At 66.6% G+C, this 53,982-nt stretch carries 59 protein-coding genes and 1 pseudogene (1 of these 60 only partly in view); 30 read left to right on the top strand and 30 right to left on the bottom strand.

Translation table 11 applies throughout. From position 1 onward, the window contains the following. Positions 1–96 precede the first annotated feature (96 nt). Positions 97–3,585, bottom strand: a complete 3,489-nt coding sequence (locus tag AC1RNP_RS12470) for a hybrid sensor histidine kinase/response regulator (protein ID WP_493051588.1) — start codon at positions 3,583–3,585, stop codon at positions 97–99. A 140-nt stretch (positions 3,586–3,725) separates the two neighbouring features. On the opposite strand from AC1RNP_RS12470, the gene AC1RNP_RS12475 reads away from it, so the two are divergent. After that, entirely contained in the window at positions 3,726–4,937 is a 1,212-nt protein-coding gene (locus tag AC1RNP_RS12475; protein ID WP_493051589.1) for a hypothetical protein, read from the top strand. A gap of 114 nt (positions 4,938–5,051) precedes the next feature. Further along, positions 5,052–5,669, top strand: coding sequence for a methyltransferase domain-containing protein (locus AC1RNP_RS12480; protein WP_493051590.1), 618 nt, complete (start codon positions 5,052–5,054; stop codon positions 5,667–5,669). Positions 5,670–5,798: 129 nt separating this feature from the next. Here AC1RNP_RS12480 and cls read toward each other — a convergent pair whose 3' ends face one another. The 10 genes from cls to AC1RNP_RS12530 all read right to left on the bottom strand — a co-directional run bounded on the left by cls (position 5,799) and on the right by AC1RNP_RS12530 (position 12,894). After that, positions 5,799–7,235: a cardiolipin synthase gene (cls, locus tag AC1RNP_RS12485; protein WP_493051591.1), complete on the bottom strand. Its 1,437-nt coding sequence runs from the start codon at positions 7,233–7,235 to the stop codon at positions 5,799–5,801. Positions 7,236–7,378: 143 nt separating this feature from the next. Continuing rightward, positions 7,379–7,546, bottom strand: coding sequence for a 50S ribosomal protein L33 (gene rpmG, locus AC1RNP_RS12490; RefSeq protein WP_425490963.1), 168 nt, complete (start codon positions 7,544–7,546; stop codon positions 7,379–7,381). A gap of 60 nt (positions 7,547–7,606) precedes the next feature. Next, complete coding sequence (gene rpmB, locus AC1RNP_RS12495; protein WP_226469644.1) at positions 7,607–7,843, bottom strand: 50S ribosomal protein L28; 237 nt, start codon at positions 7,841–7,843, stop codon at positions 7,607–7,609. 240 nt (positions 7,844–8,083) lie between these two features. Further along, on the bottom strand, positions 8,084–8,410 hold the full coding sequence (locus AC1RNP_RS12500) for a lipid-A-disaccharide synthase N-terminal domain-containing protein (protein WP_493051828.1): 327 nt from the start codon (positions 8,408–8,410) through the stop codon (positions 8,084–8,086). Between the two features lie 11 nt (positions 8,411–8,421). Next, positions 8,422–9,150 (bottom strand): glycosyltransferase family 2 protein, encoded by a 729-nt coding sequence (locus AC1RNP_RS12505; RefSeq protein ID WP_493051592.1) that lies wholly within the window; start codon positions 9,148–9,150, stop codon positions 8,422–8,424. Positions 9,151–9,240: 90 nt separating this feature from the next. Continuing rightward, on the bottom strand, positions 9,241–9,474 hold the full coding sequence (locus AC1RNP_RS12510) for a hypothetical protein (RefSeq protein WP_493051593.1): 234 nt from the start codon (positions 9,472–9,474) through the stop codon (positions 9,241–9,243). A 32-nt stretch (positions 9,475–9,506) separates the two neighbouring features. Continuing rightward, positions 9,507–10,421 (bottom strand): ParB/RepB/Spo0J family partition protein, encoded by a 915-nt coding sequence (locus tag AC1RNP_RS12515; protein ID WP_493051594.1) that lies wholly within the window; start codon positions 10,419–10,421, stop codon positions 9,507–9,509. Continuing rightward, positions 10,418–11,239 (bottom strand): ParA family protein, encoded by an 822-nt coding sequence (locus AC1RNP_RS12520; protein ID WP_493051595.1) that lies wholly within the window; start codon positions 11,237–11,239, stop codon positions 10,418–10,420. The genes AC1RNP_RS12515 and AC1RNP_RS12520 overlap by 4 nt, the downstream gene beginning before the upstream one ends. Positions 11,240–11,382: 143 nt before the next feature. Further along, positions 11,383–12,021 (bottom strand): 16S rRNA (guanine(527)-N(7))-methyltransferase RsmG, encoded by a 639-nt coding sequence (gene rsmG / locus AC1RNP_RS12525; RefSeq protein ID WP_493051596.1) that lies wholly within the window; start codon positions 12,019–12,021, stop codon positions 11,383–11,385. A gap of 264 nt (positions 12,022–12,285) precedes the next feature. After that, positions 12,286–12,894, bottom strand: a complete 609-nt coding sequence (locus AC1RNP_RS12530) for a 4'-phosphopantetheinyl transferase family protein (RefSeq protein WP_493051597.1) — start codon at positions 12,892–12,894, stop codon at positions 12,286–12,288. Positions 12,895–13,024: 130 nt separating this feature from the next. Between AC1RNP_RS12530 and AC1RNP_RS12535 the strand changes: the two genes are divergently transcribed. The 3 genes and pseudogenes from AC1RNP_RS12535 (at position 13,025) to AC1RNP_RS12545 (ending at position 14,819) form a co-directional block, all read left to right on the top strand. Beyond that, a complete protein-coding gene (locus AC1RNP_RS12535; RefSeq protein ID WP_493051598.1) occupies positions 13,025–14,419 on the top strand; it encodes an AMP-binding protein in 1,395 nt (464 codons plus the stop codon). A gap of 130 nt (positions 14,420–14,549) precedes the next feature. After that, positions 14,550–14,673 (top strand): annotated as a pseudogene (locus tag AC1RNP_RS12540) (GlsB/YeaQ/YmgE family stress response membrane protein); the annotation flags it as partial. A 23-nt stretch (positions 14,674–14,696) separates the two neighbouring features. Beyond that, on the top strand, positions 14,697–14,819 hold the full coding sequence (locus AC1RNP_RS12545; RefSeq protein ID WP_493051829.1) for a GlsB/YeaQ/YmgE family stress response membrane protein: 123 nt from the start codon (positions 14,697–14,699) through the stop codon (positions 14,817–14,819). 170 nt (positions 14,820–14,989) lie between these two features. On the opposite strand, the gene xth is transcribed toward AC1RNP_RS12545, so the two are convergent. The 3 genes from xth to AC1RNP_RS12560 are packed head-to-tail and all read right to left on the bottom strand — an operon-like array spanning position 14,990 to position 17,571. Continuing rightward, entirely contained in the window at positions 14,990–15,763 is a 774-nt protein-coding gene (xth, locus tag AC1RNP_RS12550) for an exodeoxyribonuclease III (protein WP_493051599.1), read from the bottom strand. A gap of 57 nt (positions 15,764–15,820) precedes the next feature. Then, positions 15,821–16,102, bottom strand: a complete 282-nt coding sequence (locus AC1RNP_RS12555; protein WP_493051600.1) for a hypothetical protein — start codon at positions 16,100–16,102, stop codon at positions 15,821–15,823. Between the two features lie 44 nt (positions 16,103–16,146). After that, positions 16,147–17,571, bottom strand: a complete 1,425-nt coding sequence (locus AC1RNP_RS12560; protein ID WP_493051601.1) for a coniferyl aldehyde dehydrogenase — start codon at positions 17,569–17,571, stop codon at positions 16,147–16,149. 111 nt (positions 17,572–17,682) lie between these two features. On the opposite strand from AC1RNP_RS12560, the gene AC1RNP_RS12565 reads away from it, so the two are divergent. Further along, entirely contained in the window at positions 17,683–18,231 is a 549-nt protein-coding gene (locus AC1RNP_RS12565; RefSeq protein ID WP_493051602.1) for a gamma carbonic anhydrase family protein, read from the top strand. Here AC1RNP_RS12565 and AC1RNP_RS12570 read toward each other — a convergent pair. Next, positions 18,228–18,485, bottom strand: a complete 258-nt coding sequence (locus AC1RNP_RS12570; RefSeq protein ID WP_493051603.1) for a YkgJ family cysteine cluster protein — start codon at positions 18,483–18,485, stop codon at positions 18,228–18,230. The two genes, AC1RNP_RS12565 and AC1RNP_RS12570, sit on opposite strands and share 4 nt — an antisense overlap. 193 nt (positions 18,486–18,678) lie before the next feature. On the opposite strand from AC1RNP_RS12570, the gene AC1RNP_RS12575 reads away from it, so the two are divergent. From AC1RNP_RS12575 to AC1RNP_RS12585, 3 genes are read left to right on the top strand one after another with little or no spacing between them, the layout of a single operon-like run. Then, the gene (locus AC1RNP_RS12575) at positions 18,679–19,176 is read left to right on the top strand and encodes an RDD family protein (protein WP_493051604.1); all 498 of its coding nucleotides are present in this window, start codon (positions 18,679–18,681) and stop codon (positions 19,174–19,176) included. Further along, positions 19,176–19,856 carry an RDD family protein gene (locus AC1RNP_RS12580; protein WP_493051605.1) on the top strand — a complete coding sequence of 227 codons (681 nt, stop codon included), beginning with the start codon at positions 19,176–19,178 and terminating at the stop codon, positions 19,854–19,856. Before AC1RNP_RS12575 ends, AC1RNP_RS12580 begins: the two co-directional genes overlap by 1 nt. A 1-nt stretch (position 19,857) precedes the next feature. After that, the gene (locus AC1RNP_RS12585; protein WP_493051606.1) at positions 19,858–20,850 is read left to right on the top strand and encodes a stage II sporulation protein M; all 993 of its coding nucleotides are present in this window, start codon (positions 19,858–19,860) and stop codon (positions 20,848–20,850) included. 62 nt (positions 20,851–20,912) lie between these two features. Here AC1RNP_RS12585 and AC1RNP_RS12590 read toward each other — a convergent pair whose 3' ends face one another. Then, positions 20,913–21,125: a hypothetical protein gene (locus tag AC1RNP_RS12590; RefSeq protein ID WP_493051607.1), complete on the bottom strand. Its 213-nt coding sequence runs from the start codon at positions 21,123–21,125 to the stop codon at positions 20,913–20,915. 45 nt (positions 21,126–21,170) lie between these two features. Between AC1RNP_RS12590 and AC1RNP_RS12595 the strand changes: the two genes are divergently transcribed. From AC1RNP_RS12595 to AC1RNP_RS12605, 3 genes are read left to right on the top strand one after another with little or no spacing between them, the layout of a single operon-like run. Further along, positions 21,171–22,703: a DUF4129 domain-containing protein gene (locus AC1RNP_RS12595; protein WP_493051608.1), complete on the top strand. Its 1,533-nt coding sequence runs from the start codon at positions 21,171–21,173 to the stop codon at positions 22,701–22,703. Further along, a complete protein-coding gene (locus tag AC1RNP_RS12600) occupies positions 22,700–23,980 on the top strand; it encodes a DUF4350 domain-containing protein (RefSeq protein ID WP_493051609.1) in 1,281 nt (426 codons plus the stop codon). The genes AC1RNP_RS12595 and AC1RNP_RS12600 overlap by 4 nt, the downstream gene beginning before the upstream one ends. Then, the gene (locus tag AC1RNP_RS12605) at positions 23,977–24,966 is read left to right on the top strand and encodes an AAA family ATPase (RefSeq protein WP_493051610.1); all 990 of its coding nucleotides are present in this window, start codon (positions 23,977–23,979) and stop codon (positions 24,964–24,966) included. The genes AC1RNP_RS12600 and AC1RNP_RS12605 overlap by 4 nt, the downstream gene beginning before the upstream one ends. A gap of 190 nt (positions 24,967–25,156) precedes the next feature. Here the strand turns inward: AC1RNP_RS12605 and AC1RNP_RS12610 are convergent, their stop codons facing one another. After that, on the bottom strand, positions 25,157–25,426 hold the full coding sequence (locus AC1RNP_RS12610) for a hypothetical protein (protein WP_493051611.1): 270 nt from the start codon (positions 25,424–25,426) through the stop codon (positions 25,157–25,159). Here AC1RNP_RS12610 and AC1RNP_RS12615 point away from each other — a divergent pair. Continuing rightward, the gene (locus tag AC1RNP_RS12615) at positions 25,425–26,753 is read left to right on the top strand and encodes a DUF58 domain-containing protein (protein WP_493051612.1); all 1,329 of its coding nucleotides are present in this window, start codon (positions 25,425–25,427) and stop codon (positions 26,751–26,753) included. The genes AC1RNP_RS12610 and AC1RNP_RS12615 overlap by 2 nt on opposite strands. Before the next feature lie 57 nt (positions 26,754–26,810). After that, positions 26,811–27,548 (top strand): hypothetical protein, encoded by a 738-nt coding sequence (locus tag AC1RNP_RS12620; RefSeq protein WP_493051613.1) that lies wholly within the window; start codon positions 26,811–26,813, stop codon positions 27,546–27,548. 104 nt (positions 27,549–27,652) lie between these two features. Here the strand turns inward: AC1RNP_RS12620 and aroE are convergent, their stop codons facing one another. Continuing rightward, positions 27,653–28,504: a shikimate dehydrogenase gene (aroE, locus tag AC1RNP_RS12625; RefSeq protein ID WP_493051614.1), complete on the bottom strand. Its 852-nt coding sequence runs from the start codon at positions 28,502–28,504 to the stop codon at positions 27,653–27,655. A 139-nt stretch (positions 28,505–28,643) separates the two neighbouring features. Further along, positions 28,644–29,537, bottom strand: coding sequence for a LysR substrate-binding domain-containing protein (locus AC1RNP_RS12630; RefSeq protein WP_493051615.1), 894 nt, complete (start codon positions 29,535–29,537; stop codon positions 28,644–28,646). A gap of 110 nt (positions 29,538–29,647) precedes the next feature. Between AC1RNP_RS12630 and AC1RNP_RS12635 the strand changes: the two genes are divergently transcribed. The 4 genes from AC1RNP_RS12635 (at position 29,648) to AC1RNP_RS12650 (ending at position 31,943) form a co-directional block, all read left to right on the top strand. Continuing rightward, positions 29,648–29,971, top strand: coding sequence for a carboxymuconolactone decarboxylase family protein (locus AC1RNP_RS12635; protein WP_493051616.1), 324 nt, complete (start codon positions 29,648–29,650; stop codon positions 29,969–29,971). A gap of 3 nt (positions 29,972–29,974) precedes the next feature. Further along, positions 29,975–30,391 carry a tautomerase family protein gene (locus tag AC1RNP_RS12640; protein ID WP_493051617.1) on the top strand — a complete coding sequence of 139 codons (417 nt, stop codon included), beginning with the start codon at positions 29,975–29,977 and terminating at the stop codon, positions 30,389–30,391. Positions 30,392–30,396: 5 nt separating this feature from the next. Then, positions 30,397–30,972: a DUF4865 family protein gene (locus tag AC1RNP_RS12645; RefSeq protein WP_493051830.1), complete on the top strand. Its 576-nt coding sequence runs from the start codon at positions 30,397–30,399 to the stop codon at positions 30,970–30,972. A gap of 89 nt (positions 30,973–31,061) precedes the next feature. Beyond that, entirely contained in the window at positions 31,062–31,943 is an 882-nt protein-coding gene (locus tag AC1RNP_RS12650; RefSeq protein ID WP_493051831.1) for a TolB family protein, read from the top strand. Positions 31,944–31,974: 31 nt separating this feature from the next. Here the strand turns inward: AC1RNP_RS12650 and AC1RNP_RS12655 are convergent, their stop codons facing one another. The 8 genes from AC1RNP_RS12655 to AC1RNP_RS12690 form a co-directional block, all read right to left on the bottom strand. Further along, complete coding sequence (locus AC1RNP_RS12655; RefSeq protein WP_493051618.1) at positions 31,975–32,415, bottom strand: GNAT family N-acetyltransferase; 441 nt, start codon at positions 32,413–32,415, stop codon at positions 31,975–31,977. Between the two features lie 16 nt (positions 32,416–32,431). Beyond that, complete coding sequence (locus AC1RNP_RS12660) at positions 32,432–33,265, bottom strand: hypothetical protein (RefSeq protein ID WP_493051619.1); 834 nt, start codon at positions 33,263–33,265, stop codon at positions 32,432–32,434. A gap of 4 nt (positions 33,266–33,269) precedes the next feature. After that, a complete protein-coding gene (gene hemB / locus AC1RNP_RS12665; protein WP_493051620.1) occupies positions 33,270–34,262 on the bottom strand; it encodes a porphobilinogen synthase in 993 nt (330 codons plus the stop codon). A gap of 141 nt (positions 34,263–34,403) precedes the next feature. Then, complete coding sequence (locus AC1RNP_RS12670) at positions 34,404–36,071, bottom strand: PA domain-containing protein (protein ID WP_493051622.1); 1,668 nt, start codon at positions 36,069–36,071, stop codon at positions 34,404–34,406. Further along, the gene (locus AC1RNP_RS12675) at positions 36,068–36,517 is read right to left on the bottom strand and encodes a post-PEP-CTERM-1 domain-containing protein (RefSeq protein ID WP_493051623.1); all 450 of its coding nucleotides are present in this window, start codon (positions 36,515–36,517) and stop codon (positions 36,068–36,070) included. The genes AC1RNP_RS12670 and AC1RNP_RS12675 overlap by 4 nt, the downstream gene beginning before the upstream one ends. A 357-nt stretch (positions 36,518–36,874) precedes the next feature. Continuing rightward, positions 36,875–37,123, bottom strand: a complete 249-nt coding sequence (locus AC1RNP_RS12680; RefSeq protein WP_493051624.1) for a hypothetical protein — start codon at positions 37,121–37,123, stop codon at positions 36,875–36,877. Between the two features lie 163 nt (positions 37,124–37,286). Further along, positions 37,287–38,315: a chorismate transformation FkbO/Hyg5 family protein gene (locus tag AC1RNP_RS12685; RefSeq protein WP_493051625.1), complete on the bottom strand. Its 1,029-nt coding sequence runs from the start codon at positions 38,313–38,315 to the stop codon at positions 37,287–37,289. Continuing rightward, the gene (locus AC1RNP_RS12690; protein ID WP_493051626.1) at positions 38,315–39,694 is read right to left on the bottom strand and encodes an NAD(P)/FAD-dependent oxidoreductase; all 1,380 of its coding nucleotides are present in this window, start codon (positions 39,692–39,694) and stop codon (positions 38,315–38,317) included. Before AC1RNP_RS12690 ends, AC1RNP_RS12685 begins: the two co-directional genes overlap by 1 nt. Before the next feature lie 127 nt (positions 39,695–39,821). Here AC1RNP_RS12690 and AC1RNP_RS12695 point away from each other — a divergent pair, with 127 nt between their 5' ends. The 12 genes from AC1RNP_RS12695 (at position 39,822) to AC1RNP_RS12750 (ending at position 51,336) form a co-directional block, all read left to right on the top strand. After that, complete coding sequence (locus AC1RNP_RS12695) at positions 39,822–40,094, top strand: phosphopantetheine-binding protein (RefSeq protein ID WP_493051627.1); 273 nt, start codon at positions 39,822–39,824, stop codon at positions 40,092–40,094. A gap of 2 nt (positions 40,095–40,096) precedes the next feature. Next, positions 40,097–40,807, top strand: coding sequence for a ketosynthase (locus AC1RNP_RS12700; protein ID WP_493051628.1), 711 nt, complete (start codon positions 40,097–40,099; stop codon positions 40,805–40,807). Between the two features lie 258 nt (positions 40,808–41,065). Next, positions 41,066–43,360: a S8 family serine peptidase gene (locus AC1RNP_RS12705; protein WP_493051629.1), complete on the top strand. Its 2,295-nt coding sequence runs from the start codon at positions 41,066–41,068 to the stop codon at positions 43,358–43,360. A 317-nt stretch (positions 43,361–43,677) separates the two neighbouring features. Further along, positions 43,678–43,971, top strand: a complete 294-nt coding sequence (locus tag AC1RNP_RS12710) for an ApeI family dehydratase (RefSeq protein ID WP_493051630.1) — start codon at positions 43,678–43,680, stop codon at positions 43,969–43,971. Next, the gene (locus tag AC1RNP_RS12715) at positions 43,968–44,960 is read left to right on the top strand and encodes a lysophospholipid acyltransferase family protein (protein WP_493051631.1); all 993 of its coding nucleotides are present in this window, start codon (positions 43,968–43,970) and stop codon (positions 44,958–44,960) included. The genes AC1RNP_RS12710 and AC1RNP_RS12715 overlap by 4 nt, the downstream gene beginning before the upstream one ends. Then, positions 44,866–45,666: a LolA-related protein gene (locus tag AC1RNP_RS12720; protein ID WP_493051632.1), complete on the top strand. Its 801-nt coding sequence runs from the start codon at positions 44,866–44,868 to the stop codon at positions 45,664–45,666. The genes AC1RNP_RS12715 and AC1RNP_RS12720 overlap by 95 nt, the downstream gene beginning before the upstream one ends. A gap of 64 nt (positions 45,667–45,730) precedes the next feature. Next, positions 45,731–48,055, top strand: coding sequence for an MMPL family transporter (locus tag AC1RNP_RS12725; RefSeq protein WP_493051633.1), 2,325 nt, complete (start codon positions 45,731–45,733; stop codon positions 48,053–48,055). Between the two features lie 11 nt (positions 48,056–48,066). Then, on the top strand, positions 48,067–48,522 hold the full coding sequence (locus AC1RNP_RS12730; protein ID WP_493051634.1) for a hotdog family protein: 456 nt from the start codon (positions 48,067–48,069) through the stop codon (positions 48,520–48,522). A gap of 7 nt (positions 48,523–48,529) precedes the next feature. Beyond that, positions 48,530–49,297, top strand: coding sequence for a 3-oxoacyl-ACP reductase FabG (gene fabG / locus AC1RNP_RS12735; RefSeq protein ID WP_493051635.1), 768 nt, complete (start codon positions 48,530–48,532; stop codon positions 49,295–49,297). Positions 49,298–49,404: 107 nt separating this feature from the next. Continuing rightward, entirely contained in the window at positions 49,405–49,896 is a 492-nt protein-coding gene (locus AC1RNP_RS12740; RefSeq protein WP_493051636.1) for a hypothetical protein, read from the top strand. Positions 49,897–49,916: 20 nt separating this feature from the next. Beyond that, on the top strand, positions 49,917–50,339 hold the full coding sequence (locus tag AC1RNP_RS12745; protein WP_493051637.1) for a DUF1801 domain-containing protein: 423 nt from the start codon (positions 49,917–49,919) through the stop codon (positions 50,337–50,339). A gap of 58 nt (positions 50,340–50,397) precedes the next feature. Continuing rightward, complete coding sequence (locus AC1RNP_RS12750) at positions 50,398–51,336, top strand: DUF1570 domain-containing protein (RefSeq protein ID WP_493051638.1); 939 nt, start codon at positions 50,398–50,400, stop codon at positions 51,334–51,336. A 40-nt stretch (positions 51,337–51,376) separates the two neighbouring features. Here the strand turns inward: AC1RNP_RS12750 and AC1RNP_RS12755 are convergent, their stop codons facing one another. The 3 genes in view from AC1RNP_RS12755 to AC1RNP_RS12765 are tightly spaced (at most 38 nt apart) and all read right to left on the bottom strand, a layout consistent with a single transcriptional unit that may run on beyond the window. Continuing rightward, positions 51,377–52,234, bottom strand: coding sequence for a glycosyltransferase family 2 protein (locus tag AC1RNP_RS12755; protein WP_493051639.1), 858 nt, complete (start codon positions 52,232–52,234; stop codon positions 51,377–51,379). Continuing rightward, positions 52,227–52,994, bottom strand: coding sequence for a beta-ketoacyl synthase chain length factor (locus AC1RNP_RS12760; RefSeq protein ID WP_493051832.1), 768 nt, complete (start codon positions 52,992–52,994; stop codon positions 52,227–52,229). The genes AC1RNP_RS12755 and AC1RNP_RS12760 overlap by 8 nt, the downstream gene beginning before the upstream one ends. Positions 52,995–53,032: 38 nt before the next feature. Continuing rightward, on the bottom strand, positions 53,033–53,982 hold the 3' portion of the coding sequence (locus tag AC1RNP_RS12765) for a beta-ketoacyl-[acyl-carrier-protein] synthase family protein (RefSeq protein WP_493051833.1). The gene runs 271 nt beyond the window's last position; only the last 950 of its 1,221 coding nucleotides appear in the window; its start codon lies beyond the right edge, outside the window; the stop codon is at positions 53,033–53,035.

Here is a 53,982-nt window from a genome sequence, read left to right on the forward strand (position 1 = left end):
CGTTTTTCTTTGGTTCGTTTCTTTTGACGCTTATCAAAAGAAATGAACTCGGCCGCGCAGCGGACGAAACGCTTTTGTTCTTGCAACAAAAAAGAACTAAGAAGCAATCCCTTGCCTCTGCGCCGCCAAAAACGCCCGCAACGACGCCGGCTTGATCGGCTTGGTCAACACCCGATACCCCCGCACCCGCGCCGCCTGCTTCAAGGCATCACTCCCATCAGCGGTCAACAACGCACCAGGAATCGCATTCCCGGCCGACTCGCGCAGAAGATCCAGCGCATCGAGCCCATGCAGACGATCATGCAAGTGGTAATCCACCAGCAACACATCAGGCACCGGATCGAGCGAGGCCAATGCCTCGTCGACGGTGGTGGCGCCGATCGCCTGCACCTGCCAGCGTCCCAGCAAGGCGCGCATGCCATCCAATATTTCCGGATCGTTGTCCAGGCACAGCACGCGCATTCCCGCCAACGTATCCGGCAACGCCGATCCTTGGCCTGAGCCGGAAGCATCGCGCCGCCCCGCGGACAGATCGTCGCGCGAGGCGATGCTGATCGCGTGCAGCACGCGCGGCACGCGAATCGAGAACATGCTGCCGCGCCCCAGCTGCGAGTGGACATCGAGGCGATGGTCGAGCATGTGCGAGATGCGCTGGCAGATCGACAATCCCAGCCCCAGTCCCTGCTCGCCCCAGTCGGTGGGCTGCTCGAAGCGGCGGAATTCCTCGAAGATCTGCCGAAGATGATGTTCGGGAATGCCCGGCCCCGTGTCCCACACCTGCAGTTCGATGTGGTCGCCGCGCACGCGCGCGGCGAGGATGATGCGGCCGGCGCGGGTGTAGCGCAGTGCATTCGCGATGAAGTTCTGCAGGACGCGGCGCAGCAGGCGGCGGTCGCTGCGCACCGGTCGCGGATGTCCCGAAGCGGGATGCAGGCGCAGGTCGATGCCGCGGCTGGCGGCGATCGGGGCGTATTGTTCGAGCAGTTGCCGCAGCAGGTCGCCGGCGTCGAAGTCCGAGAGCACCGGTTGCAGGGCGCCGGCGTCCAGGCGCGAGATGTCGAGCAGGCCGTCGAGCAATTCCTCGGCGGCGCGTAGCGAGGTGTCGACGCGTTCGGCGAAATGCTGCTGTTCGCCGGCATCGGAACTCTCGCGTAATGCCGAGGTGAACAGTCGCGCGGCGTTGAGCGGTTGCAGCACGTCGTGGCTGAGCGCGGCGAAGAAGCGGGTGCGCGATTGTTGCGCGGCGTCGGCTTCGCGGGTGCGTTCGGCGACGCGCTGTTCCAATGTTTCGTTGGCTTCGCGCAGGGCGCGTTCGGCGCGCTTGTGATCGCTGATGTCGTTGAAGGTCATCACGTAGCCGCCTTCGGGCAGTGGTTCGCCGCGGCTTTCGATCACGCGGCCGTCGCCGCGCTCGCGCACGTACAGGTGCGGGCTGCCGCGGCGCAAATAGTCGAGGCGTTTGCGCACTTCGGCCTCGACCGGCGCGTCGGTGCCGAGCAGGCCGCGCTCGACGTTGTAGCGGATCAGATCGGCGATCGGGCGTCCGATGTAGAGCATGCTCTCGGGATAGTCGAACATCTCCTGATAGTGGCGGTTCCACGCCACCAGGCGCAGGTCGCGGTCGACCACGCTGATGCCCTGCGCCATGTTCTCGAACGTGGCGGCGAGCAGTTGGCGGTTGAAGCGCAGTTCCTGCCCGGTTTCGTCCAGCAGCGCCATCATCGCCGCCATGTCCATGCCCGAGCCTTTCAGCAGGCTGGTCAGCACCAGGCGCGCGCTGGAGGCGCCAAGCGCGGCGGCGAGGAGGCGTTCGGTGAACTGCACCCAGGTGCGGGTGGCGGCGGTATGCGGCTGCAGTTCGCCGCCATGCGATTTTGCGTGCTCGGCGAATGCGCGCTGCGCGGTGCGCTCGCCGACGATGCGTCCGGCCAGCGTGAGCAGGTCGCCGACCTGCACGCCGCTGTGCGAGACGCCGGAGACCAGCGTCTGCCGCGCGGCGTAAGGATCGAGGAAGGGCGCGCTGCGCAAACGCTCCTCGAAACTCGGCCGCCAGCGCGCGGACACCAGCAGCAGGGCGCCGACATTCCCCAGCAGCGACCAGAACGTGCCGTGCGTCAACGCATCCCAGCCGACCAATCCGAACAGCTGATGCGGCCGCAGCCAGCTGATGCCGAACGGTCCGTGATCGAGCCAGCCGCGATCGAACCAGCCGGCTTCGGTGAGCGCCGGCAGCAGCAAGGTGTAGATCCACATCAGGAAGCCGAGCAGCAGCCCGGCTTCCACGCCCTGACGGCTGGCGCCGCGCCAGTACAGGCCGCCGATCAGCGCGGGCGCGAACTGCGCCACCGCTGCGAACGCCATCAGGCCGTAAGCCGCCAGCGTGGTATCGCTGCCGCTGCTGCGGTAGTAGCCGTAGGCGAGCGCGGCGAACAGGACGATCGCCGCGCGCCGCACCCACAGCACGATGGCCACTACGTCGCCGCCGCGGCGTTGCGCCCAGCCGCGGCGCAGCAGTGGCGGCATCACCAGGTCGTTGCTGACCATGGTCGCCAGCGCCACGCTCGCCACGATCACCATGCCGGTGGCGGCGGAGAAGCCGCCGACGTAGGCCGCCAGGGCCAGCCACAACCGATGTTCGGACAGCGGCAGCGCCAGCACGATGCTGTCGGCGTCGACATGCGCGCCGTCTTTCATCAGCAGCATGCCGGCGCTGGCGATCGGCAGCACCATCAGCGAGATCAGGACGAGATAGGTGCCGAACAGCCAGCGCGCGCGGCGGATGTCGGCCACGTTCACGCATTCCACCACGGCGACGTGGAATTGCCGCGGCAGGCAGATGATCGCGGCGAAGGCCAGCAGGGTCTGGCCGATGAAGCCGACCGGCTTGGCGTTCTCGAGCAGCGCGCGCGTGGCTTCGACCGGTTGCAGGTCGCGCGCGCCGAGCCAGCCGACGGCGAAGATGCCCACCGCGATCAGCGCGATCAGCTTCACCAATGATTCCAGCGCGATCGCCAGCATCATGCCGGGCCGGTGCTCGCTGGCATCGACCTGGCGCGTGCCGTACAGGATCGCGAACAACGCCATCAGCGCCGCCACGTACAGCGCCGGATCACCCAGTGTCGACGTGGATGCGTCGTAGCCGCCGAGCACGGCCAGGCTGATCGCCACCGCCTTGTACTGCAACGCCAGGTAGGGCACGGCAGCGATCAGCGCGATCAGGGCCACCATTGCCGCGAGACGCTGCGCGCGTCCGTAGCGGGCAGCGATGAAGTCGGCGATCGACACCGTGTTCTGCGACTGCGCGATCAGCGCCAGCCGTTCCAGGATGCGCCAGCCGAACAGCAGCATCAGCAGCGGGCCCAGATAGATCGGCAGATAACCGAGGCCGGTGCGGGTGGCGGTGCCGACCGCGCCGTAGAAGGTCCAGGACGAGCAGTACACCGCCAGCGACAGGCTGTAGACCAGCGGCCGCAGCCAGGTGCGCCCCTGCGAATACTGCGGATGCCGGTCGCCCCACCAGGCCACCGCGAACAGCAGGGCGGCGTAGCCAACCGAGACGAGGGTCAGGACCCAGTTTTGGACCAAGTGCGAGGCTCCCGGGAAACCCGGCGGAGTGTACGCCCTTCGCCCGGAAGCGCCCTGGTTCGCGCAAATCCATGCCCCTTCACGCGACCGCCACCTCGCCGTCACCGTTGCGGGCAAACGCACTTCGAAGATTTAGATCGATGGATTTGACGATTGTAAAAATAAATTTTGACACCGATCGCAAATATAGAAGCAGTTATTTTGAATTTAGATTCGGATCACGGAACACGGTTCGAAAGAAGATGAACCATTTAATGGTCGACCGCACGGATGGAGAAAAACTCGGAGAAACATCCGGCGGGCTCGGCAAAACCCCTCACACCAACTCAAACCCATCACAGGGGGAGATTATGAAACGGCTTATTGTCGTAGCGGCATTGCTTTGTCTGATGACAGGTCCCGTATTTGCAGCGGGCAAGAAGATTTCTCCAGAAGATACGCAGCGAGCGAAATACGCCGCCCAGATCGCCAAGAAATGGGGCCCGCAAATCCAGAAGAAATTCGGCATGTCTTCCGGTGAATGGACCGAGCAGATGATGGGCACTTACGCCGGTGCCGACCTCATGAACATGAAGCGCGCGGCTGAAGCCACGAGCTTCGACGCGATGTCCGGTGCGCTGTTCGGCGGCAGTTCGGCCGCGAACATGGCGCTGGCGCGGCCGACCGCGATTGGCAGCACGGAAAATGACCTGGTATTTACTCCAGTGGCGCCGTGCCGCATCGTCGATACCCGCGTTGCCGGTGGTCCCCTCGCCGCGAACGGGACGCGTAGTTTTGTCGGCTGGACGGCGACCAATTATTCCGCCCAGGGCGGTTCGGCGACGAATTGCGGTATTCCGGAAAATGCGTCCGCGCTTGTTGCCAACGTGGTGGCGGTCAATACCGTGCAGCCAGTGGGTTATCTGGTGGCATGGCCCTCGAATACCGATCGGCCGAATGCGGCCACGGTCAACTTTGTCGGTTCCGACATTGGCAACTTGTTCGTCCTGAAGCTGTGCCGTCCGGGCTGCGCGACCCAGTTCTCCGTGTTCAGCACCTCGCAGACGCAGGTGGTCCTCGACGTCTACGGCTACTACATGGAGCCGGTCGCCACGGCGCTGGATTGCGTGGTCGTGACCAAGGACGCGCCGCTGCTGAACCTGGAATTCCAGAACGTCACCGCATCCTGCGCGGCCGGCTACACCGCCGTCGGCGGTGGCTGCACCGGTCCGCTCGGCCTGCAGATTGGCGGTTCCACCCCCGCCGCGACCGCCGGCAAGCCGACGGGCTGGACCTGCCGGTTGGGCGGCATCCTGAGCGGCCTGTTGGGCGGTCGCGTGGACGCCACCTGCTGCCGTCTCCCGGGACGCTAGTAGCCCGATCCACGGACTAAATGCTTTACTAGAGGGCACGGGGTCTTTGAGACCCCGTGCTTTTTTTCGTGGTCCGTTCAAGGAAACCCCGTGCATCTGAGTTCGATGCAACACATGCAGGATCTCGTCTCGAGATACGTGCAGCGCGGCAAGCCGCAACGCGTCGTGGATATCGGTAGCTACGACATCAACGGCAGCTACAAGCAGTATTTCGACGATCCGGCCTGGCGGTACACCGGCGTCGATCTGGAAGCAGGCCCGAACGTCGATGTCGTGCTGGAATCACCGTACGTCCTGCCGTTCAAGTCGAATTCGGTCGACGTGCTGGTGTCCGGGCAGGCGATCGAGCACATGGATTTCTTCTGGGTGAGCTGGCTGGAGATGGTGCGCGTCGTCGCGCCCGGCGGCCTGATCTTCCTGTTGGCGCCCTCGCGTGGTTACGAGCACCGTTATCCGGTCGACTGCTGGCGTTTCTATCCCGACGGCTTCGATGCGCTGGCGCGCTGGGCCGGCGTGGAGCCCCTGGAGATCACCACGGACTGGGAGCCGCACGAGGATGAGGCCAGCTCGAACTGGGGAGACACGGTGGGCGTGTTCCGCGTCGGCCGGATCACGGCATGGGAACGACTCAAGCAGTCGGTCATCCTGAATCTCTCGCGGCAAATGCTGCGCGCCCGCCATGCCAACACGCGTCCGCAGCGGCATGGTGGCCGCGATCTTCTGGAAACCTGAGGCGCTCGATCAAAGAGCCGAGCTCGATCGGCACTTTCTCCATCGTCATTCCGGCTTTCGCCGGAATGACGGCCATGTCGATCGGATGTGCCGAGGTACTCGTGACGGCACCGCGTTCGGCCCCCGCCCTCACAAGAAAGAATCAGCCAGCCGCGCGATCCCCTCGCGGCTGCGCTGCCAGGTGGGACGTCGACGCCAGGTCTCTTGATCGACGAAATCCGACTGGGCCAGGTAATCGTCCTCGATCGCGCGCAGGCGCGCGACCACGGCGGCGTCGTAGCAGAGCAGGCCGACTTCCGCATTGAGCGCGAAGGAGCGGATGTCGAGATTGATCGAGCCGACGAGCGCGATGTCGCCGTCCACGCGCAGATGCTTGGCGTGCAGGAAATGCGGACGGTACAGCGCGATGCGCACGCCCGCGGCGAGCAGTTCCTCGTAGTAGGCCGTCTGCGCCCAGGCGGTGAGGCGCTGGTTGTTGCTGCGCGAGAGGATCAGCTGCACGTCGATGCCGGAGAGCGCGGCGATGCGCAGCGCGGTCAGCGTGGCGTCGTCCGGAACGAAGTAGGGCGTCGCCAGCGTCACGCTGCGCTGCGCGCGCTGCACCATCGCCACGACCATGTTGCGCGCGTTCTCGAACGGATAGGCGGGGCCGCTCGGCAGCGCCTGCGCCGGCGTCGTGCCGGCGATCATCGCCGAGATCGATTCGGTTGCGACCGCGAGCGCCTCGCCCGTCTCGATGTACCAGTCGCTGGCGAACAAAGCCGCCAGCTGCAGCACCACCGGGCCCTCGGCGCGCGCCACGACTTCGCGGTTCGGCGTGCCGGGCACGAAGTCCGGTGCCGCCAGGTTCTGCGAGCCGGTGTGGCCGATGCGGCCGTCGATCACCGCGATCTTGCGATGGTTGCGCAGGTCCATGCGCGAGCTGCGCCGCCAGGCGAGTCCGCCGGCGAGCATCGCGCGGACGTCGACGCCGGCCGCGCGTAATGGCTTGGCGAACGCGCGCAGCCCGCGCTTGGCGCCCACCGCGTCGAGCAGCACCCGGCAACGCACGCCGCGCGCCGCCGCGCGTTGCAGCGCCTCGGCGAAGGCGCGGCCGACGGCGTCGTCGAACATCAGGTAATACAGCAGATGCACCTCGTGCCGCGCGGCCTCGATGTCGGCCAGCAGCGCTTGCAGCGACGCATCGTATTCGTCGAACAGCGTGACGGCGTTGCCGGTCATCGGCATGAAATCGCCGAGGGATTCGGCCAGGCGCGTGATGTCGTCTGCGTTGGTCTCCTCGCGCTTGCCGGGCGGTTGCCAGCGCAGCTGCGCGAGCGGCTGCTGCAGTTCGCGGATCAGGCGCGAGGCCTGCGACTGGCGCAGGCGGCGCTGCGTCGCCAGCCAGGGATGGCCGAAGGCCAGATAGAGCGGCAGCCCGAACAGCGGCACGAAGCCGACCAGCAGCAGCCAGCTGCGCGCCGCGGCCGGCGAGCTGCGCGTGGGGATCCAGAACAACGCCGCGATGCGGATCAGCCAGTCGGTGATCAGGATCAGTGTGCTGACGGTGATGGCCGGCAGTTCCATGCCGTCATTGCAGCACGAATCGCGCAAGAGTCCAGTCCGGCGGCCGTTGCGAGCCCGGAACGAAGCAATCCGCCTCGTCGCGGGGCCGCAAAAGAAAAACCCGCCTTGCGGCGGGTTTCTCGAATGACTCGAAGCCGGAAGGCTTACTTGATCTTGCCTTCCTTGTAGATCACGTGCTTCCGAACGACGGGGTCGTACTTCTTGACCTCCATCTTGTTCGGCGTGTTCTTCTTGTTCTTGTCGGTGGTGTAGAAGTGGCCGGTGTTGGCCGAGGAGATCAGGCGGATTTTGTCGCGTTTGCTGGGCATGATGGGCTGTCCTGTTTGGAAAGTCCGGCCAGGGATGGCCGGGCTCTTGCGGAGGGACCCGCGTTAGATCTTTTCGCCGCGGGCGCGCAGCTCGGCCAGGACGGAATCGATGCCGTTCTTGTCGATGGTGCGCATGGCGCTGGTGGAAACGCGCAGCTTCACCCAACGGTTCTCACTGGCGACCCAGAAACGGCGCTCGTGCAGGTTGGGAAGAAAACGGCGGCGGGTTTTGTTGTTGGCGTGCGAGACGTTGTTGCCGGTCTGCACGCGCTTGCCGGTGACTTGGCATACGCGGGACATAACGCACCTCGAAAGGTAATGAGTGCTTCCCTTGGCCAGGGAGGCGGCGGCCCCGGGTTCGATGCCACGCATCGAATCCACGCAATCCGGGAGGGTGTTGACCGCTATGCGGAGGCGGGCGGAATCGCGTTTCCGGCCCGGTCCGGGCCATCGGCCGGACACAGCGAGCCGCGCATTATGCCCGGCCTGGCGGCCCTGGGCAAGCACTTATCCACAGCCACCGCTCCGGGAGGGAGGCGATCAGTGCCCTGCTTTGTCGCGGTGCCAGCCGCGATGCCGGATGTCCAGGTACAGGCTGTAGGCCGCGGTGAAGGCGGGGAACAGGTTCTGGATCACCCCCACCGAGTCCTGCTTCTGCGAGAACACGAAGTAGCTCAGGGTCATCACGCTGCCGACCAGGCTCATGTACCAGAACAGGCGCGGGATCACCGGCTTGCCATGGCGCTTGCTGGCGATGAACTGCACCAGCCAGCGGCCACCGAACATCAGCGCGCCGATCAGGCCGATCAGCTTCCACGGGCTCATGTGCAGCCCGGTCCAGGCGAGCCAGGTGATCGGCTCGTTCATGAAATCGCCGTTCACGCCAGTTCTTCCGTGGCGGTGCGCTTGCTGCGCGTGATCAGCCAGGCCACGCCGCGCAGATCGCGCAGGCCGACCAGGGCGCGGTTGAGGTTGTTGTACTTCGACACGCCGCTGGCGCGATGCCGGTGATTGACGGGCACGCTCACCGTGCGCCAGCCGGCGCGCTGCATCAGTGCCGGCAGGTAGCGGTGCATGTGGTCGAAGTACGGCAGGTCGAGGAAGGCGGCGCGCTCGAACAGCTTGATGCCGCAGCCTGTGTCCGGGGTATCGTCGCGCAGCATGCGGCTGCGGATGGCGTTGGCCCACTTCGAGGCCCAGCGCTTGCTGCCGGAGTCCTGGCGATTGACGCGCCAGCCGGCGAACAGCTTGGTGTCGGGCGTGGCGGTCTCGCGGGTGGCGAGCAGTTTCGGGATGTCGGCGGGGTCGTTCTGGCCGTCGCCGTCGAGCGTGGCGATCCAGGCGCCGGTGGCGGCCTTCACGCCGGTGCGCACGGCGGTGCTCTGTCCGCTCTGCGAGAGGTGGCGGATCACGCGCAGCTCGGGCGTGGTGGCTTTCAGGCGCTTGAGGGTATCGAGCGTGCCGTCGCGGGAGCAGTCGTCGACGTAGACGATCTCGAAAGGAATCCTGCCGCGCAGCGCGGCGACGATCTCTCCGATCAGCGGTGCGACGTTGTCTTGTTCGTTGAACACCGGGACGACGACGGAGAGGTCTGGGGTCTGGGTCATGGTGAGAAGTATGTAGCGCTACTGGCTGAAGCAACCGCAACCGATGAGTACGCAAGCACCGGGGCTTCCATTTGTACGGCGATGTCTAACCTACCCGCCGGGTTGCCGCGGGTCGCTGTTCCGGGTGTCCAGGGCGTTGGCGATGCGTTCGAGACTTGCGTTGAGGCGTTTGATTTCGGCGATGTGATCGGACATGTACTGCCGGGAACGCTCGAAATGCTGCCGCTGCTGCATGAAAGGGCCGCGACGCATGAAAAACAGAAAACTGCCGACAACGAGAAGCACCGGCCCCCAATTGATCAGCAACTGCCAGAAGATATGCATAGGTCTTCCTTGGGAACCGTTCCGAGACTTGATTACTTTCGCAAGCGTTCCAGCACACCATCCAGCGTATCCAGATCGGTGTAGTGAATCACCAGCTTGCCCTTGCCCCCGCGCCCATGGGCGATGCTGACGCGGGTGCCGAGACTTTCCGACAGTTCGGTTTCCAGCGAAGCGATGTCGGCCTGCGGTTTGGCCTTGTTCGGCGGCTTCTTCGAAGCGGTGACAGGCACCTTGCCGGCGGCGAACTGCTGCGCGCGGTGTTCGACTTCGCGCACCGACCAGCCATTTTCGGCGGCGTCGGTGGCGAGCTTGGTGGCCAGCTCCGGCGACAGCGTGAGCAGCGCGCGCGCATGGCCCATTTCCAGATGACGCGCTTCGAGCAGGGCGCGGATCGCTGGCGGCAGCTCCAAGAGGCGCAGCATGTTCGAGACCGCCGCGCGCGAGCGGCCCACCGCTTCGGCGGCCTGGGCGTGGGTGAGGGCGAATTCGTCGATCAGGCGCTGCAGGGCCTGCGCTTCTTCCAGCGGATTGAGATCCTCGCGCTGGATGTTCTCGATCAGCGCCATCGCCACCATGGTGCGGTCGTCGACGCTGCGCACCACCACCGGCACTTCGGTGAGGCCGGCGATGCGCGAGGCGCGCCAGCGGCGTTCGCCGGCGATGATCTCGAAAGTGCGGTCGTGCAGTTCGCGCACGACGATCGGCTGGATCACGCCCTGCGCCTTGATCGATTCGGCCAGCTCGCCGAGCTTGTCCTCGTCCCAGTGCTTGCGTGGCTGGTATTTGCCGGGGGCGAGCGCGTCCACCGGCAGCGTGCGCAGGGTGTCGTTGGGGGTGGCTTCCAGGGCCGGCGCAGCGGCCGCGGCCTTGGGTCCGAGCAGCGCTTCCAATCCGCGTCCGAGCCCACGCTTCTTGGCGGGCTTTTCGATGGTTTTGGCGGCGCTCATGCCGGGTTCTCCGAAGGGGCTTGCTGTGTCGAGGGGGATGCCTGCGGCTGCTCGCGCTCGCGCTGGCGGCGCAACACCTCACCGGCGAGGCCGAGATAGGCGACGGCGCCGCGCGAGGCCTTGTCGTAGCCGACGATGCTCTGGCCGTGGCTCGGCGCTTCGGCCAGGCGCACGTTGCGCGGGACGATGGTGCGGAACACCTTGTCGCCGAAATGTGTGGTGAGCTCGCCCGAGACGGCGTTGGCGAGGTTGTTGCGCACGTCGAACATGGTGCGCAGCACGCCTTCGATCTCCAGCTGCGGGTTGAGCCGCGCCTTGAGCGCGTCGATGGTTTCCATCAGCGCGCTCAGGCCTTCCAGGGCGTAGTACTCGCACTGCATCGGCACCAGTACCGCGTCGGCCGCGGTCAGCGCGTTCAGGGTGAGCAGGGACAGCGCCGGCGGGCAGTCGATGATGATGAAGTCGTAGCGACCGCGCAGTGGATCGAGCGCGCGCTTCAGGCGCTGCTCGCGCTCCTCCGCTTCCATCAGCTCGATTTCGGCGGCGGTCAGATCACTGTTGCCGGGCAGCAGGTCGTAGCCCTCGGCGGTTTCCACGCGCGCGTCCTCGGCCAGCATCTCGCCGAGCAGGACATCGCAGGTGGAGGCCAGCAGGTCGCGCTTGTCCACGCCGCTGCCCATGGTGGCGTTGCCTTGCGCGTCCAGGTCCACCAGCAGCACGCGCTTGGGCGTGGCCGCCAGCGCCGCGGCGAGATTCACCGCCGTCGTCGTCTTTCCGACGCCGCCTTTCTGGTTGGCGATAGCGATGATGCGGGCCATGGGTCCGGGCTGCCTGAGGGCGTGCTGTTGAGAAGGGTTGAAAGCCCGGGCAGCCGCGATGGCGTGGTCGTCCGGATCGGGGATTATGCCCCAGCCGCCGCGCCGCACTGTGCCGGCGGCAGCGGAACCGGGTCGGAAAGCGGCTAAACGCGCGCCACTTCGACGAGATGGCGCTCCGCGCCGAGGCCAGGAACCTGAAGCGGCGAGACGCTGCGCACCCGCCAGCCCGCGGGCAGCGCGGCGATCTCCTCCGCCGGGTGCGCGCCCTTCATGGCCAGCAGGCGGCCTTCAGGTGCCAGCAGGTGGCCGCCGAGGGCGAGGATGTCGGCCAGCGTGGCCAGGGCGCGCGCGGTGATGGCGTCGTAGGCGCCGGGTTCGGCGACGGCCTCGGCGCGGGCCTCGACCACGCGCGCGTTCGCCAGCCCCAGCACGCGCACCGCCTCGCGCAGGAAGCGTGCCTTCTTGCCGTTGGACTCCACCAGCGTGACGCGCAGCCCCGGCACCGCGATCGCCAGCGGGATGCCCGGCAGGCCCGCGCCGGCGCCCAGGTCGGCGAGCGTGGCGATGTCCCGCACGTAGGGATGCATCGCCAGCGAATCGAGCAGGTGCAAGGTCACCATGTCGCGCGGATCGCGGATGGCGGTGAGGTTGTAGGTGTGGTTCCAGCGATCGAGCAGGGCCAGATAGGCGAGCAGCGGCTCGGCCAGGGTGGCGTCGAGCGCCAATGCGCGCAGACCGTCTTCGAGAGGGGCGCGCAAAGTGGTGGAGAGGGAATCGCTCATCGCGGAATTGTAGTGGCTGGCTTCATTGCTGCGATGTGCGATGCGCATCGATGCCCGAAGTACGAAGACTGCCTGTCTCAGTGGCTTTTCGATGCGCCGGGAGCTTGCCCAGGAGCTCCGTCCCCCTACACTCCCGTCATCTCGGCGAAAGCTGGGATCCATGTTGCTGTTGCTCTGCTGTTCCCAAAATCAAAATGGGTCCCCGCTTTCGCCGGGATGACGGGAAATGGTGCTCAAAGGCATGCCCCCAAGCGAAAACAGACGCTAGCGACCTCGCCAAGCCAGCGCCGCCACGTATCCCGGCATCGGCGAGAAGGCATGCAGGGACCACTCCTCCGGCGCGCCGAGCGCCGCATCGCAGGCCGTCATGCGCCAGACCTCGCCCTCGGCGACGAATTCCAGCCGATGCAGCCCGAACACCAGCCCGCGGCCATGCGCCTTCAGCACCGCTTCCTTGGCGCACCACAGGCGCACGAAAGCGGTTTCACGGGTCGCTTCGGGCCATGCGTGCAGCGTGGCCGTTTCGTTCGCGGTGAAGAAGCGTTCGGCCAGCAGCAGCGCACGCGGTCGCGGCCGCAACCATTCGAGATCGGCGCCGACATGGACGTTGGCGCCAAGCGCCACCAGCAGACCATTGCCGCTGTGGCTCCAGCTGACGTCGAAATCGGCGTTCGGGCCATCCAGGCGCGGGCGGCCATGCGCATCGCGCGCCAGGGACAGCTCGAGCGCCGCGGTATTCAACCATTCCGCCAGCTTCGGCCGGACCATCGTCTCGGCCACCGTTCCGTGGCGGTAGGCGCCCCACGCGCAGCGCACGGGGCCGAGTTCGAGGCTGTCGTCGGGATTGAACATGGAGAGCGGATTGGCGTTCATGGGGCGTTCGTGCAGCGAATGCGGGCCTCGCGGCCGGACCTGCATCGACTGCCCAGTCAGCGTAAGCTAATCGCAGGGGAAGTAAGGATAAGGGGAGCGGCATCGATCGCCGCGGAACCAAGAAGAGACGATGTCGGCAGTCATCCAGAGCAAGCTTGCGTCCGCCAGCTCGAGCCTTTCCGCATTGGCCCAGGGGGCGCCGACGCGCGCCATCGCGTTCGACGCGCATCACCGGATTTCACTGGAGACCTTCTTCGCGCACGTGCGCGCGCTCGCCGCGCGCCTGCCGGAGGCCACGCATGCGGTGAACCTCTGCGAGGATCGCTATCGCTTCCTCGTGGCGTTCTGCGCCGTCGCCCTGCGTGGACAGACCACGCTGTTGCCGCCCTCGCGCACGCGCGCGGCGATCGACGAGGTGCGCGCGCTGCATCCGGGCAGCTATTGCCTCGGTGACGGCGAGCCTTGCGGCTGCGCCGAAGCGCATCTGATGCCGCTGCCGCATTACGTGGCGCTGCCCGATCCGTTGCCGCAATGCGACGGCCCGCTGCCCGTCATCGACGACGACGCCCTGGTGGCGATCGGCTTCACCTCCGGCAGCACCGGCACGCCGAAACCGAATCCGAAGACCTGGCGCAACTTCCGCACCAGCACGATGCAGAACCTGGCCGCGCTGGCGGGGTTGTGGCCGGATGACGAGGCAAGTGTCATGCACGTCGTTGCGACCGTGCCGCCGCAGCACATGTACGGCATGGAAATGTCGGTGCTGCTGCCCCTGCACGGCAACGTCGCCGTGCACGGCGGACGGCCGTTTTTCCCACAGGATGTCGCACAGGCGTTGCATGACGCTCCCACGCCGCGCCTGCTCGTGACCACGCCCGTGCATCTGCGCGCGCTGGTGGAATCGGACATCGCATGGCCGCCGCTCGCCGGCATCGTCACCGCGACCGCGCCCTTGCCGCAGCCGCTCGCCGCCGCGGCGGAAGCGCGTTTCGGCTGCGAGGTGCGCGAAGTGTTCGGCTCCACCGAAACCTGCGTGATCGCGCGTCGCCGCACCGCGCGCGAAGAAGCCTGGACGCCGCTGCCCGGCGTGCAGCTCACGCCGCAGCCGGACGGCACGCAGGTGCAGGCCGCGCATCTCGAACAACCTGTCGTGCTCGCCGACCTGATGGAAGTCCAATCCGACGGCCGTTTCCTGCTGCGCGGCCGCCAGGCCGATCTGCTCGAGATCGCCGGCAAGCGCGCATCGCTCAGCGACCTGACGCGCCGACTGCTGGCGATTCCAGGCGTGCGTGACGGCATCGTATTCCAGCTCGACGAGGCCGACGAATATGGCGTGCGCCGCATCGCCGCGCTCGTCGTCGCGCCGGAGTTGCACGAACGCGACATCCTGCAATCCCTGCGCCGCAGCGTCGATGCCGTATTCCTGCCGCGCCGCCTGCAACGCGTGGATGCGCTGCCGCGCAACGAAACCGGCAAGCTGCCGCGCGCGGCGCTGCTGCAGCTGCTGCAAAGCAGCATGCGTTGAACCTGGTTGACGTACCGCCTGTTGCGTCTGCATTCATCTCCGCCACATCACCGTAACGCCGCCAACGCTAGGTTGACTGCGCCGCAGCAGCGCTGAGGCGTATCCCGCTCAACTTTTCAGGAGTCGCAGCATGAATTTCATCATCTGGCTGATCGTAGGCGGCATCATCGGCTGGGTTGCCAGCCTCATCATGAAGCGCGACGCCCAACAGGGCATCATCCTCAATATCGTCGTCGGTATCGTCGGTTCGTTCCTGGGAGGTTATTTCATCGCCCCGTTGCTGGGCACGGGAACTGTCAACAGCGGAGACTTCAGCCTCATGGGCTTGTTGTCGTCGCTGATCGGCGCCGTGATCCTGCTGCTGATCATCAATCTGTTCACGCGCGGGCGTGCGCGCTAAGCCAACGCTCTGAAATCGGTTTGAAGAAAAGGCCCGGGAGACCGGGCCTTTTCTTTGAGCGTGTTCAGAGACCCGAAAATCTGGCTGTCATTCCCGCCTTTGCGAGGATGACGAGCAAAAGCGGGATACCGGAAGACTTTGACTGGCTCTGGAGTCGAATTTTTGGATTGTTACGTTTGCAGCTGTACCCAGACCGGCGCGTGATCACTGGGACGCTCCCAGGTGCGCGGTTCGCGATCGATGTCGGCGGCGGCCGCGCGCGCGCGCAGGGCATCGGAGACCAGGGTGAGATCGATGCGCAGGCCGAGATTGCGGCGGAACGCGGCCTGGCGATAGTCCCACCAGCTGAACTTGCCGGCGTCGTTGTCGTGCAGGCGGTAGGCATCGTGCAGGCCGAGATCGAGCAGGCGCTTGAGCGCGGCGCGTTCTGCGGTGGAAGTGAGGATGTGGTTCTCGTTCCAGATTGCCGCGTCATGCACGTCGCGCTCGTCCGGGGCGATGTTGAAGTCGCCGAGCACGACCAGTTGCGGATGTGTCTGCAACTCCAGCGCCAGCCATTCGTGCACGGCATCGAGCCAGCGCAGCTTGTAGGCGTACTTCTCGGTGTCCACGTCCTGTCCGTTGACCACGTACAGATTGACGATGCGAACGCCGTCGACGGTGGCGGCGATCACCCGCTTCTGCTCATCGTCGAAACCGGGGATGCCGATCTGCACGCTCTCGATGGCGCGGTCGCGGGCGAGGATGGCGACGCCGTTGTAGGTCTTCTGCCCGGAGAACACGCTGCGGTAGCCGAGCCCGGCGAGGACGGTGTCCGGGAACTTGCTGTCCTCCAGCTTCGTCTCCTGGATGCCGACGACATCCGGCTGCGCCGCGCGCAGCCAGTCTTCCAAGTGCGGCAGGCGGACGTTGAGGGAGTTGACGTTCCAGCTGGCGATTTTCATATGGGTGTTCGTTCAACGGCGCCCTAAGGCGGACGCCTCTGCGGCATGGAAGTCAGATCAGGATGGGAAACTTCTGGTTTGTCGTGTGACAAGCCATTTGATGATGTGCGCATGGAGCCCAAAGATGATCGCTCCTAGGCAAAACCATGTGATCAGGTATTCCCAATAGTAACCCGGCTTATGGCCGTCGATATTGAGTATGAAGGCGAAGATAGCGGCCGCGATCAGCGTGGGTAATGCATAGGGTCTTGATCGGACGGAGTAGGATCGCACCAGCAATAGGGCGAAGAGACCAAGCCCCAACACTATTGCAATGGGATAGATGATCTCGGTTCCCATGATCCCTCCGCACTGGCCGCGTGAGTTCTATCGTTATCTGTCGACTATCGTCCGGCCAGCAGCCGCACCATCCGATCCGCCAGCCCACGATACGGCGGCTTGAGCAAATCCGTCGCCGAACGCCGTGATTGCCACAGCACCGGAATCGTCTTGGTCATCGCATCGAACCCCGCGCGGCCGTGATACTGCCCCATACCGCTGGCGCCGACGCCGCCGAAGGGCAGATTGCTGGCGGCGAAATGCAACAAGGTGTCGTTGACGGTGACGCCACCGGCGAGGATGCGGCCCAGAATCTTCTCGACGGTGCCGCGATCGTGGCTGAAGGGATACAGCGCCAGCGGCCGGTCGTGCGCTTCGATCCACGCCAGCGCTTCGTCGAGGCTGCGATAGCTGCGGATCGGCAGGATCGGGCCGAAGATTTCCTCCTGCATCACCTTGGCATCGTCGCCGGGTTCCAGCACGAGGGTCGGGGCGATGAGGTGTTCGGCCTCGGCGCGGATGGGGTCGATCTCGGCCAACGCGATCACGTCGAGGCCGCGCGCGCGCGCGTCGTCGAGATAGCCGCGCAGGCGCCGGTACTGGCCTTCGTTGATGATGCGGGTGTAGTCGCCGGCGTCCTTGAGGTCGCCGTAGCGCGTCTGCGCTTGCGCGCGCAGCGCCTGCACGAGGGCGTCGCGGCGGCTGTGTTCGACCAGGATGTAGTCGGGCGCGATGCAGGTCTGCCCGCCGTTGAACCATTTGCCGGTGGACAGGCGCGCGGCGGCCTGTTCGACCGGATAGTCGGCGGTGACGATCGCCGGCGATTTGCCGCCGAGTTCGAGCGTCAGCGGCGTCAGGTTCGGCGCGGCCGCCGCCATCACCTTGCGGCCGACCGCCGTAGATCCGGTAAAGACGAGATGGTCGAACGGCAGCGCGGCGAAGGCGGCGCCGAGCGCGGCGTCGCCGAGGGCGACGGCGACGCGATCGGCCGGGAACACCTCGGCCAGCACATCACGCAACCAGGCGCTGGTGCGCGGCGCGTGCTCGGACGGTTTGAGGAAGACGTGGTTGCCGGCGGCGATCGCGGTGGCGAGCGGGATCAGCGCCAGGTTCACCGGATAGTTCCAGGGCGACATCACGCCGACCACGCCCACGGGCTCCGGCCGCAACTGCGCGCGCGCAGGCCATAGCCGCCAGCCGGCGCCGACGCGGCGCGGCTTCATCCAGCCGCGCAGATGGCGACGCAGATGGTCGATCTCGGCGACCACGGTCATGGTCTCGGCGATCAGCATCTCGTGCTGCGAGCGGTGGCCGAAGTCGGCGGAGATCGCCTGCAGCATGGTGTCGGTGCCGGCCTTGACGGCGGCGCGCAGGCGGGCGAGGTCGTCGAGCCGCTGCCGCGCGTCCGGCCGGTTGTGCTGCCAGGCGGCGCGCAGGCGGGCGAGGGTGGGCTGCAGGTCGGCGACGGTGGTCTGGGCGGGCATATCCATGCGTTCAACTATAGGCCGAGCGGGGAACGGAGAGTGAAGCGGGGCCGGGCCAGCATGGCGGGGACGCGATTTTGTCCGCGTCTCCCACCTGCCGCGCACTAAAATCCCCCCATGACCGCCAATCTCCGCTCCTATCGTGACAAGCGCCCCGTGCTCGGCGCCCGTGCCTACGTCGATCCGGCCGCCACCGTCATCGGCGATGTCGTGCTCGAGGACGACGTCTCGGTGTGGCCGCAGACAGTGATCCGCGGCGACGTGAATTTCGTCCGCATCGGCGCCCGCACCAACATCCAGGACGGCACGGTGGTGCACGTCAGCCATGACGGACCACACGCCAAGCTCGGCGGGTTCGCGACGGTGATCGGTGCCGACGTCACCATCGGCCACAAGGCGGTGATCCACGCCTGCCGCATCGAGGACGCGGTGCTGATCGGCATGGGCGCGGCGGTGCTCGACGGCGCGGTGGTGCGCAAGCACGGCTTCGTCGGCGCCGGCGCGCTGATCGCGCCGGGCAAGGTGATCGGCGAGGGCGAGCTGTGGCTCGGCAATCCGGCGAAGAAGGTGCGGATGCTGTCGGATGCGGAGATCGAGGCGCTGTACTACAGCGCCAAGCACTACGTGCGGCTGAAGGATGAGTACCTGAGCGGCGGCGTGTCTTAGTGGGGCGCGGTGGCGAGTTCGAGCAGGCGCAGCGTTTCCAGCGCCTGTCCGCGATCCGCGCCGCACATGTCCTCGGCCGGACGCAGCGAGGCGCAGAACGCCGGACGCGACGGTAAGCCGAACAGGCGGCAGCGATAGTCGTCGTCCAGCTGCACGCAAGGGATGCCGGCCGGCTTGCCGTGCGGCATGCCGGGAATCGGCGAGGTGATCGACGGCGCGATGCAGCAGGCACCGCAGCCTTCACGGCAGCGCATGACGGGTTCCGGCAACGAGTGCGGGTTGGGAGCGGATGTTCGCCACGGTAGCCGCTCCGGCATGGGAGGAACAGGGGCACGATCTCCGCGCGTCCGTGTCGCGCGGTCGAAGGCATGGCCGGACTTCCGTCGCAGTTGCTGTAGTAGCATTGTTCCGGGGATAACCCGTCGACGGTGCAGGGAGACGTCGCACATGGAAGAGGTTCGACAGCCTTTCAATCCGTACTCGGCGCCGGCGGCGCCAGTGTTGCAGTCCGAAGCGAGGGACACGGTGGCACCCGCTTCGCGCTGGAAGCGGTTGGGCGCCTATCTTCTCGACGCTGTGGCGTTCTTCGCGGTGCTGTTTCCGGCCATTCTCGTCGATAGCCTCGGGCGGAGCGAGGACAGCCGGATGTCGACCGCGGCGGGTCTGCTGATCCTGGTCGGATTGGTCGCGTTGCTGGTGATCGATCTGATCCTGCTGCACCGGCACGGTCAGACGCTGGGCAAGCGCTTGTGCGGCATCCGCATCGTGCGCAGCAACGGCCAGCGCGCCGGGCTCGGGCGTCTGTTCGGCCTGCGTTATCTGCTGGCGCAAGGTGTTCTGGGGGTGGTGCCGCTCTTCTCGCTGATCGACACGCTTTTCATTTTCGGTCAGGACACGCGCTGCCTGCACGACCTGATCGCCGACACGACCGTCGTCGACGTCTGATGCTCGATACGTTCCGCGAGGTCCATACACCGGAGGGCGTCGCGTTGCAGTTGCCGGCGGCCGGGCCGGTGCCGCGTGCGCTGGCCTGGCTGGTCGACGCCATCATCCGTTTCGGCGTGATGACCGCCTCGAGCATGGCGCTGGCCTTTCTCGGCGAGGTCGGCATGGCCGTGTATCTCATCGTCATCTTCCTGCTGATGTGGGGCTATCCGGTGGTGTGCGAGGCGATGTTCGACGGCCAGACGCCCGGCAAGCGCGCGCTGGAGCTGCGCGTGGTCTCGGCCGACGGCGCGCCGGTGGGCTGGATGGCGTCGATCGTGCGCAACCTGATGCGCACCGTGGACATGCTGCCGTTTGGCTATGCCTTCGGCGTGATCGCCGGGCTCGCCGATCCCTACGGGCGCAGGCTCGGCGACATGGTCGCCGGCACCGTGGTCGTGCACGCGCCGCGCGTGCGCCTGCTGCGCACCGCGCCGAGCGTGAGCGTGCATGCGCCGGCCGTACCGCTGCGTCCGCAGGAACAAGTGGCGGTGATCGCGTTCGCCGAACGCGCCACGCAACTCACCACCGAACGCCAGCGCGAGCTTGCCGAAATCGTCGAGCCGGTCACCGGCACGCGTGGCGAACTGAGCGTGATTCGCCTGGCCGGCATCGCAAGCTGGCTGCTGGGGCGGCGGTGAGATGAGACAGGCGCATTTCATCGCCCGTCACGAGGCGGAATGGCAGGCGTTCGAGAAGTGGCTCGAGGCGCGCGGCGCCAATCCGCGCCAGGCCCGCACCGAGCGCAAGTGGGAAGGCCTGCGCGACGAGGACATGCCGGTGCAGTACCGGCGCCTGTGCCAGCAACTTGCGCTGGCGCGCCGCCGCGGCTACAGCCCGGTCGTGACCACGCGCCTGCAGGATCTGATGCAGCGCGGCCACAACGCCCTGTACCGGCCGGCGCCGCCGCGCTGGCGTCGCGCGCTGGAATTCCTGATCGCCGAATTCCCGCGCCTGGTGCGCGCACAGCGCGGTTGCCTGTGGATCTCGGCGGCGCTCTTCGTCATTGCCACGATCGGGATGTATCTGGCGGTGCAGTGGAAGCCGGAGCTGATCCACAGCCTGTTCAGCCCGAAGCAGATCGCCGGGTTCGAGGCGATGTACGACCCGGGCGCGACGCACAACAGGATCGGCCGCGAGAGCGGCGGCGACCTGATCATGTTCGGCTACTACATCCTCAACAACGTCAGCATCGCCTTCCGCACCGCCGCCAGCGGTTTCCTCGCCGGGATCGGCTCGCTGCTGGCCTTGGCCTTCAACGGCGCGATCTTCGGCGGCATCGCCGCGCACCTGCAGACGGTGGGGCACGGCGATCCGTTCTGGCGCTTCGTGGTCGGTCATGGCGCGCCGGAATTGACGGCGATCGTGATCGCCGGAGCCGCCGGACTGCGCCTGGGGCTGGATCTGCTCGCGCCGGGACGGCGCCGTCGCATCGATGCGCTGATCGAAGGCGGCAAGGTGTTCGCGCGGCTGTGCCTGGGCGTGTTCGCGATGCTGGTGTTCGCGGCGTTCGTCGAGGCGTTCTGGTCGTCGATCGGCTGGATGCCGGCGTGGATCAAGTTTTCGGTCGGTGGCGTGTTGTGGGTTGGCGTGTTGTTCTGGTTGTGGCGTGGGGGGCGTGCCTATGCACGTTAGCGCCTGCTGTCGATTTGAGTGGGAGGGAAAGCAAAAGCGTTTCGTCCGCTACGCGGCCGAGTTCATTTCTTTTGGTAAGCCCCAAAAGAAACGAACCAAAGAAAAACGCTTTCCCCGACAAAGCAGCCCCAGGGTTTCGTTGCTATCAGGATTTTTCGACTCGCCATCCTGGCTCGGTCGAAAAACGGCGCACATCCCTGTGCGCCGCCCTCCGGGTCTCCCGTTGATCCTATCGTTCGAAGATTTTTTGCAGCAAAAAACAACAACAAAGCCATTGCAGGCTCTACTGCTGCTCCAAGGGCAGCGAGGTAGGAGGCTGTATGCGCCTTGAGTCCTTGCGCGTGGAACTGCGCCCGCGCTCGCCCTGGGAAGCGGTGGAACTCGGCACCGCGCTCGTGCGCACCCATGCCCGCGCGATCTGGGGGCCCTGGCTGCTGATCACGCTGCCCATCTTCGTGCTCGTCAACGCGGCCGGGCTGGCGCTGGGCATGGTCTGGCTGCCGTGGCTGGTGATGTGGTGGCTGAAGCCGTTGTTCGATCGCATTCCGCTGTACGTGCTTTCGCGCGCCGTGTTCGGCGAGGCGCCCGGGACGCGGCAGACGCTCAACGCGCAGCTGCGCTGGGGCTGGCGCGCCATGTGGCCGATGCTGTTGTGGCGCCGCTTCAGCCCGATGCGTGCCATGACGCTGCCGGTGGATCTGCTCGAAGGCGTCGAGTCGCAGCGCCTGCGCGAACGGCGCCGCGTGCTCGTGGCCGGCGTCAGCGGCACCACCATCCTGCTGACGCTGACATGCTTTGGCTTCATCGGCGCGCTGGCGATGTCCGGCGTGTCGCTGGCGATGCTGCTGGTGCCGTTCGAATATCTGCCCGAGCTGCGGAACCAGGTTTGGTTGTTCATGGAATACCAGCCGCCGATCTGGCTGGTGGTGGTGTTGCACGTGCTGGTGTGGGGCGGCACCAGCGTGATCGAACCGTTCTACGTCGGCGCGGGGTTCGGCCTGTACCTCAACCGCCGCACGCAGATCGAGGCCTGGGACGTGGAGATCGCCTTCCGCCGCCTGCGCGCGCGATTGCAGGCGGGCGCCACGACACTGCTGCTCGTCGTGGCGATGGCCATGGCGTTGCCCTCGCATGCGCAGGGCAATCAGATGTGCCCGCTGCCGGAGATCAAGGGCGAGGCTGAGACGGCGACGTTGAAGGAAGTCTTCGGCAAGGGTCTGGTCGACGAAGGCTCGTTCAAGGAGGCGGTCGGCCGCGCCTATCGCGATCCGCTGCTGCGCCCGAAGAAGAAGGAAGTGCGCTGGGAAGAGCGCAATCCGGCGGAGAAGAAGGAGTTCGAGCCGCCGCAGATGAAGTGGCTCACTCGATTACTGGAATCGATCGGCCTCATCGGCGAGATCGCCCTGTGGACCGTGCTCGGCGCCCTCGTGCTGGCCCTGGCATTGACCGCGAAACGCTGGTGGCCGTGGCTGCGCGGCGGCTTGTCGGGGCAGCAGGAACCGCCGCCGGTGGATGTGACCGATGCGACGTTGCCGGACATCCTGCCCGATGACATCGCCACCGCCGCGCGCAAGCTGTGGCGCGAGGGACGTCCGCGCCGCGCGCTGGCGCTGCTGTATCGCGCCAGCGTCGAGGTGATGGCTGAACGCGCCGGTGTCGCGCTCGTGCCCGGCGCCACCGAATCCGAATGCCTGCGCGCTTCCAGGCGCATGCCGCAGGGCGAGGATCGCGACGCGTTCTCGCGCATCGTGCGCGTCTGGCAGTACGCGGCCTATGCGCAGCGGCTGCCGGAAGATGCCGAATTCGAGACGCTGCTCGGCACGCTTTCGCAGCGCTTCGGATGGGCGGCATGAGCGCGGGCAAGAACAACAAGGGGCTGATCGCGCTCGCCAGTCTCGGCGCAGCGGTGGTGATCGCGCTGATCGCGTGGTGGTGGCATCACAACTACAAGCGCGTCGAGCACATCGTCCCGCTGCCGCCGCGCGGCGAGGCGAGCTACAACCCGCTGTACGCGCTGAAGCTGGCCCTGCGCAACGAAGGCGTCAAGGTCGATGCGCGGCAACGGCTTCAGCTTGATCAGTCGCCGCTCGGCCGTCACGACACGCTGGTGCTGTACAACGATCCGCGCACGCTGCCGACCGTCGATGTCGATGCGCTGCTCGAGTGGGTATCCGATGGCGGACATCTGCTGTTGCGCATGCCGCCGGAGGAGCACTTCGGCAGCGAGATTCGCCCCAGACAATTGCTGTGGAGCTTGAAACTGCGCCCGATGCCGGACGAATCCGCCTGCATGCCGTTGGGGGCGGAAAAATCAGAGGGTGATTCCGAAACGGAAACCGAAGACGAGGCCGATGCCGAATCCGAACCGCCTGCCGGGCTGAAAAGCCCAAGCAGAGCCGAAGCAGAAGCGGCAGCCGAGGCCGCGGCCAAAGCGGCGGAGAAGGCGGCCCGGATCACGTCGCCGATGCTGTTCTGCGGCAGCGCACGCTTCACCATGGATGGCGTCGAACCGGTGCTGAGTTGGGGCGATCTCGACGCCGGCTACGTCTACGCCCGTCTGGCGCACGGCGACGGCACCGTCGATGTGCTGTCCGATCTGGATTTCCTCGACAACGACGAACTCGAACACCCCGCCAAGCTGGCGCTCGCGCGTCAGCTGCTGCAGCCGGGATGGAAGCAAGGCACGGTGCACCTGATCTACGCCGCCAGCATGCCGCCGCTGTGGCGGTTGCTGCTGGAGAAGGCATGGATGGCGTGGGTGCCGCTGCTGCTGGCCGTGTTCGCCTGGCTGTGGATGCGCAAGCAGCGCTTCGGCCCGCTGCGGCCCACGCTGGAGCCCGGGCGCCGCGCCCTGCTCGAACACGTGCAGGCCAGCGGCGAACACCTCTGGCGCTACGGCCGCGCGCACGTGCTGCATCAGGCGATGCGCGATGCCTTCTTTGCGCGCCTGCGCCGCCGTGATCCGTTGGCCGCCGCGCTCGACGGACCCGCGCAGGCGCAGGCCATCGCCGAGCACACCGGCATGCCGGTGGCCGACGTCGTCCACGCCTTGCAGACTCCCAGACCTTCCGACGGCGCCGATTTCCGGCTCCGCATCGCCCGCTTGATCCAGATGAGACAGAAACTATGAGCGAGACCGAACAGCTTCCCGCACCGATCACGGGCGACGCCCTTGCCGAACGCGTCACGCGCGTGCGCGACGAAGTGGGCAAAGCCTTCATCGGCCAACCCGACGTGCTCGACCAGATTCTCGTCGCCCTGCTGGCCGGCGGCCACGTGCTGATCGAAGGCGTGCCCGGCCTCGGCAAGACCCTGCTGGTGCGCGCGCTGGCGCAGGCGCTGGGCTGCGGTTTCGCCCGTGTGCAGTTCACGCCCGACCTGATGCCCAGCGACGTCAGCGGCCATGCCGTCTACGATCCGAAAACCGAGAGCTTCGTGATCCGGCGCGGACCAATATTCACCAACCTGCTGCTCGCCGACGAGATCAACCGCGCGCCGGCGAAGACGCAGTCGGCATTGCTGGAAGTGATGCAGGAACAGCAGGTCACCATCGAAGGCGCGAGCTTCCCGCTGTCGCCGCCGTTCATGGCCCTGGCCACGCAGAACCCGGTCGAGCAGGAGGGCACGTATCCGTTGCCGGAGGCGCAGCTCGATCGCTTCCTGCTGAAGATCCTGATCGACTATCCCTCGCAGATCGACGAAGCGCGCATGGTGGCCGCGGTCAGTGCAGGACGCACCGCCGCGGATTTCGATCTGTCGCAGGTGACGCAGGTGTCATCGGCGCAGGACATCGTCGCCATGCAGCAGGGCACGGCGATGATCACCGTCGACGATGCCGTCGTGCAGTACGCGGTGCGGATCGCCGCGGCGACGCGGACATGGCCGGGCATTGCACTCGGCGCCGGCCCACGCGGCAGCCTCGCGCTGGTGCGCGCGGGACGTGCGCAGGCGGTGCTGATGGGGCGTGATTTCGTCACGCCGGACGATATTCGCGACATCGCCAAGCCGGCGTTGCGGCATCGCATCGAGTTGGCGCCGGAGCTGCAGATCGAGGGGCAGGATGCGGATCAGGTGTTGCATGCGTTGTTGGCGAAGGTGGAGGCGCCGCGGCAGTGATCTCTTCGCTGCCTTTGCTCGTCATTCCGGCGGAAGCCGGGTTTTTAACAGCCGGATGGCTGGTCATCCAGCTGTTCGCTTCATCGTCGTCCCAGCGAAAGCTGGGATCCATTTTTGCTTTCGCTGTTGCTTGTGCAGAGCAAAGGCGTTTCGTCCGCTACGCGGCCGAGTTCATTTCTTTTGATAAGCGTCACTGCACGCGCAGGAGCGCGTGCGAACGGCGCAGCCGGCCCCGAAGGGGTGAGCGCCATGGATGGCGCGAATCAAAGAAACGAACCAAAGAAAAACGCTTTCCCCGACAAAGCAATCCCAACGTTTCATTGCTATCAGGATTTTTCGACTCGCCATCCATGGCTCGGTCGAAAAACGGCGCACATCCCTGTGCGCCGCCCTCCGGGTCTCCGTGAAGTGCTGACGTCTCGATACTTTTAGAAGCAAAAACAGAACAACCGAATTTCATGGCCAATCCGCTCCACACCGTCATTCCAAAGCCTGCCCCGTTACTGGTAACGGCGCTTGCGCTGTGGGCGGCACTGGGTGTGGTGACGAGTATCGGCTGGCTGCCGCCGCAGGCCTGGATCTGGAGCGGAGCGGGGCTGGCTGTGCTGGCACTGGTCGATGCCTGGCGCCTGCGCCGACGCGCGACGCCGGAGATCGTCCGCGATGTGCCGGAAGCCCTGCCGATCGGTGTCGAGCGGGATGTCGTGCTGCACGTGGAAGGCGGTTCGCGTCGCCAGCGTGTCGACGTGCATGACCTGCATCCCGGCGGTTGGGAAGCGCAGGATCTTCCGCGTCGGATCGCGTTGACGCCGGGCACGGTGTCCAGCTTCGCCTACCGTCTGCGCCCGAATGCGCGCGGCGACTTCGTTTTCGACGGTGTGCAACTGCGTTTGCTGTCGCCATTCCGATTGTGGCGGCAATCGCGCGTGGCGGGCGTGCCACAGCGGGTGCGCGTGTTTCCGAATTTCGCGCCATTGGCGCGGTTGGCGTTGCTGAGCGCGGAGCAGGCCTCGCGGATCGTGGGTGCGCATCTCAAGCGGCGGCGCGGCGAGGGCACTGACTTCCATCAGATGCGCGAGTACCGCATCGGCGACAGTCTGCGCCAGATCGACTGGAAGGCCACCGCGCGTGCGCGCAAGCTGATCTCGCGCGAATACCAGGACGAGAAGAACCAGCAGCTGGTGATGGTGCTCGATGCCGGGCGCCGCATGCGTGCGCGCGATGGCGAGCTGGCGCATTTCGATCATGCGCTCGACGCGACGCTGGTGGTGTCCTATCTGGCACTGCGCCAGGGCGATGCAGTAGGTCTGTTCACCACCGGCAGCGAGCAGCGCTGGGTGGCGCCGCAACGCAGTCTCGGCGCCATCGACACCCTGCTCGGTGCCTGCTACGACCTGCAGCCGCAATCGGTGGCCACCGACTATCTGGCCGCGGCGACCGAGCTGTCGCTGCGCCAGCGTCGTCGTGCCCTGTTGATGCTGGTCACCAATCTGCGCGATGAGGACAGCGAGGATCTGTTGACGGCGGTGCGTATGCTGCAGCGTCGCCATCTCGTCGTTGTCGCGTCCCTGCGCGAGCGTGCTGTCGACGAAGCCCTTGATGGTCCTGCCGACGATCACGCCACCGCGATCCGCGCCAGTGCCGCCGCACGTTATCTGGCGCAGCGCGCCGCGGTGCACGACGCCTTGCGGCGCCATCGCGTCACGGTGCTCGATGTCACCTGCGAACAGCTGCCGGCGGCATTGGTGGAGCGCTATCTGGCCATCAAGCGGGATGGATTGCTGTAGGCGGGCTGCCGTTCCCCCGTTCTGCGGCTGCGGTACCCGAATCATGTGAGGTTTCGGATGTTCGACCCGTTCGCAAACAGCGAAGTGAATCTCGGCAGAGCTGGCTGGTGGCTGCTGATCAGCGTGCTCGGCGGCGGCGCATTGATCGTTGCATTCGAGCAGTTGGCGCTTCCTGTCGCGCCGGTCCTGATCGGCATTCTGCTCATCAACCTGGTTCCGGCCTGGTTCCTTGCCAAGGCCGCGCGTGCGGCAGGCAGGAATCCGTTGCTCTACGGCGTGCTTGCCGTGCTCGGGTCGCCGCTCTCGATCTTGTTGTTTCTCTATCTGCGCAGTCTCGAGATGCCCCCCGTCCAGGTCAAAGGGAGCGAATCGAAATCGGAAATGGAACGCTTCACGTCCGTGATGCGCGAGCATGGCGTCGGCGAAACGGTGTCCGGACTGACGGCTTGGAACGCGTTCAAGGACTACGGCTACGGCGCATATGGGCTGCCGGGCGTCGGACTGCTTTTTCAGGCCGGCACCTACGACTTCTCCGGAGCGGCGCGTTTCCATTTCACGCCGGTCTGTCAGTTCGAGACTACGGCGCCCGATGGTGAGCACGATCATTTCGAGCAGCTGCTTTGCGAACTCGCCTGTCCGCCGCGCGATGAGTTGAGCGGGGTGCAGATCGTGCTGTGGTCGTTCGATTATCCTTCCGCCGAAGCCTTCTTCACGGCTGTCGAGGCGACGCCCGAGTTCCGCATTGCCGCGGCGCAGCCGGACTATCGGGTTTCGATCCGCCACGAACTTGTCTAACGCGCCAAGTGCGGCGCTGTAGACAACGTTGAAGGCGTCCGGGAGCGCTGCCGTCGACGAGCTTGATATTGCGGTCGCCCGAAATCGGACGGCCCGCGGCGCGATCAGTCCGCGGTCATCAGTGCCGCGTTGCGTTCGCGCAACGCTTCGTAGACCTCGTCCGTCTCCGGCCGCACGCCGTGCCACAGCTGGAAGCTTTCCGCCGCCTGTTCGACCAGCATGCCGAGGCCGTCGATCGCTTCGTGCGCATTGGCGGCGCGCGCCCAGGCGAGGAACGGGATCGCCGCTTCGCCATAGCTGAGATCGACGCAGGCGGTGCGCGCGCCGACCAGCGACATCGGCAGCTTCTGCATGCCGCCGTTGCGTGCGGCCGAGGTGGCGTTGATGATCAGGTCGAATTCGCCGAGCGCGGGCAGGTCGGTGTAGTAGCGCGAGTGCACGCGTCCCGGCTGGCCCTGCGCGTCGATCAGTGCGTCGGCGCGGGCGCTGTCGCGGTTGACCACGTACAGGTCGCCGATGCCCGCGTCGAGCAGCGCCGGTGCCACGCCGCGCGCCGCGCCGCCGGCGCCGAGCAGCAGGGTGCGGCGTTCGCGCAGGTCGAGGCCCTGGCGGTCGCCCAGATCGCGCAGCAATCCCGCGCCGTCGGTGTTGTCGCCGCGCCAGTTGGCGCCGTCTTCGGTGCGCGTGAGCGTGTTGACGGCGCCGGCGCGTTTCGCGCGCGGGCTGACGTCGACGCAGAGCTTGAAGGCGGCTTCCTTGAGCGGCAGCGTCACGTTCGCGCCCTTGCCGCCGCTCGCGGCGAAGGCGGCCAGCGATGCGGTGAAGGCCTCCGGGGTCGCTTCGATCGTCTCGTATTGCAGCGCGATGCCGGTCTGCTTCGCGAACGAAGCGTGGATGCGCGGCGAGAGCGACTGTGCGACCGGATGACCGAACAGGGCATGGCGGGATGGGGACATTGCAGCCTCGATTGCTGAAGGAGGATAAGGGTCGGCCCGTATCGTCCGGCCGCGAGACCCGAAGTCAGTCTACTCCCGCGCCGGGCGCCTCGCTTCACAACGATGTGTCATGACGGTGCGTGGGCGGGCGCATTGCGGATCACATTGCCGTCAGTGTGTCTCGCACGGCTTCGCGCAGCAGGTCCGCCAGGCGCGTCACCGCCGGTGCGGGCGTGGCTTCGGCGTGAGACAGACCGAACAAGCTCAGGCCCAGTGTCGGCACGGACGGCAGCGCCGGATCGTCCAGCATGCGCACGCTTTCGGGCAGTCCGATCGGCGTGCGCAGACTCAGGCCGAGGCCGGCGCTCACCGCCGCCCAGATGCCGGCGAGGCTGGCGCTGGTGAAGGCCAGGCGCCACGGGATGCCGGCGCGATCGAGCGCGGCCGTGGCGGCGCTACGCATCACGCAAGGGGATTCCAGCATCACCAGTGGCAGCGGTTCGCGAGGGTCCTGCGGGAATTCGGGCGCACCCGTTCGCGAACCGATCCAGCGCATCGGTACTTCGCCCAGATGTTCTCCCTGCGCCAGAGCATCGCCGGTCTCCCAGGCGAGTGCCAGATCCAGCTGCCCGCCGCGCACGCGATCGAGCAGTTCGGCATTGCGCGCGATGCGCGCCTCGATGCGCACGCGCGGATGCGCGCGCGCGAAGCGGCCGAGGACATTGGAGAGCAGGCTTTCGCCGAAATCCTCCTGCAGGCCCAGCCGCACCCAGCCTTCGAGCGCGGTGCCGCGCAGGGCCGTGGCGGCTTCGTCGTTGAGATCGAGCAGGCGACGGGCATAGGCCAGCAGCGTGTCGCCGGCATCGGTGAGTGCCAGCCCACGGCCGGCGCGACGCAGGATCGGGGTGCCGGCCTGTTCCTCCAGCTTCTTCAACTGCGCGCTGACAGCGGAAGTGGAACGATTCAGGCGCTCGGCCGCCCTGGCGAAGCTGCCCAGTTCGACGCCGACGGCGAAGCTGCGCAGGGCGTCGAGATCGAAGTGGATGCCGCGCATCTAAATTGTCCTGAATTTCAGAACGGTTGATTCGAAATTTCCCGATTTCTTTTACAAAGTTGCGGAACTAGGCTGGTTCCGTCAAGTCCTCCCCTGCAAGAGACCCCGTCATGCCCCAAGACCCCGACTACGCCCGCAAGGCCATCGGCGATCTCGCCCCGACACTGGCCGAACTGACCGACGACCTGGTGTTCGGCGACATCTGGACCCGCCCCGGCCTGTCGCCGCGCGAGCGCAGCCTCGCCACGGTCTCGGCGCTGATCGCCCTCAACCGCACTGAGCAACTGCCCTTCCACCTGCGCCTGGCGATCGAGAACGGCATCGATCGCGAGCAACTGGTCGAGCTGATCACGCATCTGGCTTTCTATGGCGGCTGGCCGGTGGCGTTTTCCGCGATCCGGGTGCTGCGCGAACTGGATTCCACTGGAGCCTGAACCATGCCCTACGCCCGTATCTCCCTGCATCGGGGCAAGTCGCCCGAATATCTGCGGCAATTGTCCGACGGCGTGTACCGCGCCATGCGCGAAGCCTTCGATGTGCCGGAACACGATCGCTTCCAGGTCATCCATCAGCTCGATCCGGGCGAACTGGTATTTGATCGCGACTATCTCGGCGGTCCGCGTTCGGATGATTTCGTGCTGATCGCGATCACCGCCGGTCGCCCGCGCGACGGCGCGACCAAGCGTGCCTTCTATGCGCGCACGGTGGAACTGCTTGCGCAGGCGCCGGGCATCGCGCCGGAGGACGTCATGATCGTGATCCAGACCACGGCGAGCGACGACTGGTCGTTCGGTGGCGGCCGCGCCGGCATCACCGCCGCCGAAGCGGGTGGCATCGATGGAGCCGCACGGTGATCGCGATGCAGTACAGCATCGGCCTCCCGGCGGATTACGACATGGAGATCATCCGCCGCCGCATCGTCGAGAAGGGACCGCTCCTCGACGGATTTCCCGGACTCGGCTTCAAGGCGTACCTGTATGCCGACCGGAACGATGCCGTGCTGCCCAGCCGCGACAATCTCTATGCGCCGTTCTACGTGTGGCGCGACATCGCGGGCATGAATGCGTTCCTGTGCGGGGATGGATTCGCGGCATTGTCGGCAGCGTTCGGGCGTCCGGCGGTGCGCGTCTGGTCGGTGTGGCGGGACGATGCCGCGCCGGACTCGCGTCAGGCCGGCTTGCGATCAGCCGTCTGTGCCAGCCGCGATCTCGTCGTGCTGTCCGGCAATGCCGATCTGAAGGACGCACAGATACAGGCCGCCGCGCGTGCGCGCGAAGACATCGCCGAAGGCGCGCTGGCCGCGGTGGATGCCTACGATCCGCAGACCTGGACTTCGGTGTCGTTCCGCCTCTGGGATCGCTTGCGTCCTGAACTCGCGCGGCCGGATCGCCAACTGTACCGCGTCGGTCATGTTTCGCTGCCGCAGGCCGCGTGAAGCGCGGCCGTGTGCCGGATCGCACTTGTTCGCGGCCGACGCCCTGCACTAGTCTCCGCCGCGACCAGTCGGGGAGAAGGGCGATGGCGATGCGAAAGTTCGCGGTACTGACGCTGGTGTTGGCGTGCGGCTCGGCCGCCGCGCTTCAGGAATTCGGCATCGAAGGCATGGGCGTGGTGTCCACGCCGCATCGCGAAGTGCGTGCCAGCGTGAGTCCGGACGGGCAGCGCATCGTCTGGGGCACCAGCGAGCGCGAAGGCAGTCCCGGTAGCTACGACCTGTGGCAGGCGACCAAGCGCGATGGCCGCTGGGCCGATCCGAAACCGCTCGCGATCGATACGGCGGCGAAGGAATTCGATCCGTTCTTCAGCGCGGACGGCAAGTGGCTGTACTTCTTCTCCGATCGCGCGGGCGGTTTTGGCGGCGATGATCTCTATCGCGCGGAAGTGCTTGCCGACGGCGGCTTCGGCACGCCGGAAAACCTTGGCGCCGGCGTGAACGGCAAAGGCAACGAGTGGGCGCCGGCGACAACGAATGACGGCCAGCATCTGCTGTTCGCCAGCGACAGCTTCGGCGGCGCGGGCGGCCACGACCTGCTGATGGCGCATTGGGGCGGCAAGGCCTTCGTCGATCCCAAACCCGTGCCCGGCATCAACACGGCCGGCGACGAATTCGACGCGACCTGGATCGAGGACGGCAAGGCGATCGTGTACGCCTACGCCAAGGACATCGCGAACGATCCGGTGCGGCTGATGCTGGCGCAATGCGACGGCAAGGCCTACGTCGATCCGCAACCGTGGGCACTTTCGTTCAACGGCCCGCAGGACAACACCTACGGACCGGCGGTGGATCTTTCCAAGCCGGGCGAAATGCTCGTCAACGGCATGGCGAAAGCGCCGAAAGCGGGCAAGCAGGATATCTATCGGGTGCGGACGCCTGCCGTGACGGGCAAGGATGGCTGCGTCGGTTGAATGCCCTTTCCGCGAATCGGGGAGGCATGGTCTACAGCCGTTTCAGATACGAGTGCTGCGTCTTGACCACGGTGTAGCCGAGGCTCGGATAGAAAACGTGTGCTTCCGGGCGCACGATGTTCGAACCGAGAAAGATTTCTTTCACGCCCACATCGCGCGCCCACTGCTCGGCCGCCTCCATCAGCGCGCGACCGACGCCGGTGCGACGCGCCTGCGCATCGACGACGAGCCCGACGATCTCTACACGCTCGCCCATCTCGATCATCACGCGATGTTCGACGCCGACGAAGCCTTGCAGATGTCCGTCGCCATCGTCGGCGACTAGCACGGAATGCTTCGGAGACCCCAGGAGAAACCGCAGGCGTTCCGCGAACGCCTCGACTTCGCCGGGATAGCCAAGCTGCGCCGACAGGCGCGCGATTTCCGAGGCGTCCGCTTCGGCGGCTCTGCGGAGCGAGTATGGAATTTCCATGGAGCGTGGATGCAAATTAGTAAGGAGCAGTCAGCCTTTCGAATGAAAGCGAGGAAAAGTCGTGGAGACAGCGATCGTCTTTGAGTCCCTTCGAGTCGACCTTTCCGACATGCAGGCAACCGGCGACTGTCCATGCGATGCGGTCGCCGTCGACGTCCGCCCATTCCCAATCGGGGAAGGGGACGAGGGTTTCGGTTTTTGGATTCCATAGCGCATGTTCATCGTAGTAGCAGCCTCGACCCGGCGGGTGGTTGAGGCCGGCATGCGCGAACTTGCGCAGACTCCAGTGGTCGTTGATCCGCTTGTCGAAGACGGTGGTCTCTTCGTATTTCGCTTTCTCGATACGTTCCTGCAATTTCCATCCATCGCGCTGGAGCCGGATGTAATACACCCCGAGGCATTCTCCGCCGTAGTATTCGTGCCAGGGATACTCTTGCTTGCGCTTCAGGCCGGAGATGTCATGGCGGGTCTCATGGCCGGAGCCGTCGTTCAACCAGTAGTCGCGAGCCGAGAGGAACAGTCCTCCGCCATGCCAGCAATCGCCTTTCGGGAACAGCGTTAGCGCCTTGAGATACGGCGCTCTCGAAATGGCCGACCAGGAGCCCTTTACGGGACCACTCCAACGCCCGTTCATGGCGAAATAGATCAGATGCTCCCCGTCGGGAGACAAATCGCACCTGCGCTCGTAGATGCGGCCGTTCAACCACTGGCCGATGGTGAATCGATCGTTCTCACGATCCCATCCGATCGTGCAGACGCGCTTGGAGGGACCGCGGCGAATGATGAGACCGGTCTTCGCCTCGCGCGCGAGCAGGACGTGGAGCCGCGGTGGAAAGGCGGCCTCACGCATGATGTCAGCTGTGACCGTTCAACCAGCGCGCGGCATCCAGCGCGAAGTAGGTCAACACACCATCGGCACCGGCGCGCTTAAAGCCGGTCAGCGCTTCCAGCACGCACTTGCGTTCGTCGAGCCAGCCGTTGGCGAAGGCGGCCTTGAGCATCGCGTATTCGCCACTGACTTGATAGGCGAAGGTCGGCACGCCGAATTCGTCCTTCACGCGGCGCACGATGTCGAGGTAGGGCATGCCGGGCTTCACCATCACCATGTCGGCGCCTTCCTCGAGGTCGAGCGCGACTTCGCGCAGGGCCTCGTCGGAGTTGGCGGGGTCCATCTGGTAGGTGGCCTTGTCGGCCTTGCCGAGCGCGCTGGCCGAGCCGACGGCGTTGCGGAACGGGCCGTAGAAGGCGCTGGCGTACTTGGCGGCGTAGGCGAGGATGCGGGTGTGGATGAAGCCTTCCTGCTCGAGCGCGGCGCGGATCGCGCCGATGCGGCCGTCCATCATGTCGCTCGGGGCGACCACGTCGGCGCCGGCGCGCGCGTGCGAGAGCGCCTGTTGCACGAGGGCTTCGACGGTGACGTCGTTGACGACGTAGCCGGTGTCGTCGGTGATGCCGTCCTGGCCGTGCGAGGTGTAGGGGTCGAGCGCGACGTCGGTGATCACGCCCAATTGCGGGAAGCGCGCCTTGAGCGCGCGCACGGCGCGCTGGCACAGGCCGTCGTCGTCCCAGGCGGCCGCGGCGTCGAGCGATTTCGCCTCCGGCGCGGTGACCGGGAACAGGGCGATCGCCGGGATACGCAGTTCGCTCATCGTCTCGGCCACGCGCAGCAGTTCGTCGATCGAGAGGCGTTCGATGCCGGGCATCGAGGGCACCGCGGCGCGGCCGTCGAGTTCGTGGACGAAGACGGGGTAGATCAGGTCGTCCGTGGTCAGCACGGATTCGCGCATCAGCCGGCGCGAGAAATCGTCGCGGCGCATGCGGCGCGGGCGCAGGTAGGGGTAGCTCATGCGGGTAATGATACGCCAGCGCGGTGATCGTCCCGTGCCGGAACGCGATGCTGCGTTTTCGTGCGGCGCATAAAAAACCGGCGCCGCTGGGGCGCCGGTCGAAGCGGACAGTTTGGGTGGCGGGTTCTTATTGACCGCCTGTCATTTCGCCCTCGCGGCACAGCGGGTGACGCTGGCACGCTGGTAGGCGTTGATCAGCCCTTGCGCCTGCAGTGCGTCCGCCTTGGCGTTCATGCAGGTCACGTACTGGCCATGATTGCCAGAGGTGGAACGGCAGATGCGATCCTGGGCCTGGATGTTGGCGCCCGGAATCAGGCCGCCGTCCTCGGAGAGCGGAAGCGCCGTTTCGCACTTGCCGATGCGGGCGTTGGCGCTGTTGACGTTCCAGCCTTCGTCGGCGAACAGGTCCAGGGTCAGATCGACCAGGTAGTTGCTGGCCAGCGAGTCGTTGATCGCCGGTTCCATCAACGCATTCGGCGTGAGCGCGGTGTCGAAGTGCGAGAAGGTGGAACCGCCGGCGACGGTGGTCGGCGTGTACAGCTGCGCGCGTCCGCCCACGTCGGCACCGGCGAGGCGGCCCGGCACGGTGCCGAGGGCGACGTCGATGCTGCCGCCGGACAGCGCCGCGCGTACCGCATTGGCGTCGGCCAGGTTCAGGCTCACCGTCGGGACGTTGGCCGTGATCGTGGGATCGTCGGCCATGCCCGGCGGCGTTCCCGGCGTGCTGGAGGTGGCGACGTTGCCGATCACCACGCCGACAGCGCCGGCGGTTTCGGCATTGAGCGCTTTCGCCTCGAAGCCGCAGGTGCCGCGATTGACGAAGGCGATCTTGCCGGCGAGGCTGCCGGCCGGCAGTGCTTCGCAGGCGTCGGCGGTGTCCGCGCCGGTGCCGTCGTTGGCGAGGGCGAGAGTGCCGCTGAAGTTGGCCGGCGTCGCCGCCGCGCCGAAGGACGCGGTGCCGAAGCTGTAGTTCGCGGTGAGCGCGCCGCTGGCTTTCAGCAGCACCAGATCGTCGAGCACCAGCGGCACGTTGGCGGTGACGTTGGCGCCGTCCCACACCGTGCGGCCGGGCGTGCGCAGCGCGGCGGCGCGATCGGCGTTGGTCATGCCGGCGTTGTCGAAGCGCAGGTTCTTGACGTTGTCGAAGGCGTTGTGGGTGTAGATGTCGTTGACGCCGGGCGTGCCCACGCGTTCGCCGAGCACGCCGCTGCTGTAGCCGACGAAGCCGGAGAAGCCGAGGCCGTGGCCGATCTCGTGCATCACCACGTCGAGGAAGCTGATCTTGCCGGCCGGCGTGTTGCCGTCGAGGCCGTAGTACCAGCCGCTGGTCTCCAGACAGCCGGGGCTGCCGAGGTTGGCGTTGAAGCGGCTGCCGATCTCGATGTCGTTGGGCGCGACGTATTCCGGATCGCCCGCCATCAGGTTGGCGCCGGCGAGCGAATCGGCGAGGGCGATGTGATACCACGCGCCGGGTAGCGGGAAGTCCGGCGACTGCCAGATCCACCATGCGCCGGCCGAGCCGAGCGTGCCGCTGGTGGCGGTGCAGGCCAGCGGCTGGAAGCTGGCGCCGACGCGAATCTCGACGTCACTCTTGAGCAGCGAACCCCACAGGTCGGCGGCGAATTGATAAGCGATCCTGCGCTGTTCGCCGACGCTGGCGCCGGGATTGCCGCCCTCGGGTGCGCGCGGTGTCGGATCGTTGAGGCCTTGCCCGGCGGGATCGAGATTCACGGGCGTGATGACGGCGGCCTGGGCGGCGGTGCCGCACAGCGCGGCGGCCACGAATGCGGAAAGGAGAAGGCGTTTCATTCGCTCACCTCCTGCGTGGCCTGGGATACGTTCTCGTGGTCGTGATCGTTCTCGGAGTAGTGCAGTTGTCCCGATGCGTCCTGTTCCACGGTCAGCGCGCTCATCGCGGAGACCGGCACGCGCATCGACATGCCGCCGCCGGCATGCTTGCGCAGGGTCGCCTGCGCTTCGCTCGCGGTGCGCGGCGCGCGATCCCATTGCGCCGCCGATTGCTTCGGCATCGCCGCGGCGCGTTCGGACAGATCCTTCATTTCGGACGGTGTCAGCTGACGCAGCTTGCGGGTCTTCGGATCGACGCCGACCATCACCTGGTTGTCCGCCGCGGTGCCGGAGGCATCGGCGGTGGATGCGCCGTCTTGCGACGTTCTCGGTTCGGAGGCGTGGGCGGTGAAGCCGACGCTCCATACCAGGCCCAATAACAGTACAACGGGTGTTGCCGTCTTCATTGCAGTTCCTCCAAACGGATGCGGGGGATGACATCTTCCGGCGTGTCGTGCGACACGCCGGGACTGGGTGGAAACGCGGCGGGGATCGTGCGCGGATGCGCGCATCGAGAGGCTCTCCCGGTGCGGATTAGTGTGCGGCGGCGCCTTGGCCGATACAAGAAACATCAGACGATTTTGTCGATGCATGTATGTGCGAACGCAACAAATACAGGGCTGAATCGTTTCGATGATTTTCCGGCGCGATACGCCGGCGAATGTCCACCGCTTTCGCGGTGCGGCGAAACGAAAACGGCCGCCTCGCGGCGGCCGTTGCATGCTTCGGAAATGTTCTGTCAGGACATGTTTATAAGAGCGCGCTTAAAGCACGCCACCGCCCAGCATCAGGCGCACGAGCGCGACCAGGATGACCAGGCCGTTGAGCACCAGGCCGGTCTTGGCGCGGCCGTTCTTTCCGGAGGAGGTGAACAGTACGCCGATGGCGGCGATGATCGCGCCGACGGCGGCGAACGGAATCAGCAACCAGTTCGTGATCCCGACGACCGGAATCAGGGCGACGATCATCCACAGCATGGCGACGATGCCCCAGAGCAGGCTGATCAATCCCATCGGACGGCTCCAGTCAGGCGGACGGCATTGCCCGCGAAAGCAAGGTGGGGAATCCGGCGGGTGCAATCAAGGTGTACGAAGTCACCCTGACGGTCGTCATGTCCGTGCTGTTCACGGAATGGGACGCGCGTCGGATGTCCGCGCGGTGGTGGCGCGCCTGGGGTCAGGCGTGAACGCCGTCGATCTCCACGGCCAGCTCTCGCCGGCAGATGGCGGCGTGCAGGACCACGCGTGGCACGGCATCGCCGAGACGGCGATCGAGCGCTTCGGCGACCAGCGGCAGGTCGTCGCGATCGCGCACGTAGACCTTCAACCGCGAGCCGGCGCCGAACTTCGCCGGCAGCGCCGGCAGTCGCGCGCGCGCGGCGCCGATCAGGGCGTCGAAGTTGGTGAAAGTCTCGTCGAGCTGGGCGAGCAGTTCACCGGCGTGGCGCGTGGCATGTCCGACCACGCTGGCGGTGCCGGAGAGCAGCAGCGGCATCGTGCCGCCGGACGGCGGCAGCATGGCGCGGGCGAAGCTCGGCGATTGCGGGCCGTACTGGCGCGGGTAGTGGTAGGCGCTGACCTGGCGCGGATTCTCCACCGGCGTGCCGGGCGTGCGCGCAGCCAGCCAGTACACCTGGATGACGCGCGCGTCGTCGCAGCGGCCGATCGCGGTCGCCGCCGGCAGCGTCGGCGTGTCGAGCTTGCCGAGGCCGCGCGCACGGCCGACGCAAAACGCACGGTAGCGTTCGTTGTCGCCGTCGCCGAGGGTGATGGCGTCGATGTAGTTCCACATGCGCAGCAGATGCGGCGTGCCGCTGTCGCGCACGAAGGGCGTCAGGCGCGCGTAGGCGTGCGCGGCGGCGGCTTCGATGCCCTCGTCGCCCTCGTCGACTTCGATGACGCCGAACTGGAGTTGCCCGTCCGTCGCCCAGCGAATCTCGCCATCGCGTCCGCGCATGACCGGCGCGTTGGCACGCCAGACTTCGAACGGCGATCGGCCGTAGGGCTGCAGCGGAATGCGCAGATAGCGCGGATCGTCGTGATGGGGCGCCTGCGTGCCGAAACCGAGCACGGCCAGCACGTCGTCGCCCGCGAGCAGGGACGCGGGCGTGTCGGCATCGACGTACTCCACCGTCAGCCGCGGCTGTGGCACGACGCGATCGTGGTCGTGCTCGTGATCAGGAAACGAAGTCAGCGGCCTGCTCATCACGGATTGCCCGGTTGCAGGGTGTCGCCCTTGAAGCCTTCGCGCGGCTGGCGACGGCGCCGCCACCAGTTGCGGACGGCGCGCGGCCACATGCCGATCGCGGTGAGCAGGTAGAAGAAGCGGAACATGCGCAGGCGGCGGCGGATCGCCGGCGTGTCGAACACGTCGCCGGCGAGCATGCCGATCACCGCCTGTTCGATCTGGAAGGTGTTGCGCGGGTTGGCGAACATGTAGCGCATCGTCGGCGAGGTGAAGCGGTAGATGAACCACTTGAACTCGCGGATGCCGGCATTGAGATGGCGCTCCAGCGCCTTCTGCAGTTCGCGCTCGCGCGCCGGTTCGCGCAGCACCGCGTCGACCATCGTCGCGGTGCGCTCGGCACCGTGCATGCCGAGGTAGACGCCGGAGGAGAACATCGGATCGACGAAGGCGTAGGCGTCGCCGACCAGCACCCAGTTGGGGCCGCTCATGCGCGAGCATTCGTAGGCGTAGTTGCCGGTGACATGCACGTCGCCCACGCGTTCGGCGCCCTGCATGCGTCCGGCCACGTCCGGTTCCAGCGCCAGCGTGCGCATCAGGAAGCCTTCGGTGTCGCCCTGGCGGGTCTTCATGTAGTCCGGGTAGCAGACCGCGCCGATGCTCATCACGTCGTTCGGCAGCGGGATCAGCCACATCCAGCCGTGATCGTGGCGATAGATGCTGATGTTGCCGACATCCTCGCCTTCGCGTCGCACGACGCCGCGGAAGTGGCTGAACACCGCCGCCGACTGATGCTTCTCGTTCTTGTGCTTGAGCTTGAACTTGTTGCCGAGGAAGGTGTCGCGGCCGCTGGCGTCGACGAGGTAGCGCGGGCGGAAGACGTGTTCGCCCGTGCCGGGCGCGGCATCGACATCGCGCGCGTACACGACCGGCTTGTGGTCGGCATCGAATTCCACGCGCTCGACCTTCACGCCTTCGCGCGCGTCCACGCCGTGCTCGCGCGCGTGCTCGAACAGCACCCGGTCGAAGTCCTGCCGCTTCACCTGGAAGGCGTGCGGAAACTTCATGTCGTAGGCACGATCGAAGGCGAAGGTGTTGTAGCCGCCCTGGCCGTCGTCCTTGGGGAAGTCGGCGCCGCGCTTGTACACGCCGATCGCGGCGACCTTCTCGAAGGCGCCCAGGCGTTGCAGGATCGGCATGTTCATCGGCAGCAGCGATTCGCCGATGTGGAAGCGCGGGTGGCGGGCCTTTTCCAGTTGGGTCACCCGCCAGCCCTGCCGGGCCAGGAAGGTGGACACCGTGCTGCCGGCCGGGCCGCCGCCGATCACGAGGACATCGAGCCCAGCCCCGTCGAACGGGGTGGCGGAAGGCGCGTCCGGGGCGGTCTGGGGCGTGGTCATCCTGAATACGGCAAACGAGGCGCTGGCAGGCGCGCATGATAGCCGCTGGCTCTCTGAACGGCCCCAGGCTTGCAGACCGGCCCGCGATGCTGGATCGTGGCGCCCCTTCGATCCCAACCCGGAAGCCATGTCCGCGCAAACCGCCGCCGAACGCGAACTCGCCGAACTCCTGGTCGACAGTCTGAACCTGGAAGACGTGCAGCCGGTCGAGATCGACCCGGAGGCGCCGCTGTTCAACGCCGGGCTCGGCCTGGATTCGATCGACGCGCTGGAGCTGGCGCTGGCGATCAGCAAGCGCTACGGCTTCCAGTTGCGTTCTGACAACGACGAGAACCGCCGCATCTTCGCTTCGCTGCGCGCGCTGTCGGCGCATATCGAGCAGAACAAAGCGACGGCCTGAGGGTGTCCACCCCCGCCGACCCGCGATCCCGCATTTTCGGCCTGCAGATCCTACTGGCGCTGGCCTACACGCTGCTGGCGCACCTGGCCAGCGCCCGTGACGACGGCTGCTTCGGCGCGGCCGCGCTGGTCGCGTTGTGGTTGATGCTGTTGCTGCAGCCGCTGGCGAAGGGGCGCCTGCGTGCCTGGGGGTTGCTGATCCTGTTGCTGCTGGGCACGCGCTGGCTGATGCAGGCCGGGCTCACGCAGATTCCGCTATTGCTGGTGCCGGTGGCGTTCGTGGCCCTGGTCGCGGCCTGGTTCGCGCGCAGCCTGCGCGGCGGTCGCGTTCCGCTGATCACCCGGATCGTCGCCGCGATGGACCGCGTGCCGCCGCCGCAGCTGGCGCCGGAATTGCGCGGCTACACCCGCGGCCTGACCCGCGCCTGGGCGATCGCGCTGGCCGTGCTGGCGCTGTTCAATCTGGTGCTGGCGATGATCGCGGTGCCGGACGGCCTGCTGGCGCGCCTGGGCTGGCCGTCGCCGATCGCGATCACGGCTTCGCAGTGGTCGTGGTTCGCCAACCTGGGCACCTACGGGATCATCGGCGGCTTCTTCGTGATCGAGTTCCAGCTGCGCAAGCTGCGTTTTCCCGGGCGCTACCACAGCTTCGTCGATTTCCTGCGCCGCCTGGCCGGGCTGGGGCCGGCGTTCTGGAAGGATTTCCTGCGCTAGTCCGGTTTGCCTGATCGGGTCTCGGTCAGCACCGATCTCTCTCGACCTCGCCGTGATCTGTCCGGCGTGAGTCACTCGTGAGCCGTTTCCCTAGCGCTTGACGAGTCTCGGATCGGGCCGCCCATCGCCTGGGCGGCCTTCGATCGTTCCCGTAGGCCCCATGAGCACGCCGGAAGATGCGGACACCGCAGACGGTGCCGGCCGCCGCTTTCGATGCGTGCTTCCACCGAACGCAATGTCATTCGAGGAGAGAGACGCATGAAAACCGATCCGCGCTGTCGCCATTCCCGCGATTCCGCGCGCAACTCCCTGACCGGGCTGACGCTGGCGATGCTGTCGCTGGCCTGCCTGCAAAGTCTGCAAAGCGCCGCCGCCTCGGAAGGCCCCTTCGACGGTGGTGTGTTTTCCCGGCGCCAACCCGGCGAGCAGGCGTTGCGCGCCTATCGGGACAGTGTCGGGAAGCAGCAGCCCGCGCCGGTGGCCGTCGTCGGCCAATATCTCGCCGACAGCACCGGCACCAGCAACGAACTGATCGTGCTGCTAGACGAGAACGAGGTGAACGTGCGGGCGATGTTGCCGAGATTCGCACGCGATGGCCTGCGTTCCGAGGACGTGCTCGTGCAGGGTGTCAGGAGCGGCGACCGCGACGTGAAGACGACATTCTTGCAGCCGATCGATGCGCGTTATCTGATCACCGACGGCCGGCTCGACGATGCCGGGCGCCGCCTGCTCAAGCGCGACGATCCCCGGTTGCGGCTGCAGCGCTACGTGGTGCTGCGTTATCCCAGTGTCGGTGCCGCCATCCAGGCGCGCAGCGTCCTGATCCGGAAACTCGGGCCTGCGTCGGTGGGCGGCAATCCGAGATTCCAGTGGTCGTGGGCGCCCAACGATCCGTATTTCGCGATCAAGCCCACGGCCACGAATCCCGCGCAGTACCAGTGGGGCGTGCATGCGATGAGCTTCCCCATCGCCTGGGATAAGACGCCAGGGCACGGCTATGTCGCGGCCATCGACACGGGCATCCCCACGAACACGCCTGCCGATCTGGCGGCGAACTATCGCCCGCAATTTTCCGACCTGAGCTCGTCCTACTGGATGGTGGGCCATGGCACTCACGTCTCCGGGATCATCGCGGCGACCGCGAACAATGGCAGCGGCGTCACCGGCGGATGTCCTTCCTGCAGCCTGGCGGTGTTCGGCACGAACCTGGAGTTGAACAGCGTCGCGGGGCATATCGCCAAGCTCGTCGACAGCGGCTTCCAGGCCTTCAACATGAGCTTCGGCTGGCCCAACGATCCAGCGACGATTGTTTGCCCGAATCCGACGGACACCAGCTACAAGCCGATCTGCGATGCCTTGGCCTACGCCAGCAGCCGGGACGTCCTGCCGATCGCCGCCGCCGGCAACTACGAGATGAAGGCGCCGCAGTTCCCGGCGAGCGTACCCTCGGTGCTGTCCGTGGGCGGCCTCGAACTCAACAAGCCGGTCCATCCGGAGACATGGAGCAAGTGGTACTACGGGCCTTTCGTGGAGAACGACCAGAACGTGCTGATCGGCAGCAACTATCCCGGCAGCAGCGGCGTGATGGCGCCGGCGCGCGGCATCGTGTCGACGTTCCCGGCCGGCGACAGCTGGAATCCCGGGTTGCCGTACCGCTGCGCGGATATCGCCGGGGTGGATGATTCCGGTCCCGCCGGCGACGGCGCCGCGAGCTGCACGGGCACCTCGATGGCGGCGCCTTTCGTGACCGCGCTGGCCGGCATCCTGCGTTCGATCAATCCGCGCCTGACGGCCTCGCAGATCCGCGCGAACATCACCGCGAGCGCGGGCAGTTTCACTTCGAACTACGGCATCACGACATGGCTCACCAGCCACGGCCTTCCCAATGCCAATACCGCGGTCAATACGACGATCTCGCAGACCGGCAATCGCCTGACGCCCCTGTTCGCTTTCTACAGTGCCAGCCGCGCCGACTATTTCTATACCTCGGTGCCGCAGATGGCGGCGGCGGCCGTCTCCGGCACGTTGGCGCCGCGCGCGAGCGGTTCGCCGTCGACGATGAGCTACGGCGCGGTCGGCACCGCCGTGAACGGGTATCCGTCCTTCCCCGGCGTGAGTGGCTCGGCGCTGGCGCAGGTCTGGGTCTTCACCACGCCGGTCAATCCCAGGAACGCGGCCGATCCGCTGTGGCCACTCTATCGCCTGTCGTGGAAATGCGGCGATCCCACGCCCACGCCGCCGACCGCGATCTGCGCCAGCTTTCCGAAGCACATCGATGTGGTCTACACCGCCGACCCGGCCGGGGTGAGCGCCTATCAGAGCAGCGGCTACAAGCTGGATGGCATCGAGGGGTATGTGTACTCGAAGAACAGCCGACAGCCGGCCGGCACCGTGCGCCTGATGCGCAAGTACAACCCGGCGCGCGACGACCACGCGATCTTCCCCGAGACCTTGCTCAGTGCCATGCAGGCCCAGGGCTACACGCAGGATTCCGGCAGCGACTGGCTGGGGTACGTGTATCCCAACACCGGCAGCGTGCCGGTGATCCAGTAGCGAACGACGTGGAGGCGGCCCGGCGCCGCCTCCACGCAGCCACGCGCGACCCTGAATACGGGCGTCGCGCGCTTGGGCTCGGGATGGGCCCGGAAAATGAGACTTCGCGCAACGGGCGACGGTATTCTTCTGTCTCCGCCAGTGACGCTGGAGGGGGGCGGGCGCGGTCCGGGTGTGTTTCGGCGCGCCGTTGGCGGCTTCCGGGCCGCAGGGGCCGGTGGATCGCCAGGAACTGGCGGCCCGCGCCTATCATGCGGTCCTGGACCTGCTGAATCCTGTCCCATTGCCCAAGGAGCGCCGCCCACCGGCCTGACCCCGTGGATTTCACCCTCAGCCCCGAACACCCCTGCCTGCCCGGGCATTTCCCCGGCCGGCCGATCGTGCCTGGCGTGGTGATCCTCGACCACGTCCTGGCCGCGATCGAGGCGCGCGACGGCGCGCTCGGCCCGGTGCGGCTGCCGCAGGTGAAGTTCGTGCAGCCATTGCTGCCGGGGGAAAATGCGCGCATCGAACTCGACGGCCAGGCGCCGCGCTGGCGTTTCCGCGTGCTGCGCGAGGACGTGCTGCTCGCTAGCGGCGAGGTGGTGCAGCCCTCCGGGAGGGGCGGGTGAGCAACGCCTGGAAGCAACGCCGCGAGGGCGGCGGCTGGTTCGCGATCTGGCTAATCCGCTCGATTGGCCGCTACGGCGGACGTTCGCTGGCGCGGCTATGCCTGTATCCGATCACCGCGTACTTCCTGCTGCGCCGCGCCGACGAGCGCCGCGATTCGCGCGCCTATCTCACGCGGGTGTTCGGGCGTCCGGCCGGATGGCGGGACGTGGCGCGGCACATCCACACATTCGCCTGCACCATCCTCGATCGCGTGTTCCTGCTCAGCGAGGAATTCCGCCGCTTCGAAGTGCGCGTGCATGGCCTCGACGGCCTGGAAGCGCAACTCGCGCAGGGGCGCGGCGTGTTGCTGTTCGGATCGCACCTGGGCAGTTTCGAGGCGCTGCGCGTGCTGGCGCGGCGGCGGCCGGACGTGAAGATCCGCGTCGTGCTCGACAAGGCGCACAACCCGTCGATGACGCAGCTGCTCGATGCGTTGAATCCCGAGATCGCCGCCGGCGTGATCGACGCCAGCCAGGACGGTCCGAGCCTGATGCTGGCGATCAAGCAGGCCGCCGACGAGGGCGCCCTCATTTCGCTCCTGGTCGACCGCACGCATCCCGGCGCGCCGGTGCAGGTGGCGCAGTTTTTCGGGGAGCCTGCGGAGTTTCCGGTCTCGCCATGGCTGATCGCCTCGGTGCTGAAACTGCCCATCTCGCTCGGCTTCGGTCTCTACCGTGGCGGCAACCGTTACGATCTCCTCTTCGAATCCTTCAGCGACGACGGCATCGACCTGCCGCGTCGCAGTCGCAGCGTGCTGCTGGCTTCGCTCGTTCAGCGTTACGCTGCGCGTTTGGAGCATCATGCGCGCGGTGCGCCGTACAACTGGTTCAATTTTTATGATTTCTGGAATCTCCATGAAGACGCGTCGGAAGCCGCGCGCCTGGCAATGGGGGCTGACACTGGCGTTGCTGGCCAGCGCGATGCCGCTCTACGCCGTGCCGGAGGGTGAGCAGACGCCATCCGCGCCTGCGAACGCCCGGCCTGGGATTGGCCGTGCCGGACACTCCGAAGCCGCCGCCCTCGCGCCAGGGACGGCTACGCAGATTCCGCCGGGCACGAAAAACGGTAGCGATCCCGGCTCGCCCGTCGACGCCGACTGGGTGCTGCGCACACTGGCGCGCCCGGCGCCGATGCGCGCCAACTTCGTCGAGTTCCGCGACTCGCCGCTGCTCAAGGCGCCACTGCGCCTGTCCGGCGAATACCAGCGCCCGGATGACGCCACGATGGTGCGCGAGGTGCGCGTGCCGTATCTGGAAACCACCACCATCCGCAACGGCGAGGTGACCATCGCCCGCGCTGGCAGGAGTCCGCGCAAGTTCTCGCTGTCGCGCGCGCCAGAGATCGCGGGCCTGCCGGCGAGTTTCGGCGCGATGATTTCCGGCGATCACGCCCTGCTCGAACAGACCTACAGCATCGAGGTCGAAGGCACGCGCCGGCGCTGGACGATGACGCTGGTGCCCAAGGCGGCCGCCCTGGCGAGCAAGCTGCGCGACATCAATCTCTACGGCCGCGGCGTGGAACTGCGCTGCATCGAAACGCGGCTGGCCAAGGGCAAGGTCGTGCATCGCACGCTGCTGGCCGGCGCCGCGCGCGATGCCGATGGGCTGACCAACGGGCAATCGCTCGCCGATCTGTGTCGCGGCGAGACGCAGTGACCGGTATCTCGATCCCGTCTCTCCCGCGCGCAGGGGAGACGGGTTTGCCGTCGAGTTTCGACCCATGAATGCCAGGACGCGTCTCGTGTTGGCGCTGCTGTGGCTGGCATTGCTCGCGCTCGCCGCCTGGGCGATCGCGCCGCGCCTGCAGCTCACTGGCGATCTGCGCAAGTTCATGCCCGATGCGGACACGCCGGCGCAGAAGCTGCTGCTCGACGAACTTGGCGAAGGGCCGGGGTCGCGCCTGCTGCTGATCGCCCTGTCCGACGGCGATGCGAAGACCTTGGCCGAACAATCGCAAGCCTTGCGCGAGGCGCTCGCGCGCGACGACAAGTTCACGCTCGTCGCCAACGGCGATGAGGCGAGTTTCGACGCGATTCCCGAGCACCTGCGTCCCTATCGTTATCTGCTGTCGCCAACGCTCGACACGCAGCGTTTCGATGCCGCCTACCTGCGCGACGAACTCGAACAGCGCGTGCAGGACCTCGGCTCGCCGGCGGGCGGGCTCGTGGAGCCGCTGCTTCCCAGCGATCCCACGCTGGAAACCCTCAAGATCGCCGACGCGCTGCAACCGGCGAACGCGCCGCAGCGGCTGTACGGCGTCTGGTTCGATCGCGCCGGCAAGCGCGCCCTGCTGCTCGCGCAGACGCACGCGGCCGGGTTCGATCCCACCGGCCAACAATTGGCGGTGGATGCGATCCGCGAAGCCTTCGCCAAGGTGCGTGGGCAGGCGAAGACATCACTCGTGTTGAGCGGCCCCGGCGCGTTCTCGGTCGAGATCGGCGGACGCACCCAGGCCGAGGCGCAATGGATCGGCAGCTTCGACACCATCGGCCTGATCCTGTTGCTGATCATCGCCTACCGCAGTTGGAAGATTCCTGTGCTCGGCGTGTTGCCGCTGGCCAGCGCCGGTTTGGCAGGACTGGCCACGGTCGCGTTGCTGTTCGACGGCGTGCATGGCATCACCGTCGCGTTCGGGTTCACCCTGATCGGCGTGGTGCAGGACTATCCGATCCATCTCTTCAGCCATCAGCGCCCGGGTGAATCGCCCGTCCACAACGCGCGCGCGCTGTGGCCCACGCTCGCGACCGGCGTCGTCTCCACCTGTATCGCCTATCTGACGTTTTTCTTCGCCGGTGTCGATGGCCTGAACCAGCTTGCCGCCTTCACTATCGCCGGCCTCGCCACCGCGGCGCTGACGACGCGCTTCCTGTTGCCGCATCTGATCGATCCCGCGCCGCGCGATCTGGCGGATTCGCGTTTCCTCGCCAAGGTCTGGAACCGCATCGAGCGCGCGCCGAGGCCGCGCTGGGCGCTGGCGGTGTTCGCATTGCTGGCGCTGGCCGCAATCGCGCTCGCGCCGGGCGCCTTCTGGCAGAACGATCTGGCGAAGCTCACGCCGGTGCCGCCCGATGCGCTGGCCCGCGATGCCGATCTGCGCGCCGAACTCGGCGCGCCCGACGTGCGCTACGTACTGACCGTGCAAGGCCGCGATGCCGAAGCCGTGCTCGCGGCGTCCGAACGCCTGCGCCCCGCGCTCGATCACCTTGTCGCGAACAAGGCCTTGTCCGGCTACGACATGGCCGCGCGCCTCCTGCCCAGCGCCGCGCTGCAACGCGCGCGCCAGCAGCGTCTGCCGAAGACGGCGGCATTGCGGGCCGCGCTCGGTTCGGCGCTGACAGACAGTCCATTCCGCGCCGATGCCTTCAACGATTTCGTCGACGACGTCGCCAAGGCCCGGCGCGCGCCGCCGCTGTTGCGCCGCAATCTCGAAGGCACGCCGCTGGCGACATCCGTATCCGGTCTGCTGATCGAGAGCGGCGACCATGCCACCGCGCTGGTCTCGCTCAGCGGCTTGCGCGACCTGCCCGCGGTCGCTCGCGCCGCGGGCACGCATGGAGCACAGTTGCTTGACATGAAAGCGGCATCGGAATCGCTGGTCATCGCCTATCGCGGCCGCGTGCTCGCCGCGCTCGGCGTCGCCGCGCTGCTGCTGGCCGTTGCCGTCTGGGTCGCCTTGCGCACGCCGCGCCGCGTCGTGCGCGTGCTGCTGCCGATGGCGCTGACCACGCTCGCCATCCTCGCCATCCTGCGGCTGTGCGGCGTCGAGCTGACCTTGTTCCACCTGGTGGCATTGATTCTGGCTGCCGGCCTCGGCCTCGATTACGCCTTGTTCTTCGATCACGCCGGCGATGATCGCAATGATCAACTGCGCACGCTGCACGCACTGATCGTATGCAGTCTGACAACGCTGCTGGTGTTCGCGATGCTGGCGCTGTCCTCGATCCCGGTGTTGCGCGCGATCGGAACGACGGTGGCGATCGGCGTGTTCGGAAACTTCGTGCTGGCGTTGCTCGTGTCGCGGCAGCCGGTCGCGGACGCGCGCTGAGCATCATGGCCATGCTCCGGCGCACCGACATCCAGGCATTGATTCCGCATCAGGGCGCGATGTGCCTGTGGGACGAAGTCCTGGCCTGGGAGGCCGATCGCATTCGCCTGCGCGCGCGCAACCATCGCGACTCCGATCACCCGTTGCGTTCGCAGGACAGATTGCACGCGGTGCACCTGTGCGAATACGGCGCGCAGGCGATGGCGGTGCACGGCGGGTTGCGTTCGCGTGAAAAGGGCGAACCGGTCAAGCCGGGCCTGCTGGTGGCGCTGCGCGATGTGCGGTTGCACGTGACCCGCATCGACGACCTGCCGGAAGCGCTCGAAGGCGAAGCCGAAGTCCTGGCCGAGGCCGGGCTCAGCCAGCAGTACGCATTCCGCATCTTCCATGCCCGTGAATTGATCGCCGAAGGCCGCGCGGCGGTCATGCTCCACGCCCCGGCGACGGCGGGATCGGTTTCTGGATAATAGGACGATGCCTTCCGACACCTCGCCAAAACATGCTCTGACAAGACGTGCTCTGACAAGACGCGCCCTGGTCACCGGCGGCAGCGGCGATCTGGGCGGCGCGATCTGCCGGCGGCTCGCCGCCGACGGGCTGCACGTCATCGTCCATGCCAACGCCAACCTCGCGCGCGCCGAAAGCGTGGCGGCCGAGATCCGTGACGCCGGTGGTATCGCGACGGCAGTTGCCTTCGACGTCACCGACGGCGAGGCGACGCGTCAGGCCATCGAGACCCTGCTCACCGACGGTCCCGTGCAGGTGATCGTCAACAACGCCGGCATCCACGACGACGCGCCGATGGCCGGCATGACCGACGCGCAATGGAAGCACGTGATCGACGTGTCGCTGCACGGCTTCTTCCACGTCACCCAGCCGCTGCTGCTGCCGATGGCGCGCACGAGCTGGGGCCGCATCGTCAGCGTGTCGAGCGTGTCGGCGGTGCTCGGCAATCGCGGCCAGAGCAACTACGCCGCCGCCAAGGCCGCGCTGCACGGCGCATCGAAATCGCTGGCGCGCGAGATGGCCAGCCGCGGCATCACCGTGAATGTGGTGGCGCCGGGCGTGATCGCGGGCGGCATGACGGACGCTGTCTTTTCGCCCGAGACCATCAAGCAGATCGTCCCGGCCGGGCGCGCCGGCACGCCGGACGAGGTTGCCGCGCTGGTCGCCTTCCTGTGCGGGCCCGAGGCCGGCTACATCAACGGCCAGGTGATCGGCATCAACGGCGGCATGGCCTGAGCGGGTATGGTCTGAGCCGGGCGCGTGGCCACATGCATTTATTCAGCGCCGGTGGGGGCGGTTGGCGTAGCATCGCTTCCGTTCACGGCATCATCGGGGGATCGACCATGTTCCGCAAAACGCGTCAGGCCGTCGTGCCACTGCTCGCCCTGTTGCTGGCCGCTTGCGCCAGTTCCGCCCTGGTCACCGGCCGGCCGCGTCCGCCGATCGATCCCGCGCAGGTCCGCGTGTACTTCAACACGCCGGCCGTGCAGTTCGAGGAGATCGCCCTGCTGGAGACCAAGAGCGGCGCCCTCACCTACGGCGAGCAGAACAAGATGAACTCGGTGATCGACAAGCTGCGCAAGGAAGCCGCCAAGCTCGGTGCCAACGGCGTGCTCTTCCGTGGCACCGCCGATGGTTATGGCGGAGGCGGCATGAGCGTCGGCGGAGGCGGTGGCCGCATCGGCGGGCATGGCTATGGCGGCGTTGGCGTGGGTGTCGACATCACGCCGCGACAGAAATTCGCGCGCGGCGTCGCCATCTACATCGCCAATCCGCCGCCATCCGACGCGATGCCCCCCGCGCTTCCTCCGCAACCCGCGCCGCCGTCCCGCTGATCCTCACCGGAGCGCCGGGAATGGCGGGCCCGAAGACCAAGCCGCAGACCGCATCGGTGGCCGACTTCATCGCCGCCATCGATGATCCCGACAAGCGCGCCGACGCTGAGGCGCTCTCGGCGATGATGCGCGAGGCCACCGGCTGTGAACCGAAGTTGTGGGGTTCCGGCATCGTCGGCTTCGACCAATACCACTACAAATACGCCAGCGGCCAGGAAGGCGATTGGCCGGTGGTGGGGTTCGCCCCGCGCAAGCAGGCCCTCGTGCTCTATCTCGCTTCCGACCTCGCGCCGTTCGAACCGTTGTTGCAGAAGCTTGGCAAGCACAGTGCCGGCAAAGGCTGCCTGTACATCAAGCGATTAAGCGATATCGACGAGAAGGTGCTGCAAACACTGATCGATACCGCGATGGCGGCGATCCGAAAGCAATATCCGCGCCGCTGACTTCATGTTCAGAATACGGGTCGATCGATCGCGGGTGGGATGCTTCCCCATATCGTGGTTGCTCTTTGCTCTCGTTCCAGCCATTGCCGTTGGCTGCGCGCAAAAAGCTGACGACGCCACCGGTACCGAAAAGAAAAAAAGCCAGCAGGCAAGACCAGAATCCAGACAGCCCCCGTTACCTGCAAGCGCGGTGATGCATGAGACTTCCCATTACTTGATCTATTCTTCGGCGACGGATGAGCGGACAAGCAAGGTTGCTGTTGCCGTGGAAAGCTTGCATGCCGCTTACGCGAGCGTTTTTCATGCGCGGGCTGTTCCCGGGGACAAGAAGAAGCTGATCCTGGTCCTGTATAAGGATCGGGCGGAATTCAAGAGGAACAATAGAAGCAGTCCTTGGGCGGAGGCGTATTATTTGCCGCCGCGCAGTCATGCATATTTCGACGCAAGCGGCCCGAATCCGTATCACTGGATGATCCATGAGGCAACTCATCAGCTTGAGCGCGAGGTCTCGGGCTTCAAACGGGTCAAATGGGTGGACGAAGGGCTTGCAAGCTACTTCGGAGCAAGCCGGATTTCGGCGGGAAAACTCGAGCCGGGTGAAATCGATGCGGATGCATACCCCATTTGGTGGTTAGGCCGCTGCAGGCTCAGTGGCTCGCTGGAGCAGGACATCGCCAACGGCCAGATCATTCCACTGAGAAACATCGTTGAAGGCCGTGGCGGTCCGGATATGAACCGGTCGTTCAATCAGTACTACATCCACTACTGGAGCTTGACCCATTTCCTGTTTCACTACCGAAACGGAATATATGCCAAGGCCTACAAACGGCTCATCGCCGATGGGGCATCGCTGGAGAATTTCGAGCACATCATCGGGCCGGTCGATCGCATCCAAGAAGAATGGTACGGATACCTTTCCAGGATCGTCGATGAAGCAAGGAAGGAGGAGGCTCTCTCACCCCCGGAACAGGCTGAGAACTTCATTCAAATCGAGTAGGGGTTTGCTCGACTCGAAGAAAGAGGCGCGGCCTGTCTCCTTACCGGCCCGCTTGCTGCTGTGGCGCGACCGGTCGCGGACTTTCGAACTCCCCGTCGGGATCATCGATGCGCGGCGGCCGCGCGCGCGTGCGGCGATATTCCTGCATGACGTTGCCGCGGCTCCACACCTGCGTGACGACGTGCGAGGTGATCTTCCACAGATCACGCACCAGGCGGAAGTGGCTCTTGCGGAAGGTGTCCGGCGCGTGCGCGGTGGCGTAGCGCGTTTCGATCGGCACCGCGACGATGCCGGCGCCGACGTGCCTCGCGGCCGAGATCAGCAGTTGCGCCTCGTACACGAAGTCTTCGCCCGGCACGCCTTCGAGCGTGTAGACCGAATGCGGATAGAAACGCTGTCCGCTCTGGCTGTCGACGATGCGGAAACCGCAGGCCCAGCCGATGCCCCAGTCGCCGAAATCGTTGCCGATGCGACGGTACATCGGCTGCGCGGCGCGCTTGCGCAGTCGCGCGCCGATGATCACGCAGCCGGGATGGCGATCGGCGGCGGCGAGCAGGCGGGGAAAGTCGGCGGCGCTGTGCTGGCCGTCGCCGTCCATCGTGAGCACGCCGCGCGCGCCCTGGCGCTGCGCTTCGCGGAAACCGTCGCGTAGCGAAGCGCCCTTGCCCATGCGCTGCGGATGTCGCAGCAGGGTGATCGGAAGGTCGGCGATGCAGTCGGAGGTGCCGTCGTCGGAACCATCGTCGATGACGATCACGTGATCGCAATAGGTCAGTGCGTCCAGCACCACTTCGCGGATGCGCAGCGATTCGTTGAGCGCGGGAATCACCACGGCGACGTTGCCGCGGCTGTTCGACGCGCCGGTGAATCCCGGTGCGGACGAGGACGTTTCAACCATGCGCGATTTCTACTCTCAGCAACCGGCCGGGGCCGGCTTTCAGCAGGACGACATCACCGCCGCTGGCCAACGCGTCGAACAACGGCAACATCTGCGCCATGGCGTTGCTGGCGCCCAGTCGCGCCAGCGCGCCTTGGGTCGGTGGCGGATCGCCGTCGACGAGCGTCGCGCGCAGTGCGGCGATAGCGGGTTTCTCGGCGTGGGAGTGCAAGCCGGGATCGCGCCGCGACAGCACCAGGGCACCGCCGAGCAATCCTTCGCTGTGTGTCATCTCGCCGAGCGGGCCGGTCGAGGCGGTGTCGTAGCCGGCCAGCAGCACGGCTTCGGCGCCGTCGTTCAATTGCGCCAGCGCTTCGAGCAACCCTTGCGCGAAGGTGCCGTCGAAGGCGCTGATCGCGGTGGTGGCATGCATGCAGCCGTTGCCGATGGTCCAGTAGCCGGCGGCGGCGTTGTGCACGGAATTGTGGAATCTGGTCGGCGACATCGCGCGCGGCTCGCTGGCGAGCGTCGCGCAGATGTAGTCGGTGATGGCGAGATCGCCGTGCGTGGAGGCGAACACCGACGGCAGCGAGGCCGGATCGCGGTCCGCCGCCTGACACGCCGCGGCGGCGACATCGAGCGCGATGCCCACTGATTCGGAGGCGCGACGGCGCTCGTTCGCCGGCAGCAATTGCGGCGATGGCTTGCCCGGTGCATCGGCGACCAGCGTGCCGCCGTTGACGAATGCGCGCGCCGCTTCCCACGAAGGCAGTCCGTGCATCCAGAAACCGATGCCTTCGATGGCGGCGACCAGCGAACTCACGCGACCTTCCCGAAAACCAGCGAGCAGTTGTTGCCACCGAAGCCGAAGGAGTTGTTCATCGCGTAGCGGATCGCGCGTTCGTCGTTGTCGAGGCGGATCTGCGCGCCGCAGGCATCGTCGCGGCGCGTGCTGTTGAGCATGCCGGGCAGGATGCCGTCTTCCAGCGCGATCAGCGCGAACACCGATTCGACGATGCCGGCCGCGCCGAGCGTGTGGCCGGTCCAGCCCTTGGTGGAGCTGGCGTGCACGCTGCCCGGAAACAGCGCATCCACGGCGCGCGCTTCCACCGCATCGTTGGCGGGCGTGGCGGTGCCGTGCAGGTTGAGGTAGCCGATGTCGCCCGCATCGATGCCGGCGCGCGCCAGCGCGTCGCGCATCGCGGCGAGCACGCCGAGGCCTTCCGGGTGCGGCGAGGACATGTGGTGGGCGTCGCTGGACTCGCCGTAGCCGCACAGCCGCAGGGTTGCGTCGCCGGCGTCATCGCCGGCATCGGCACGCTCGAGAATGGCGAAACCGCCGGCTTCGCCGAGCGAGAGGCCATCGCGCTCGGCGTCGAACGGACGGCACGGCTGCGCCGACACCAGGCCGAGCGCGTTGAAGCCGAACAGGATGCTGCCGCACAGCGTGTCGACGCCGCCGACCAGGGCCGCATCGACGATGCCGGCGTGGATCAGCCGCGCCGCCTGTGCGAATACCTTGGCGCTGGACGAACAGGCCGTGGCGACAGTGATGCACGGCCCGCGCAGGCCGGTGGCGTATTGCACGAAGTGGCCGAGCGAGTGCGGCGTGTGCACGATCGGGCGGGCGAGATCGGCGGGGAAGTGCTGCGAAAAAGCAGGGCTCCCGCCGCCGGCCATCCGCGCGTAGGCCTCTTCGCTGGCACCGATACTGGCCGTGGAGGTGCCGAGCACCACCGCCACCCGTGCCGCGCCATGGCGTTCACGCA

The organism is Luteimonas sp. GW821-FHT14E02 (assembly GCF_058803905.1).

Coding starts and splice junctions, on each gene's coding strand:
- AC1RNP_RS12475 (WP_493051589.1), top strand. CDS start 3,726: ATGGATTTGACGATTGTAAAAATAAATTTTGACACCGATCGCAAATAT.
- AC1RNP_RS12480 (WP_493051590.1), top strand. CDS start 5,052: ATGCAGGATCTCGTCTCGAGATACGTGCAGCGCGGCAAGCCGCAACGC.
- cls (WP_493051591.1), bottom strand. CDS start 7,235: ATGGAACTGCCGGCCATCACCGTCAGCACACTGATCCTGATCACCGAC.
- rpmB (WP_226469644.1), bottom strand. CDS start 7,843: ATGTCCCGCGTATGCCAAGTCACCGGCAAGCGCGTGCAGACCGGCAAC.
- AC1RNP_RS12500 (WP_493051828.1), bottom strand. CDS start 8,410: ATGAACGAGCCGATCACCTGGCTCGCCTGGACCGGGCTGCACATGAGC.
- AC1RNP_RS12505 (WP_493051592.1), bottom strand. CDS start 9,150: ATGACCCAGACCCCAGACCTCTCCGTCGTCGTCCCGGTGTTCAACGAA.
- AC1RNP_RS12510 (WP_493051593.1), bottom strand. CDS start 9,474: ATGCATATCTTCTGGCAGTTGCTGATCAATTGGGGGCCGGTGCTTCTC.
- AC1RNP_RS12515 (WP_493051594.1), bottom strand. CDS start 10,421: ATGAGCGCCGCCAAAACCATCGAAAAGCCCGCCAAGAAGCGTGGGCTC.
- AC1RNP_RS12520 (WP_493051595.1), bottom strand. CDS start 11,239: ATGGCCCGCATCATCGCTATCGCCAACCAGAAAGGCGGCGTCGGAAAG.
- rsmG (WP_493051596.1), bottom strand. CDS start 12,021: ATGAGCGATTCCCTCTCCACCACTTTGCGCGCCCCTCTCGAAGACGGT.
- AC1RNP_RS12530 (WP_493051597.1), bottom strand. CDS start 12,894: ATGAACGCCAATCCGCTCTCCATGTTCAATCCCGACGACAGCCTCGAA.
- AC1RNP_RS12535 (WP_493051598.1), top strand. CDS start 13,025: ATGTCGGCAGTCATCCAGAGCAAGCTTGCGTCCGCCAGCTCGAGCCTT.
- xth (WP_493051599.1), bottom strand. CDS start 15,763: ATGAAAATCGCCAGCTGGAACGTCAACTCCCTCAACGTCCGCCTGCCG.
- AC1RNP_RS12555 (WP_493051600.1), bottom strand. CDS start 16,102: ATGGGAACCGAGATCATCTATCCCATTGCAATAGTGTTGGGGCTTGGT.
- AC1RNP_RS12560 (WP_493051601.1), bottom strand. CDS start 17,571: ATGGATATGCCCGCCCAGACCACCGTCGCCGACCTGCAGCCCACCCTC.
- AC1RNP_RS12565 (WP_493051602.1), top strand. CDS start 17,683: ATGACCGCCAATCTCCGCTCCTATCGTGACAAGCGCCCCGTGCTCGGC.
- AC1RNP_RS12570 (WP_493051603.1), bottom strand. CDS start 18,485: ATGCGCTGCCGTGAAGGCTGCGGTGCCTGCTGCATCGCGCCGTCGATC.
- AC1RNP_RS12575 (WP_493051604.1), top strand. CDS start 18,679: ATGGAAGAGGTTCGACAGCCTTTCAATCCGTACTCGGCGCCGGCGGCG.
- AC1RNP_RS12580 (WP_493051605.1), top strand. CDS start 19,176: ATGCTCGATACGTTCCGCGAGGTCCATACACCGGAGGGCGTCGCGTTG.
- AC1RNP_RS12585 (WP_493051606.1), top strand. CDS start 19,858: ATGAGACAGGCGCATTTCATCGCCCGTCACGAGGCGGAATGGCAGGCG.
- AC1RNP_RS12590 (WP_493051607.1), bottom strand. CDS start 21,125: ATGGCTTTGTTGTTGTTTTTTGCTGCAAAAAATCTTCGAACGATAGGA.
- AC1RNP_RS12595 (WP_493051608.1), top strand. CDS start 21,171: ATGCGCCTTGAGTCCTTGCGCGTGGAACTGCGCCCGCGCTCGCCCTGG.
- AC1RNP_RS12600 (WP_493051609.1), top strand. CDS start 22,700: ATGAGCGCGGGCAAGAACAACAAGGGGCTGATCGCGCTCGCCAGTCTC.
- AC1RNP_RS12605 (WP_493051610.1), top strand. CDS start 23,977: ATGAGCGAGACCGAACAGCTTCCCGCACCGATCACGGGCGACGCCCTT.
- AC1RNP_RS12615 (WP_493051612.1), top strand. CDS start 25,425: ATGGCCAATCCGCTCCACACCGTCATTCCAAAGCCTGCCCCGTTACTG.
- AC1RNP_RS12610 (WP_493051611.1), bottom strand. CDS start 25,426: ATGAAATTCGGTTGTTCTGTTTTTGCTTCTAAAAGTATCGAGACGTCA.
- AC1RNP_RS12620 (WP_493051613.1), top strand. CDS start 26,811: ATGTTCGACCCGTTCGCAAACAGCGAAGTGAATCTCGGCAGAGCTGGC.
- aroE (WP_493051614.1), bottom strand. CDS start 28,504: ATGTCCCCATCCCGCCATGCCCTGTTCGGTCATCCGGTCGCACAGTCG.
- AC1RNP_RS12630 (WP_493051615.1), bottom strand. CDS start 29,537: ATGCGCGGCATCCACTTCGATCTCGACGCCCTGCGCAGCTTCGCCGTC.
- AC1RNP_RS12635 (WP_493051616.1), top strand. CDS start 29,648: ATGCCCCAAGACCCCGACTACGCCCGCAAGGCCATCGGCGATCTCGCC.
- AC1RNP_RS12640 (WP_493051617.1), top strand. CDS start 29,975: ATGCCCTACGCCCGTATCTCCCTGCATCGGGGCAAGTCGCCCGAATAT.
- AC1RNP_RS12645 (WP_493051830.1), top strand. CDS start 30,397: ATGCAGTACAGCATCGGCCTCCCGGCGGATTACGACATGGAGATCATC.
- AC1RNP_RS12650 (WP_493051831.1), top strand. CDS start 31,062: ATGCGAAAGTTCGCGGTACTGACGCTGGTGTTGGCGTGCGGCTCGGCC.
- AC1RNP_RS12655 (WP_493051618.1), bottom strand. CDS start 32,415: ATGGAAATTCCATACTCGCTCCGCAGAGCCGCCGAAGCGGACGCCTCG.
- AC1RNP_RS12660 (WP_493051619.1), bottom strand. CDS start 33,265: ATGCGTGAGGCCGCCTTTCCACCGCGGCTCCACGTCCTGCTCGCGCGC.
- hemB (WP_493051620.1), bottom strand. CDS start 34,262: ATGAGCTACCCCTACCTGCGCCCGCGCCGCATGCGCCGCGACGATTTC.
- AC1RNP_RS12670 (WP_493051622.1), bottom strand. CDS start 36,071: ATGAAACGCCTTCTCCTTTCCGCATTCGTGGCCGCCGCGCTGTGCGGC.
- AC1RNP_RS12675 (WP_493051623.1), bottom strand. CDS start 36,517: ATGAAGACGGCAACACCCGTTGTACTGTTATTGGGCCTGGTATGGAGC.
- AC1RNP_RS12680 (WP_493051624.1), bottom strand. CDS start 37,123: ATGGGATTGATCAGCCTGCTCTGGGGCATCGTCGCCATGCTGTGGATG.
- AC1RNP_RS12685 (WP_493051625.1), bottom strand. CDS start 38,315: ATGAGCAGGCCGCTGACTTCGTTTCCTGATCACGAGCACGACCACGAT.
- AC1RNP_RS12690 (WP_493051626.1), bottom strand. CDS start 39,694: ATGACCACGCCCCAGACCGCCCCGGACGCGCCTTCCGCCACCCCGTTC.
- AC1RNP_RS12695 (WP_493051627.1), top strand. CDS start 39,822: ATGTCCGCGCAAACCGCCGCCGAACGCGAACTCGCCGAACTCCTGGTC.
- AC1RNP_RS12705 (WP_493051629.1), top strand. CDS start 41,066: ATGAAAACCGATCCGCGCTGTCGCCATTCCCGCGATTCCGCGCGCAAC.
- AC1RNP_RS12720 (WP_493051632.1), top strand. CDS start 44,866: ATGAAGACGCGTCGGAAGCCGCGCGCCTGGCAATGGGGGCTGACACTG.
- AC1RNP_RS12725 (WP_493051633.1), top strand. CDS start 45,731: ATGAATGCCAGGACGCGTCTCGTGTTGGCGCTGCTGTGGCTGGCATTG.
- AC1RNP_RS12730 (WP_493051634.1), top strand. CDS start 48,067: ATGCTCCGGCGCACCGACATCCAGGCATTGATTCCGCATCAGGGCGCG.
- fabG (WP_493051635.1), top strand. CDS start 48,530: ATGCCTTCCGACACCTCGCCAAAACATGCTCTGACAAGACGTGCTCTG.
- AC1RNP_RS12740 (WP_493051636.1), top strand. CDS start 49,405: ATGTTCCGCAAAACGCGTCAGGCCGTCGTGCCACTGCTCGCCCTGTTG.
- AC1RNP_RS12745 (WP_493051637.1), top strand. CDS start 49,917: ATGGCGGGCCCGAAGACCAAGCCGCAGACCGCATCGGTGGCCGACTTC.
- AC1RNP_RS12755 (WP_493051639.1), bottom strand. CDS start 52,234: ATGGTTGAAACGTCCTCGTCCGCACCGGGATTCACCGGCGCGTCGAAC.
- AC1RNP_RS12760 (WP_493051832.1), bottom strand. CDS start 52,994: ATGCACGGACTGCCTTCGTGGGAAGCGGCGCGCGCATTCGTCAACGGC.